Origin of the sequence: Actinomycetospora lutea (genome assembly GCF_028737205.1) — a bacterium.
Classification (GTDB): Bacteria; Actinomycetota; Actinomycetes; order Mycobacteriales; family Pseudonocardiaceae; genus Actinomycetospora; species Actinomycetospora lutea.
Genome location: NZ_JAQZAL010000017.1, coordinates 113,548 through 157,306 on the forward strand (window position 1 = coordinate 113,548; position 43,759 = coordinate 157,306).

The 43,759-nt window shown below is 75.0% G+C and carries 45 protein-coding genes and 1 pseudogene (1 of these 46 cut by a window edge); 38 read left to right on the plus strand and 8 right to left on the minus strand.

Annotated elements, in window-relative coordinates; translation table 11 throughout:
* From bioD to PHK61_RS19335, 5 genes are all read left to right on the plus strand, one after another.
* Nucleotides 1–75 carry the 3' portion of a dethiobiotin synthase gene (gene bioD / locus PHK61_RS19315; protein WP_274282635.1) on the plus strand. The gene continues 621 nt to the left of window position 1, outside the view, so only the last 75 of its 696 coding nucleotides appear in the window; its start codon lies off the left edge, out of view; its stop codon occupies nucleotides 73–75.
* 66 nt (nucleotides 76–141) lie between these two features.
* Nucleotides 142–1,188 (plus strand): biotin synthase BioB, encoded by a 1,047-nt coding sequence (gene bioB, locus PHK61_RS19320; protein WP_274282636.1) that lies wholly within the window; start codon nucleotides 142–144, stop codon nucleotides 1,186–1,188.
* Nucleotides 1,185–1,427, plus strand: coding sequence for a biotin synthase auxiliary protein BsaP (bsaP, locus tag PHK61_RS19325; protein WP_274282637.1), 243 nt, complete (start codon nucleotides 1,185–1,187; stop codon nucleotides 1,425–1,427). Before bioB ends, bsaP begins: the two co-directional genes overlap by 4 nt.
* 49 nt (nucleotides 1,428–1,476) lie before the next feature.
* Nucleotides 1,477–2,082 carry a DUF2567 domain-containing protein gene (locus PHK61_RS19330; protein WP_274282638.1) on the plus strand — a complete coding sequence of 202 codons (606 nt, stop codon included), beginning with the start codon at nucleotides 1,477–1,479 and terminating at the stop codon, nucleotides 2,080–2,082.
* The gene (locus PHK61_RS19335; protein ID WP_274282639.1) at nucleotides 2,079–3,152 is read left to right on the plus strand and encodes a M20 family metallopeptidase; all 1,074 of its coding nucleotides are present in this window, start codon (nucleotides 2,079–2,081) and stop codon (nucleotides 3,150–3,152) included. Before PHK61_RS19330 ends, PHK61_RS19335 begins: the two co-directional genes overlap by 4 nt.
* Here the strand turns inward: PHK61_RS19335 and PHK61_RS19340 are convergent.
* Both PHK61_RS19340 and PHK61_RS19345 read right to left on the minus strand, forming a co-directional pair.
* The gene (locus tag PHK61_RS19340; protein ID WP_274282640.1) at nucleotides 3,149–3,850 is read right to left on the minus strand and encodes an LON peptidase substrate-binding domain-containing protein; all 702 of its coding nucleotides are present in this window, start codon (nucleotides 3,848–3,850) and stop codon (nucleotides 3,149–3,151) included. The two genes, PHK61_RS19335 and PHK61_RS19340, sit on opposite strands and share 4 nt — an antisense overlap.
* Nucleotides 3,851–3,860: 10 nt before the next feature.
* A complete protein-coding gene (locus tag PHK61_RS19345; RefSeq protein WP_274282641.1) occupies nucleotides 3,861–4,604 on the minus strand; it encodes an NUDIX hydrolase in 744 nt (247 codons plus the stop codon).
* Between the two features lie 224 nt (nucleotides 4,605–4,828).
* Between PHK61_RS19345 and nadA the strand changes: the two genes are divergently transcribed.
* The 6 genes from nadA to PHK61_RS19375 all read left to right on the plus strand — a co-directional run bounded on the left by nadA (nucleotide 4,829) and on the right by PHK61_RS19375 (nucleotide 11,304).
* Nucleotides 4,829–5,848, plus strand: coding sequence for a quinolinate synthase NadA (gene nadA, locus PHK61_RS19350; RefSeq protein ID WP_274282642.1), 1,020 nt, complete (start codon nucleotides 4,829–4,831; stop codon nucleotides 5,846–5,848).
* A complete protein-coding gene (locus PHK61_RS19355; RefSeq protein ID WP_274282643.1) occupies nucleotides 5,845–7,497 on the plus strand; it encodes an L-aspartate oxidase in 1,653 nt (550 codons plus the stop codon). Before nadA ends, PHK61_RS19355 begins: the two co-directional genes overlap by 4 nt.
* The gene (gene nadC / locus PHK61_RS19360) at nucleotides 7,494–8,369 is read left to right on the plus strand and encodes a carboxylating nicotinate-nucleotide diphosphorylase (RefSeq protein WP_274282644.1); all 876 of its coding nucleotides are present in this window, start codon (nucleotides 7,494–7,496) and stop codon (nucleotides 8,367–8,369) included. The genes PHK61_RS19355 and nadC overlap by 4 nt, the downstream gene beginning before the upstream one ends.
* Nucleotides 8,366–9,541 carry an NAD(P)/FAD-dependent oxidoreductase gene (locus PHK61_RS19365; protein WP_274282645.1) on the plus strand — a complete coding sequence of 392 codons (1,176 nt, stop codon included), beginning with the start codon at nucleotides 8,366–8,368 and terminating at the stop codon, nucleotides 9,539–9,541. Before nadC ends, PHK61_RS19365 begins: the two co-directional genes overlap by 4 nt.
* 10 nt (nucleotides 9,542–9,551) lie before the next feature.
* The gene (locus PHK61_RS19370; protein ID WP_274282646.1) at nucleotides 9,552–10,406 is read left to right on the plus strand and encodes a GH12 family glycosyl hydrolase domain-containing protein; all 855 of its coding nucleotides are present in this window, start codon (nucleotides 9,552–9,554) and stop codon (nucleotides 10,404–10,406) included.
* A 91-nt stretch (nucleotides 10,407–10,497) separates the two neighbouring features.
* Complete coding sequence (locus PHK61_RS19375; RefSeq protein ID WP_274282647.1) at nucleotides 10,498–11,304, plus strand: GH12 family glycosyl hydrolase domain-containing protein; 807 nt, start codon at nucleotides 10,498–10,500, stop codon at nucleotides 11,302–11,304.
* On the opposite strand, the gene PHK61_RS19380 is transcribed toward PHK61_RS19375, so the two are convergent.
* On the minus strand, nucleotides 11,305–11,682 hold the full coding sequence (locus PHK61_RS19380) for an RNA-binding S4 domain-containing protein (RefSeq protein WP_274282648.1): 378 nt from the start codon (nucleotides 11,680–11,682) through the stop codon (nucleotides 11,305–11,307). It lies immediately after the preceding gene.
* Between the two features lie 44 nt (nucleotides 11,683–11,726).
* Here PHK61_RS19380 and PHK61_RS19385 point away from each other — a divergent pair, with 44 nt between their 5' ends.
* The 4 genes from PHK61_RS19385 (at nucleotide 11,727) to PHK61_RS19400 (ending at nucleotide 14,670) form a co-directional block, all read left to right on the plus strand.
* Complete coding sequence (locus PHK61_RS19385; protein WP_420791410.1) at nucleotides 11,727–12,566, plus strand: LLM class F420-dependent oxidoreductase; 840 nt, start codon at nucleotides 11,727–11,729, stop codon at nucleotides 12,564–12,566.
* A 2-nt stretch (nucleotides 12,567–12,568) separates the two neighbouring features.
* Nucleotides 12,569–12,988 (plus strand): TIGR03668 family PPOX class F420-dependent oxidoreductase, encoded by a 420-nt coding sequence (locus PHK61_RS19390; protein WP_274282650.1) that lies wholly within the window; start codon nucleotides 12,569–12,571, stop codon nucleotides 12,986–12,988.
* 108 nt (nucleotides 12,989–13,096) lie between these two features.
* Complete coding sequence (locus PHK61_RS19395; RefSeq protein WP_274282651.1) at nucleotides 13,097–14,143, plus strand: magnesium transporter; 1,047 nt, start codon at nucleotides 13,097–13,099, stop codon at nucleotides 14,141–14,143.
* Between the two features lie 77 nt (nucleotides 14,144–14,220).
* Nucleotides 14,221–14,670 (plus strand): pyridoxamine 5'-phosphate oxidase family protein, encoded by a 450-nt coding sequence (locus PHK61_RS19400; RefSeq protein WP_274282652.1) that lies wholly within the window; start codon nucleotides 14,221–14,223, stop codon nucleotides 14,668–14,670.
* 9 nt (nucleotides 14,671–14,679) lie between these two features.
* On the opposite strand, the gene PHK61_RS19405 is transcribed toward PHK61_RS19400, so the two are convergent.
* From PHK61_RS19405 to PHK61_RS19420, 4 genes are read right to left on the minus strand one after another with little or no spacing between them, the layout of a single operon-like run.
* On the minus strand, nucleotides 14,680–14,808 hold the full coding sequence (locus PHK61_RS19405) for a hypothetical protein (RefSeq protein WP_274282653.1): 129 nt from the start codon (nucleotides 14,806–14,808) through the stop codon (nucleotides 14,680–14,682).
* A 55-nt stretch (nucleotides 14,809–14,863) separates the two neighbouring features.
* Nucleotides 14,864–15,541: an MBL fold metallo-hydrolase gene (locus tag PHK61_RS19410; RefSeq protein WP_274282654.1), complete on the minus strand. Its 678-nt coding sequence runs from the start codon at nucleotides 15,539–15,541 to the stop codon at nucleotides 14,864–14,866.
* A gap of 9 nt (nucleotides 15,542–15,550) precedes the next feature.
* A complete protein-coding gene (locus PHK61_RS19415) occupies nucleotides 15,551–15,739 on the minus strand; it encodes a hypothetical protein (RefSeq protein WP_274282655.1) in 189 nt (62 codons plus the stop codon).
* Between the two features lie 14 nt (nucleotides 15,740–15,753).
* Nucleotides 15,754–16,323, minus strand: a complete 570-nt coding sequence (locus PHK61_RS19420) for a TIGR03086 family metal-binding protein (protein WP_274282656.1) — start codon at nucleotides 16,321–16,323, stop codon at nucleotides 15,754–15,756.
* 50 nt (nucleotides 16,324–16,373) lie between these two features.
* On the opposite strand from PHK61_RS19420, the gene PHK61_RS19425 reads away from it, so the two are divergent.
* From PHK61_RS19425 to pheT, 8 genes and pseudogenes are all read left to right on the plus strand, one after another.
* Nucleotides 16,374–17,138 (plus strand): helix-turn-helix domain-containing protein, encoded by a 765-nt coding sequence (locus tag PHK61_RS19425; protein ID WP_274282657.1) that lies wholly within the window; start codon nucleotides 16,374–16,376, stop codon nucleotides 17,136–17,138.
* A 191-nt stretch (nucleotides 17,139–17,329) separates the two neighbouring features.
* Entirely contained in the window at nucleotides 17,330–20,230 is a 2,901-nt protein-coding gene (uvrA, locus tag PHK61_RS19430) for an excinuclease ABC subunit UvrA (protein WP_274282658.1), read from the plus strand.
* Between the two features lie 261 nt (nucleotides 20,231–20,491).
* Complete coding sequence (gene infC / locus PHK61_RS19435; RefSeq protein WP_274282688.1) at nucleotides 20,492–21,121, plus strand: translation initiation factor IF-3; 630 nt, start codon at nucleotides 20,492–20,494, stop codon at nucleotides 21,119–21,121.
* A 181-nt stretch (nucleotides 21,122–21,302) separates the two neighbouring features.
* A complete protein-coding gene (rpmI, locus tag PHK61_RS19440) occupies nucleotides 21,303–21,500 on the plus strand; it encodes a 50S ribosomal protein L35 (protein ID WP_274282659.1) in 198 nt (65 codons plus the stop codon).
* A gap of 73 nt (nucleotides 21,501–21,573) precedes the next feature.
* Nucleotides 21,574–21,933: pseudogene (rplT, locus tag PHK61_RS19445) on the plus strand (50S ribosomal protein L20); the annotation flags it as partial.
* 92 nt (nucleotides 21,934–22,025) lie between these two features.
* The gene (locus PHK61_RS19450) at nucleotides 22,026–22,865 is read left to right on the plus strand and encodes a TrmH family RNA methyltransferase (protein WP_274282689.1); all 840 of its coding nucleotides are present in this window, start codon (nucleotides 22,026–22,028) and stop codon (nucleotides 22,863–22,865) included.
* Between the two features lie 68 nt (nucleotides 22,866–22,933).
* Nucleotides 22,934–24,001 carry a phenylalanine--tRNA ligase subunit alpha gene (gene pheS, locus PHK61_RS19455; RefSeq protein ID WP_274282660.1) on the plus strand — a complete coding sequence of 356 codons (1,068 nt, stop codon included), beginning with the start codon at nucleotides 22,934–22,936 and terminating at the stop codon, nucleotides 23,999–24,001.
* 44 nt (nucleotides 24,002–24,045) lie between these two features.
* Complete coding sequence (pheT, locus tag PHK61_RS19460) at nucleotides 24,046–26,580, plus strand: phenylalanine--tRNA ligase subunit beta (protein ID WP_274282661.1); 2,535 nt, start codon at nucleotides 24,046–24,048, stop codon at nucleotides 26,578–26,580.
* Here the strand turns inward: pheT and PHK61_RS19465 are convergent.
* Nucleotides 26,577–27,122, minus strand: coding sequence for a TetR/AcrR family transcriptional regulator (locus tag PHK61_RS19465; protein ID WP_274282662.1), 546 nt, complete (start codon nucleotides 27,120–27,122; stop codon nucleotides 26,577–26,579). The two genes, pheT and PHK61_RS19465, sit on opposite strands and share 4 nt — an antisense overlap.
* A gap of 59 nt (nucleotides 27,123–27,181) precedes the next feature.
* Between PHK61_RS19465 and PHK61_RS19470 the strand changes: the two genes are divergently transcribed.
* From PHK61_RS19470 to tyrS, 15 genes are all read left to right on the plus strand, one after another.
* Entirely contained in the window at nucleotides 27,182–27,979 is a 798-nt protein-coding gene (locus PHK61_RS19470; RefSeq protein ID WP_274282663.1) for an alpha/beta hydrolase family protein, read from the plus strand.
* Nucleotides 27,976–29,055 (plus strand): winged helix DNA-binding domain-containing protein, encoded by a 1,080-nt coding sequence (locus PHK61_RS19475; protein WP_274282664.1) that lies wholly within the window; start codon nucleotides 27,976–27,978, stop codon nucleotides 29,053–29,055. Before PHK61_RS19470 ends, PHK61_RS19475 begins: the two co-directional genes overlap by 4 nt.
* A 229-nt stretch (nucleotides 29,056–29,284) precedes the next feature.
* Nucleotides 29,285–31,387, plus strand: a complete 2,103-nt coding sequence (locus PHK61_RS19480) for an FAD-dependent oxidoreductase (protein ID WP_274282665.1) — start codon at nucleotides 29,285–29,287, stop codon at nucleotides 31,385–31,387.
* A 29-nt stretch (nucleotides 31,388–31,416) separates the two neighbouring features.
* Complete coding sequence (locus PHK61_RS19485) at nucleotides 31,417–31,941, plus strand: hypothetical protein (RefSeq protein ID WP_274282666.1); 525 nt, start codon at nucleotides 31,417–31,419, stop codon at nucleotides 31,939–31,941.
* Between the two features lie 39 nt (nucleotides 31,942–31,980).
* Entirely contained in the window at nucleotides 31,981–33,027 is a 1,047-nt protein-coding gene (argC, locus tag PHK61_RS19490; RefSeq protein WP_274282690.1) for an N-acetyl-gamma-glutamyl-phosphate reductase, read from the plus strand.
* On the plus strand, nucleotides 33,024–34,184 hold the full coding sequence (argJ, locus tag PHK61_RS19495; RefSeq protein WP_274282667.1) for a bifunctional glutamate N-acetyltransferase/amino-acid acetyltransferase ArgJ: 1,161 nt from the start codon (nucleotides 33,024–33,026) through the stop codon (nucleotides 34,182–34,184). Before argC ends, argJ begins: the two co-directional genes overlap by 4 nt.
* Nucleotides 34,181–35,107: an acetylglutamate kinase gene (gene argB / locus PHK61_RS19500; RefSeq protein ID WP_274282668.1), complete on the plus strand. Its 927-nt coding sequence runs from the start codon at nucleotides 34,181–34,183 to the stop codon at nucleotides 35,105–35,107. The genes argJ and argB overlap by 4 nt, the downstream gene beginning before the upstream one ends.
* Before the next feature lie 2 nt (nucleotides 35,108–35,109).
* Complete coding sequence (locus PHK61_RS19505; protein WP_274282669.1) at nucleotides 35,110–36,327, plus strand: acetylornithine transaminase; 1,218 nt, start codon at nucleotides 35,110–35,112, stop codon at nucleotides 36,325–36,327.
* On the plus strand, nucleotides 36,324–37,265 hold the full coding sequence (gene argF / locus PHK61_RS19510) for an ornithine carbamoyltransferase (RefSeq protein ID WP_274282670.1): 942 nt from the start codon (nucleotides 36,324–36,326) through the stop codon (nucleotides 37,263–37,265). The genes PHK61_RS19505 and argF overlap by 4 nt, the downstream gene beginning before the upstream one ends.
* Nucleotides 37,262–37,816: an arginine repressor gene (locus PHK61_RS19515; RefSeq protein ID WP_274282671.1), complete on the plus strand. Its 555-nt coding sequence runs from the start codon at nucleotides 37,262–37,264 to the stop codon at nucleotides 37,814–37,816. The genes argF and PHK61_RS19515 overlap by 4 nt, the downstream gene beginning before the upstream one ends.
* Entirely contained in the window at nucleotides 37,813–39,021 is a 1,209-nt protein-coding gene (locus PHK61_RS19520; RefSeq protein WP_274282672.1) for an argininosuccinate synthase, read from the plus strand. Before PHK61_RS19515 ends, PHK61_RS19520 begins: the two co-directional genes overlap by 4 nt.
* Complete coding sequence (gene argH / locus PHK61_RS19525; protein ID WP_274282673.1) at nucleotides 39,018–40,448, plus strand: argininosuccinate lyase; 1,431 nt, start codon at nucleotides 39,018–39,020, stop codon at nucleotides 40,446–40,448. The genes PHK61_RS19520 and argH overlap by 4 nt, the downstream gene beginning before the upstream one ends.
* Nucleotides 40,449–40,487: 39 nt before the next feature.
* A complete protein-coding gene (locus tag PHK61_RS19530; protein WP_274282674.1) occupies nucleotides 40,488–41,441 on the plus strand; it encodes a lytic transglycosylase domain-containing protein in 954 nt (317 codons plus the stop codon).
* A gap of 32 nt (nucleotides 41,442–41,473) precedes the next feature.
* Nucleotides 41,474–42,097 carry a DNA-3-methyladenine glycosylase gene (locus PHK61_RS19535; protein WP_274282675.1) on the plus strand — a complete coding sequence of 208 codons (624 nt, stop codon included), beginning with the start codon at nucleotides 41,474–41,476 and terminating at the stop codon, nucleotides 42,095–42,097.
* 37 nt (nucleotides 42,098–42,134) lie between these two features.
* On the plus strand, nucleotides 42,135–43,418 hold the full coding sequence (gene tyrS / locus PHK61_RS19540) for a tyrosine--tRNA ligase (RefSeq protein WP_274282676.1): 1,284 nt from the start codon (nucleotides 42,135–42,137) through the stop codon (nucleotides 43,416–43,418).
* The last annotated feature ends 341 nt before the right edge of the window (nucleotides 43,419–43,759 follow it).

Consider the following 43,759-nt stretch of genomic DNA (forward strand, 5'->3'; position numbering starts at 1 on the left):
CGGGTCCTCGAGGCCGCGCGGTGTGGCCTGGGTCCCCTCCTCGGCGGTGGGTGGTCCCCGGATCGCACACCGTGAGGCACACTGCGGCGAGCCCGACAGTGCACGACCGAGTCCGACGAACCCCGACGAAGGGAGCCGTGCGTGACGGCCGTCGATCCCAGCAGCACCGCCGAGGACACGGCGCAGGCCGCGGGCGGCGACATCCTCGCCGTGGCCCGCGAGCAGGTGCTCGAGCGCGGGGAGGGCCTGTCGCAGGAGCAGGTCCTGGCCGTCCTGCAGCTGCCCACCGACCGCCTGCACGAGGCGCTCGCGCTGGCCCACGAGGTGCGGATGCGCCACTGCGGCCCCGAGGTCGAGGTGGAGGGCATCGTCTCGCTCAAGACCGGCGGCTGCCCGGAGGACTGCCACTTCTGCTCGCAGTCGGGGCTCTTCGAGTCGCCGGTGCGCGCGGCGTGGCTCGACGTCGACCGGCTGGTCGAGGCGGCGAAGCAGACCGCGAAGACCGGCGCGACGGAGTTCTGCATCGTCGCCGCGGTGCGCGGGCCGGACGCGAAGCTCATGGAGCAGGTGCGCGCCGGCATCGCCGCGATCCGCGCCGAGGTCGACATCAACGTCGCCTGCTCGCTGGGGATGCTGACCCAGGAGCAGGTCGACGAGCTCGCCGCGATGGGCGTGCACCGCTACAACCACAACCTCGAGACCGCCCGGTCGCACTTCCCCGAGGTCGTCACCACGCACTCCTGGGAGGAGCGCTGGGAGACCCTGCAGATGGTGCGCGCGGCCGGCATGGAGGTGTGCTGCGGCGGCATCGTCGGCATGGGGGAGACCCTCGACCAGCGCGCGGAGTTCGCGGTGCAGCTCGCCGAGCTCGAGCCCGACGAGGTCCCGCTCAACTTCCTGATCCCGAACCCGGGCACCCCGTTCGCGCACCTCGAGGTGCCCCAGGGCGCCGACGCGCTGAGGACGGTGGCCGCGTTCCGGCTCGCGCTGCCGCGCACCGTGCTGCGCTTCGCCGGCGGGCGTGAGCTGACGCTCGGCGACCTCGGCGCGGAGCAGGGGATGCTCGGCGGGGTCAACGCGATCATCGTCGGCAACTACCTGACCAACCTCGGGCGCCCGGCCGAGCAGGACCTCGACATGCTCGAGTCCCTCAAGATGCCGATCAAGGCCCTGAACGACACGTTGTGAGCGCCGTCGTGGAGCCGCCCGCCGGCACCGCCGGTGTCGACCGGCCGTACTGCGCCTGGTGCGGCGCCGCCCGCGCGCAGGGCGACCACGCCGCCTGCGACCGCCGGCTCGCCACCGTCGACCCGCCGCGGCACTGCCCGCTCTGCGCGCGGCGGATGGTCGTGCAGGTCGACCCGATGGGCTGGACGGCGCGGTGCAGCCGGCACGGCGAGTCGGCCGGGACGAACGGGTTCGCATGACCGGGAGACGGAGCGTCCGGGGGAGCACGCCGACAGGGGAGCTCGACCGATGAGTACCGCGCTCGACGAGGACTTCCTGCCCACCGAGCCGGAGGGCCGGCTGACGCGCGACGAGCTGCGCGGCGACGTCCCCGCAGCGCTGCGCCTCGCGGCGATCCTGACCGTCGTCGGGCTCCCGCTCGGGGCGCTGTGGGGGTTGCTCGCGCCCGACGTGCACGTCGTCGCCCTGCCCGGGGCGGGCACCGGCTCCCCGGCGGGCGAGGCGGACCACGCGTTCGACGCGGTGGCGATCTTCGCGCTGATGGTCGCCGCGTACGGCGTGATCGCCGGCGCCGTCGCGTGGCGGCGCCGGCACCGTCGCGGGCCGGTGGTGCTCGTCGCGCTCGTGCTCGGGTCGGTGGTCGGCGCGTTCCTCGCGGGACGGGTCGGGGCGCTGTTCGCGTGGTCGGCGTCGCCGGTGCCGGTCCTCGTCGACCCGGCCGCGATCGGCACCAGCGGGGCGCCGGGCGCGCCGGTGCCCGCGGTGCTGACGAGCGTGCCGGCGTCGCCCGGACCATGGTGGGTGGTGCTCGTCGCCGGGCTCGGGGCGGCGCTGACGTACGTGCTCGCCGCGATCGTCGACGGGCACGAGGACATGGGGAGGGACCCCGCATGACCACCTCGGTGAACGCTCTCGACCTGGCGGGCGAGCTGGTCCGCCTCGACACCCGCGGCGGCGGGGAACGGGTCGCGGCGGACCTGCTCGCGGACCGCCTCGAGGACGCGGGCCTGGTCGTGGCCGTCCACGAGACGCGGCCCGGCCGCGCGAACCTCGTGGCGCACCACGGCGACGCCACGCCGGTGACGTTGACCGGCCACCTCGACACCGTGCCCGCCGACGAGACGGTGTGGTCGTTCGACCCGCTCGCGGGCGACGTCGTCGACGGTCGGCTGCGCGGGCGGGGCGCGAGCGACATGAAGGCCGGCGTCGCCGCCGCGGTCGTCGCGGCCGCCGAGCACGTGCGCGGCGGCGGGACCGGCGTGCAGGTGGTGCTGACGTTCGGCGAGGAGACCGGCTGCGAGGGCGCCCGCGAGATCCCGGCCGACGCGCTGCGCCCGTCCGGCACGCTGCTCGTCGCCGAGCCCACCAACAACCGCGTCGTGCTGGGCCACAAGGGCGTGCTGTGGCTCGTGCTGCACGCGACGGGGATCCCGGCGCACGGGTCGCGCCCCGACCTCGGGCACAACGCGCTCGTCGACCTGGCCCGCGCCGCGGTGCGCATCCACGAGCACGACGCCTGGCCGACCAGCCCGACCCACGGCGCGACCACCGCCAACGTCGGGATGATGCGCGCGGGTGTCCAGCCCAACGTCGTCCCCGACCGCGCGGCGCTGACCGTCGACCTGCGCCTGGTGCCCGGTGACACCGCCGACGCCGCCGAGGCCACGGTCGTCGACCTGGCCGGGGTGGACGTGGAGACCGAGCGCCTCGTCGAGCTCCCGCTGATCGACACCGACCCGGGCCGGGTGGCCCGCGCGGTCGAGCTGCTCGGCGGGGGCGAGCCCCGCTACGCGACCTACTTCACCGACGCGAGCGTGCTCGCCGGGGCCCTCGGCGGCGCGGACACCATCGTCTGCGGACCCGGCGAGCCCGACCAGTGCCACGTCACCGACGAGTGGGCGCCGGCCGACCTGGTCGACCCCGCCGCCGAGGCCTATCGCCGGGTGCTGGCCGAGTACACCTAGTTCAGGCTGTGCTCGACCGCGAACTTCGCGGCGGGCGCCCACACCGCGCGCAGCTCGTCGAGCAGCACGGCCTCGCGGGTCATCGACTGGCGCACGAGCTGCAGGCGCTTGATCGGGCAGGTCTGCTCGAGCAGCTCCTGGCGGTCGGCGAGGGGCAGCAGGCAGTCGCCCGCGAGGATGTGGGCGAGCTCGGGGTCGGCGACGTCGGGTGCCGGCTCCTCCGCGAGCTCCGCGGGCAGCTCCCCGTCGCCGCCGCCCTGCTGGCGCCAGGCCGTGGTGCAGTAGCGGCGGTGGGCGGCGCGGGCGGCCATCGCGAGCGGGGCGAGGTCGTGGCCCTCGCCGTCCTCGTCGTCGGGCACCCACTCGACGTTGGCCACGAGGTAGGGCGCGGCGGAGTCGTCGACCTCGAGGAGGCGGAAGCGCCGGTCGCCGGTGGTCTGGATGTCGAAGCGGCCGTCGGGCAGCCGGCGGACCTCGCGCAGCGTCGCCGTGCAGCCCACGTCGTGCAGGCCGTCGCGCCCGTCGTCGGGGCTCCAGCCCTCGCGCACCGCGACCACCCCGAACTGCTTGCCGGGCAGCGTGCCGGTGACCAGGTCGATCGTCAGCTGGCGGTAGCGCGGCTCGAAGATGTGCAGTGGTAGCGACGCACCCGGGAGCAGGACGGTCCCCAACGGGAACAGGGGCAGCGTCTCGACCACGACGCCCACGCTACGACCCCGGGCGCGTCGCCGCCGGGTGGGTCTCGCCGGCGGGCTCACCGGGTGGTCGCAGCGCGGCGAACGGATCGGTCACGCGCAGTCCGTGTTCCGAGAACCGGAAGACCGCGGCCGGGCGACCCCCGGCGGGTCCCGGGGCGGCGGTCTCGCCGGTGGGGACCAGGACGCCGCGCCGGGTCAGGACGCGCTGCAGGTTGGTCGCCGACACCCGGTGCCCGAGCGCGGCGGCGTAGAGATCGCGCAGCTCGGAGACGGTGAACGCGGTCGGCGCGAGCGCGAAGCCGATGTTGGTGTACGAGAGCTTCGCGCGCAGCCGGTCGAGGCCGGCGCGGGTGATGGCGCCGTGGTCGAAGGCGGTCTCGGGGAGGCGGTCGACCCGGTGCCAGGCGGTGTCGTCGGGGACCGCGGGGTCGGCGTCGGTGGGGACGAGCCCGAGGAACGCGGTGGCGATCCGGCGCGGGGGCGGCCCGCGATGGGGGTCGGAGAACACACCGAGCTGCTCGACGTGCGCGACCTCGCCCAGGTCGACCTTCTCGGCGAGGTGCCGGCGCACCGAGCCCTCGACGTCCTCGTCCGGCCCGAGGCGCCCGCCCGGGAGGGCCCAACGCCCGGCGTGCGGCTCCCGGGCGCGCTGCCAGAGCAGCACGCTGGGCACGGCCTCGGTGATCCGCAGGACGACGGCGAGCACGTCGTGCGCGTACGTCCCCGCCGCCTCACCGACGTCCCCGCCCTCCACGGAGCGTGATCGTAGACCGGTCAGCCTGCCGACCACGCCGGTGTCCGTCGTCGGGGAAGGCCCCCGCTCGCCGCGCCGAGGGTGGCGCGCACCACGCCGCGTGATCGGTGCTGGCGTGGCCGCGGGCGAGCGGGGTACGGTCGACCATGTTTTCGACCACCAGGCGAAAACCACCGAGACCGGCCGCCCTCGACGCCGAGGGGCCGCCGGGGGAGGAGACGGCGATGACCGTCACCGCAGCCACGGCTCTCGTCGAGCCGGTGGTCGCCGGCCCGGACTGGGCGGACGAGGTGCGCCGGCTGGCGCGCGAGCGCAATGCCGTGGTCCTCGCGCACAACTACCAGCGCCCGGAGATCCAGGACGTCGCCGACCACACCGGCGACTCGCTCGCGCTCTCCCGCATCGCCGCGGCCAGCGACGCGAGCACCATCGTCTTCTGCGGCGTGCACTTCATGGCCGAGACCGCGAAGATCCTCGCGCCGGAGAAGACCGTCCTCATCCCGGACGCGCGGGCCGGCTGCAGCCTCGCCGACTCGATCACCGCCGACGAGCTGCGCGCCTGGAAGAGCGAGCACCTTCGCCCTGGTCAGCCCGAGCCGGTGGTCGTCAGCTACGTCAACACGACCGCCGCGGTGAAGGCCGAGACCGACGTCTGCTGCACGTCGTCGAACGCCGTCGAGGTCGTCGAGAGCATCCCGCCCGACCGCGAGGTCCTGTTCCTGCCCGACCAGTTCCTCGGCGCGCACGTCCAGCGCGTGACGGGGCGGGGCAACCTGCACATCTGGGCCGGCGAGTGCCACGTCCACGCCGGCATCAACGGCGCCGAGCTCGCCGCGCAGGCGCAGGCCGACCCCGAGGCCGACCTGTTCGTCCACCCCGAGTGCGGCTGCGCGACCAGCGCGCTCTACCTCGCCGGCGCGGGCGCGGTGCCCGCCGAGCAGGTCCACATCCTCTCCACCGGCGGGATGCTCGACGCCGCCAAGAACACGACGAAGCGCAGCGTGCTGGTGGCCACGGAGGTCGGGATGCTCCACCAGCTGCGCCGCGCCAACCCCGACGTCGACTTCCGCGCGGTCAACGACCGGGCCGCCTGCTCGTACATGAAGATGATCACGGCCGGCGCGCTGACCCGGGCGCTGCGCGAGGGTCGCGACGAGGTGCACGTCGATCCCGAGACGGCGACCCGCGCCCGCGGCGCCGTCCAGCGGATGATCGAGATCGGACAGCCCGGGGGTGGGGAGTGAGCCGCCCCGACTGGGAGGGCGCCGCCGACCTGGTCGTCGTCGGCTCGGGCGTCGCCGGTCTCACCGCGGCCCTGACCGCCCAGCGCGCCGGGCTGCGCGTCGTCGTCGTCACCAAGGACGCCCCCGACGCCGGGAGCACGCGCTGGGCCCAGGGCGGGATCGCGGTGGTGCTCGGCGACGTGCCCGGCGACTCCGTCACGACCCACCTCGCCGACACCGTGGCCGCCGGCGGCGGGCTCGTGGACCCGATCGCGGCCCGCACGATCCTCGCCGCCGGGCCCGCGGCGGTGGCCGCCCTGCGCGGCGAGGGCGCGGTGTTCGACGGGCACCCCGACCGCCTGGCCCGCACCCGCGAGGGCGGGCACACGGCGCTGCGCGTCGTCCACGCCGGCGGCGACGCCACCGGCTCCGAGGTCGAGCGCGCCCTGCTCGCCGCCTCGCGGCGCGAGGAGCTGACGGTGCTCGCCGGCCACGCCGCCGCGTCGGTGGTCACCGGGCCCGACGGCGCCGTCGGGGGTTTGGAGGTCCGCGACGACGAGGGTCGCGCCGGGCTCCTCGCCGCGCCCGCGGTCCTGCTCGCGACCGGTGGCGTCGGCGGGCTCTACGAGACGACGACCAACCCGACCGTCGCGACCGCCGACGGCTGGGCGCTCGCCCTGCGCGCCGGCGCCGCGCTCGCCGACGTCGAGTTCGTGCAGTTCCACCCCACCGCTCTGTACACCGGGGCCGGGAGACGAAGCAGTCAGGGGAGCACGCCGATAGGGGAGCTCCACCCGACGTGGCGGCCGCGGGGACGCGCGCCGCTGGTCACCGAGGCCCTGCGCGGCGAGGGCGCGGTGCTGCGCGACACGAGCGGCGCGTCGGTGACCGCGGGCGTGCACCCGCTGGGCGACCTCGCGCCCCGCGACGTCGTCGCCGCGGCGATCACGCGGCGGATCGGGGACCTCGGCGCCGAGCACGTCTGGCTCGACGCCACCGGCATCCCGGACGTCGCCGCGCGCTTCCCGACCGTCGCCGCCTCCTGCGCGGCGATCGGCGTCGACCTCGCGCGCGACCCCGTCCCGGTGCGCCCCGCCGCGCACTACTCCTGCGGCGGCGTGATCACCGACGACCGCGGGCGCACCGGCGTCCCCGGGCTCTGGGCCGCCGGCGAGGTCGCCCGCACCGGACTGCACGGCGCCAACCGGCTCGCGTCGAACAGCCTGCTCGAGGGCCTGGTGATGGGCCGGCGCGCCGCCGAGGACGTGGCCGCGACCCTGGCCGGACCGCGGCGCCTGGCGGAGCCGGGCGAATCCGAAGCCGTGTCGGTCCCGATCGCCGACCGCGCCGTCCTGCAGGCCGCGATGACCTGCGGCGCGGCGATCGGGCGCGACGCCGCCGGGCTCGCCGCCGCCTCGGACGCCGTCGAGGCCGCGAGCACCGAGCGGGTCCCGGCGACCCGCGCCGACGTCGAGGACGCCGCCCTGACCCTCGCGGCGCACGCCCTGCTCGCGGCCGCCGGCTCGCGCACCGAGAGCCGCGGCTGCCACGTGCGCACCGACCACCCCGCCGTCGACGACCACTGGCAGCGCGCCTCGTCCACCGTCGTCCTGTCCGGGGACCGCCTGCACGTCGGCACCACCGACGCCCGTCACGGAGGTGTCGCGTGACCGCCTCGCTCGCCCTGCCCGCGGACCTCGACCCAGCCGAGGTCGACGCCGTCGTCACCCGCGCCCTCGACGAGGACCTGCGCGACGGCCCCGACGCCACCACGATCGCGTGCGTTCCCGAGGGCGCGGTCGCGGTCGGCGAGTTCCGCACCCGCCCCGCCGGCACGCTCGCCGGGCTCGGCGTCGCGGTCCGCGTGCTCGAGCGGGTGTGCGGGCCGGACCTCGAGGTCCTGGCGACGCGCGCCGACGGCGACCGCCTGGCCCCCGGCGACGTCGCCCTCGCCGTCCGGGCGCCGCTGCACACCCTGCTGACCGCCGAGCGGACCGCGCTCAACCTGCTCGGCCAGCTCTCCGGGGTCGCGACCGCCACGTCGGCGTGGGTCGACGCGGTCGCCGGCACCCGGGCCCGCATCCGCGACACCCGCAAGACCGTGCCGGGGCTGCGCGCGCTGCAGAAGTACGCGGTGCGCTGCGGGGGCGGGGTGAACCACCGGATGTCCCTCGGCGACGCGATCCTGATCAAGGACAACCACGTCGCGGCGGCCGGCTCGGTCACCGCGGCCCTCGCCGCCGCCCGCGCCCACGCCCCGGACCTGCCCTGCGAGCTCGAGGTCGACTCGCTGGCCCAGCTCGACGAGGTGCTCGAGCTGGGCGTCGAGCTGGTGCTGCTCGACAACTTCACGCCCGACCACGCGGCCGAGGCCGTGGTGCGCCGCGACGCCCGCGCGCCCGGCACGGGCCTCGAGGTCTCCGGCGGCCTGACCATCGACCTCGCCGCCGCCCACGCCGCGGCCGGCGTCGACTTCCTCGCCGTCGGCGCCCTCACCCACTCCGCCCCGGTCCTCGACCTGGGTCTGGACCTCGCCACGTGAGCGAAGTTCGGGGCTATAGCACCAAAGTTCGCTCACATGGGGTCGTCGTCGTCGGCGGCGGCATCGCCGGGGTGTCGGTGGCCGCGGAGCTCGCGCGCGACGGTCCGGTGGTGCTCGTCGAGGGCGAGGACGAGCTCGCGAAGCACACCACCGGGCGCTCGGCGGCCAGCTACATCCCGGGCCACGGCGCCCCGCCCGCCCGCGCGCTCGTCGCCGCGTCGCGCGCGCGGTTCGACGCGCTCGCCGACGAGGCCGGGCACCCGTTCCTGCGCCCGCGCCCCGTCCTGCACGTCGCCCACGACGAGGACGAGGAGCGGACGCTGCGCGAGGAGATGCTGCCCCTCGCCGCGGTCACCGAGCTCACCCCGGACGGGGCCGTCGCCCGCTGGCCGGCCCTGCGCCGTGACCTCCTGCGCGCCGCCGCCGTCGTCGAGGACGCCCAGGACGCCGATCCGCTCGGCCTGCACCAGCACTACCGCCGCGCCCTGCGCGCCCGCGGCGGGGAGATCCGGACGGGCGCGCCGGTCACGGTCATCGCACGCCACGGCGAGTCCTGGCGGGTGGGCCTGGGGGACGACCACCTCGACACCGACACGCTCGTCCTCGCCGCCGGCGCCTGGACCGACCGCCTGCTCGCGCTCGCCGGCGCCGCCCCGGTCGGCCTGCGCCCGCTGCGCCGGACGATCGCGATCGTGCGCGTCCCCGAGGGCGCGCCGGTCCGCCGCGACGACCCGTTCGTCGTCTCCGCCGGCGAGCGCTGGTACGCCAAGCCCGAGGGCGAGCACCTGCTCGTCTCCCCGTCCGAGGAGACCCCCGCCGAGCCCGGCGACCCGCGTCCCGACGAGCTGGACGTCGCCCGCGCCCTCGAGCACGTCAACGCCGTCACCACCCTGGGGCTGCGCTCGGTCGCGACGAGCTGGACCGGGCTGCGCACCTTCGCGCCGGACCGCTCCCTGGTGATCGGCGACCGCCCCGAGCACCGCGGCCTGCACCTGTTCGCCGGCCAGGGCGGGTCGGGCATCGAGACCGCCCCGGCGGCCGCCGCCCTCGCCGCCGCCGTGATCCGCGGCGCCGCGCCCCCAACCGACGTCCTCGCCGCCCTCGCCGACCAGGGCACGACGCTCGACGCCCTGCTCGCCACCCGCCTCGGGGCCGCCACGGGCCCCCGCTAGCCTCGCCCGTATGGGGGACATGCGACGCGTGATCGCCGTGCTGCTGACCGGTCTCGCGCTCGTCGTCGCCGGGTGCTCCACGGGTGACGGCGCCGCGCCGCCGGTGACGACCACCGCCCCGGGCCCGCCCGCGGGCACCGGCGACCCCGCCCTCGGCGTGCTCGCGCCCCTGCCGCCGCAGGGCTCGCGCGAGGGGCCCCGCATCTGCGGGAAGACGGAATCGGTGCCGGTCGCGGGCGGGCGCTACGAGGTCCAGAACAACGCCTGGGGCGCGGACACCCCGCAGTGCACCACCGCGTTCGACACCGGCTTCAGCGTCGAGGCGACCCACGACAAGGACTCCGGGCCCGCCGCCTACCCCTCGATCGTCGTCGGCTGCAACTACGGCACCTGCACCCGCGACTCGCCCTACCCGCTGCCCCTTGCCGAGATGGGCGACGTGCGCTCGAGCTGGGCGGTGACCGTGCCCCGCCGCGGCGACTTCAACGTCGCCTACGACGTCTGGCTCGACCCGACCCCGCGCCGCGCCGGCGCCAACACCGGCGCCGAGCTGATGATCTGGCTCGACCGCACCGACCGCGTTCAGCCCATCGGCTCCGAGCGCGCGACCGTCGAGATCGCCGGCGCCCGCTGGGCGGTGTGGACCGGCGAGAACCACGGCACCCCGGTCATCTCCTACGTGCGCGAGGAGCCGACCGACACCGTCATCGACCTGCCGATCAGCGAGTTCGTCACCGAGGCCACCCGCCGCGGGGTGGTGCAGCCGGACTGGTTCCTCACCAACATCCAGGCCGGCTTCGAGCCCTGGATCGGCGGCGCGGGCCTGTCCACCGACGCCTTCTCCCTCACCCGGAACGGGGTCTGATCGTCCCGATCGAGGGAGACGGCCTCCCGTCACCCACACGCTCACCGTACGTTTCACCGCGACGAACGGTCGAGCGACGGGGTGGCGGCAGATGAACGGTCACAGGCGGGCGACGAGCGGACTGGTCGTGGCGATCGTCGCCGTGCTCGCGATGCTGGTGGGGGTGAGCCCGGCGCTGGCCACCGCGCTGCCCGGGACGCCGCACTCGCCACGGGTCGAGGGCACGCGGGTGTGCGGCAAGACCGAGTCCACCCCGGTGGAGGGCGGGCGCTACGAGGCCCAGAACAACGTCTGGGGCGCCGACACGCCCCAGTGCATCACGGCCTTCGACACCGGCTTCGTCGTCGACCCCGCCGACCACCACAAGGAGAACGAGCCGGCCTCGTACCCGTCGATGGTCTGGGGCTGCAACTACGGCAACTGCACCAAGGACAGCCCGTTCCCCAAGAAGGTCTCCGAGCTCGCCGGACTCCGCTCGTCGTGGGCGGTCGAGGTGCCGCCGACCGGTGACTACAACGTCTCCTACGACCTCTGGATGGACCCGACGCCGCGGCGCACCGGCCGCCCCACCGGCCTCGAGCTCATGATCTGGCTGAAGAACACCCCGCGCGTGCAGCCGATCGGCGAGAAGAAGGCCGAGGTCTCCCTCGGCGGCACCACGTGGGACGTGTGGCTCGGCGCCATCGACCTGCCGACCATCAGCTACGTGCGCCAGGAGCCGACGCTGCAGGTCACCGACCTGCCGCTCGACCAGTTCGTCGCCGACGCGCAGCGCCGGGGGGTCGCGAGGCCCGAGTGGTACATGACGAGCGTCCAGGCCGGCTTCGAGCCCTGGATCGGCGGCCGGGGCCTCACGACGCGGTCGTTCTCGGCGACGCTTCCCGGTTCACAGCCCTGATCACTCCTCGCCGGCGTGCTCCCGGAGCGCGTCGATCATCCGCCGGTCCCGCTTGGTCGGACGTCCCGTGCCCCGGTCGCGCACCGCGACCGGGGCCGGGCGCTCCTCCGGGGGCGGGGGCGGCGGCGTGTGGTCGACGTAGCAGGTGACGGCCACCGGCGCGCCGACCCGCTTCTCGATCACCTTCGTGACCTCGACGATCCGCGCGATCTCGTAGACCCGCGTGCGCACCGTGTCGCCCGGCTTCACCGGCGTCGCCGGCTTGGCCGGGGTGTCGTTGACGCGCACGTGGCCGCCGCGGCAGGCGTCGGCGGCGTCGGCGCGGGTCCTGGTCAGCCGCACCGCCCACAGCCAGCGGTCGACGCGCGTGGACTCCATCGCGGCCTAGTGTGCCGCCTCCGGCCACGGGATATCTGGAGAGCGTGGACCACGGCATCATGATGTTCCCGACGGACTACGCCATCGACCCGGCCGAGCTGGCCAAGGAGACCGAGGACCGGGGCTTCGACTCGCTCTGGTTCCCCGAGCACAGCCACATCCCCACCAAGCGCGAGTCGCCCTACCCCGGCGGCGGCGACCTGCCGCGGATGTACATCCACACCTACGACCCGTTCGTCGCCCTGACGGCCGCCGCGGCCGCGACGACGACGCTCAAGGTCGCCACCGGCATCTGCCTGGTCATCCAGCGCGACCCGATCCACACCGCCAAGCAGGTCGCCAGCCTCGACCGCCTCTCCGGCGGGCGGTTCCTGTTCGGCATCGGCGCCGGCTGGAACCGCGAGGAGATGGCCCACCACGGGGCGAACCCGAAGACGCGCATGCGCCTGATGGGCGAGCAGGTCAAGGCCATGAAGGAGCTGTGGACGCAGGAGGAGGCGGAGTTCCACGGCGAGTTCGTCGACTTCGCGCCGAGCTGGGCCTGGCCGAAGCCGACCCAGCAGCCGCACCCGCCGGTCTACGTCGGCGGCATGGGCCCGGGCGTCGAGGACCGCATCCTCGACTACGGCGACGCCTGGCTGCCGCAGCGCGTGGGTCCGGACAACATCGACGAGTTCGAGCAGCGCGCGAACGCGCTGCAGCAGCGCGCCGCCGACGCCGGCCGCGGCCCGATCCCGATGTCGCTCTTCGGCGCCGAGAGCACGCCCGAGGCGCTCGACGGCTACCGCCGCATCGGCCTCGAGCGCGCGATCCACGGCGTGAGCTCCGCCGACCGTGACACCGTGCTCAAGGAGCTGGACGAGCTGGCGAAGGTCACCGGCTGACCATGCCGGGGCTCGACGAGGACGACGCGCGCCGCCGGTTCGCCGCGGCGCGCGTCGCGCGGCTCGCGACGGTCTCGGCGGACGGGCAGCCGCACCTCGTGCCCGTGGTGTTCGCGGTCGCGGGGGACACCCTGCTCATGGCCGTCGACCAGAAGCCCAAGCGCCACCGCGACCTCAAGCGCCTGCGCAACATCGACGACAACCCCGCCGTCTCGCTGCTCGTCGACCGCTACGACGACGACTGGAGCGCGCTGTGGTGGGTGCGCGCCGACGGCACCGCGACCGTCACCGAGGACGAGGACGTGCTCGCCCGGGCGCGCGCGGCGCTGGGGGAGCGCTACCCCCAGCACCGCGCGGACCCGCCGGAGGGCCCGGCGTTCACCGTCGGGGTGACCAGGTGGACGGGCTGGTCGGCGATCTGAGCGTGCTCGGGACGGGACCGGCGGCCCTGAACCGCGGCCGCTCGGCCCTGGGACGTCGCCCGGCGGGTCACGAGGATGGGCGCGATCCGTGCGAGAGGAGCCGCCGCCATGTCCGAGCACGCCGCCCCGCGCCCCGCCGGGGCTGTGCCGACGCGGGGGGCCGACGTGGCCACGACGACGTCGGCCCCGGTCGGAGGGACCGGGACGAGGACGGCGGAGGACCACGTCTCGGTGGCCGTCCCGGTCACCACCCCGGACGAGCGATGCGGGCAGGTCCTCGACGGGATGCGGGGGCGTCGGTTCGAGTCCGCGGCGGCGGTGGCGGTCTGCGCCGCGGACGGGACGCTGGTCGGGATGGTCACCGTGGAGCGGCTGCTGGCGTCCGCCGGCGAGACACCGATCCGCGACGTCATGGACCCCGAGCCGCCGACCGTCACCCCCGCGACGGACCAGGAACAGGCCGCCTGGCGGGCGGTGCACCGGGGGGAGTCGGTGCTCCCCGTGGTGGACCCGGGAGGCCGGTTCCGCGGGTTCATCCCCCCGGACCGGCTGCTGGCGGTGCTCCTGACCGAGCACGACGAGGACGTCGCCCGCCTCGGCGGGTTCCTCGGTTCGTCGTCCGAGGCGCGGTCCGCGGCGCTGGAGAGCGTGGGGCGGCGGATGTGGCACCGCCTGCCCTGGCTGCTCGTCGGCCTCGTCGGCGCGTTCGTGGCCGCAGGCATCGTCGGGGCCTTCGAGCACCAGCTCGAGGAGCAGGTCCTCATCGCCTTCTTCCTGCCCGGCGTGGTCTACCTCGCCGACGCGGTGGGCACGCAGACCGAGGCGCTCGTGATCCGGGGCCTCGCCGCGGGGGTGCCCACCGGGCGGATCGCGTTCCGCGAGGCGGTGACCGGGCCGCTGCTCGGAGTCCTGTTCGCCGCGGTCACCTTCCCCGTCGTCCTGCTGCTCTGGGGGGACCCGCGGGTGGCCGCGGCGGTGGCGGTGGCCCTGTTCGCGGCCTCGTCGATCGCGACCGTCGTGGCGCTGGCCCTGCCCTCGCTGCTGCACCGCCTCGGTCGCGACCCCGCCTTCGGGTCCGGACCCCTCGCCACCGTCGTCCAGGACCTGCTCTCGATCGTCATCTACTTCCTCGCCGCGACCGCCATCGTGACCTGACGCGCGGGCCCACCGGCCCTGGCGGCGACGCCCCGGCCACGGTGTCCTCGCTCCGGGTCCCGACGGAGGAGCGGCACATGGACACGGGCGACGACGGGCTGGAGGTCCTCGACGCGACGGCGTGTCGGGAGCTGTTGCGCACGGTCCCGGTGGGGCGGCTCGCCTGGGCCGGGTCGGACGGGTACGTCGAGATCCGGCTGGTCAACGTGGGGCTCGACGGGGACGACCTCGTGTTCCGCGTGGCCGACGGGCCCCTGCTCGACGCGGTGCGCGCCGGGTGCCCGCTCACCGTCGAGGCGGACCGGATCGAGCCGGCGCTGCGCACGGGGTGGAGCGTCCAGGCCGTCGGGTACGGCGCCGAGGACGCCACCGGCCCCGCGGAGGGACCGGTGACGCCGTGGGCCCGCGGCCCGCACCCCTGGACCATCCGCCTGCGACCCCGGCAGATCACCGGCCGGCGCGTGCGCCTGGCTCCCGGGGAGGTCGTCGTCGTGCACCTGCCCCGGGAGGAGGACGCGGAGCCGTGACGGCGCGGATCAGCCCTTGCCCACCTGCAGGTGCTCGACGAACCAGTCGCGGGCGGCGGCCGACGTGACCTCGAACCCGGGGCCCTGGTAGGCGTCGAAGTGTCCGCCCGGAGCGATGACGATCCTCTTCGGGTGCATCGCGGTCTCGAGGCGGCGGCCGCGAGCTCGCCGGCGATGAGGCGGTCGTTCGGGCTCACCAGCCCCGCTCGCGCCATTCCCCGATCTTCGGGCGCTCGGCGCCGAGGGTCGTGTCGTCGCCGTGGCCGGGGTAGACGTGCGTGTCGTCGTCGAGCTGCCCGAAGACCTTGGCCTCGAGGTCGTCCATCAGCGAGGTGAACTCCGCCGGGCCGGCCGTCTTGCCCGGGCCGCCGGGGAAGAGCGAGTCGCCGGTGAAGAGGTGGCCGTGGCCGGCGGGGTCGCGGTAGAGCAGGGCGATCGAGCCGGGGGTGTGGCCCTCGAGGTGGATGATCTCCACCCGCGAGCCGCCGAACTCGACCGCGTCGCCGTCGCCGACGGTGTGGTCGGGCGCCACGGGCAGCTCGGGGGCGTCCTGCTCGCCCGCGTAGGTGGTGGGGGAGAGCGCCTGCACGGCGTCCTCGAGGGACTGCACGTGGTCCCAGTGCTTGTGCGTGGTCGCCAGGCGCTTCACCTTGCCGCGGTCGGCGACGGTGTCGACGGTGTCGAGCAGGCGGTCGATCTCGTTGGCGGCGTCGATGAGCAGCGCCTCGCCGGACGCGTGGTCCACGAGCAGGTAGGCGTTGTTGTCCATCGGCCCGACCGACACCTTGGTGATCGAGACGTCCTGCAGGTCGCGCCGGGCGGCCGGGCCGCCGGGCTCGACGTGGCCGGTGTACTGGTCGAGGAGGTCCACGCCGGGAGCCTAGCGCCGGACGGGCTTGTGGCCTGCCCTCCGCAGCGCATCGGGGCTCAGCGTCGCCCCGCAGTCCTCGCAGCGGGGCACCTCGTCCTCGCTCATCACCACGGCGCGGTGGCGGCACGCGCCCGCGTCGGCGCTCCAGCCCCTCCGCGCGCGCAGCCGCGCGAGGTCCGCGGGGTCGATCTCGCTCATGGATCCATGCTGCCTCAGGGACGCCAGGACGGGTCGCGACCGGCGACGGCGACGATGCGGTCGAGCAGCTCGGCGTCGTCGGGCACGGGGACCTCGTCACCGAAGGCCGACCCGCGCCCCTGCGGCGCCATCTGCTGCATCGCCTCGAGCACCTCACCCAGCACGGCGTCGTCCCACCCCACCGGCTCCCCGAGGCCCTTCGCCAGGTCCCAGGCGTGCAGCACGAGCTCGCAGAGCACCATCGTGCCGACCATGGACGCGGGCAGCTCGGACGCGGTCATCGTCGTCGTCCCGGTCCACGCGGACGGCTCGCTCCAGACGGCGACCAGGTCCTCGCGCCCGGCGTCGAGGGTGGCGACCCAGTTGCCCTCCGCACGGGGCGTGCGGGCCGCCGGCGGCGCCCCGCGGCCGGAGCCGGCGAGGACGGGGGTCCAGGTCATCATGTGCTCGACGAGGTGGCGGACCGTCCAGTCCTCGCAGGGCACGGGTGCGTCCAGGCGTTCGGCGGCAGCGGCGACGAGCTTCTCGTGCGGGGCCGCGGCGGCGACCACGAGGTGCGGCCGGGGCGTGAAGTCGGGGAACACGAGCAGGACGCTAGCCACACCGGCGGCCCGGGTCATGGAGGAACGCGACAGTGCCGGAGCGGGATCCGCGCGAGCTGGGCGGGCACTGGCGCACCGCCCAGCGGATCGCCGTGCACGAGCCGGACGCCGACCTCGCGCCGTGGGTCGAGCGGCTCTGGACCGCGTCCTGGGACTACGCCGAGCCCTACCGCCAGAAGATCGTGCCGTTGCCGCAGGTGCACGTGTCGGTGATCGGCGAGGGCGCGCCCCGCGTCGTCGGGCCCCGGAGCCGGCACATGGTCCGCGAGCTGGTCGGGCGCAGCTCGGTGGTCGGGGCCGCGTTCCGGCCCGGGGTGTTCCGGGCGCTGGCCGGGGCGCCGGTCAGCGGCCTGGTCGACCGGGAGCTCGACGCCGCGGACGTCCCGGGCCTCGCGGGCGGGCCGCCCCACGACGGCGACCTCGCCGCCTGGCTGCGGGCGCGCCTGCCGTCCGGCGGCCCGTCCCGCGCCGCGCGGCAGGCCGGCGAGCTCGTCGCGGCGATCGCCGCCGACCCGACGATCGCCCGGGTCGACCGGCTCGCCGCGTCCGCGGGGCTGGGCATGCGCACCGTCCAGCGCCTCTTCCACGAGCACGTCGGCCTCGGCCCGAAGTGGGTCATCCGGCGCCACCGGTTGCAGGAGGTGGTCGTGCGGCTCGAGGCCGGCGGGCGGGTCGACTGGGCGGACCTGGCGGCGACGCTGGGCTACGCCGACCAGGGGCACCTCTCGCGCGACTTCGCGGACCTGTTCGGCGAGCCGCCCACCTGGTACGCCCGGCGCTACCCGGCGGACGGCTGACACGCACGGCGCAACCGGTCGTCGCCCCGCAGGCCCGATCTGTCGCGCGGGACCGAGGCCGGACGGCCGTTGTCGAGGGTCGCTCCTAGCATGGAGGGACCGGGGGAAGAGACATCCAGCCCGAAATATCTCCGTGGGGCGGGCGTGTTGACACCCCGGCAGGTCCTGCCCCGAGCCTGGAGGCCCCGCACGTGGTCGATCGTCTCGTCGTCCAGGGCGCCCGTGAGCACAACCTCACCGGCGTCGACCTCGACCTGCCCCGCAACAGCCTGGTCGTGTTCACCGGCCTGTCGGGTTCGGGCAAGTCGAGCCTGGCGTTCGACACGATCTTCGCCGAGGGCCAGCGCCGGTACGTCGAGTCGCTGTCGGCCTACGCGCGCCAGTTCCTCGGGCAGATGGACAAGCCCGACGTCGACTTCATCGAGGGCCTCTCGCCCGCGGTGTCGATCGACCAGAAGTCGACCAGCCGCAACCCGCGCTCGACGGTCGGCACCATCACCGAGGTCTACGACTACCTGCGCCTGCTCTACGCGCGGGCCGGCACGCCCCACTGCCCGACCTGCGGCGAGATCATCTCGAAGCAGACGCCGCAGCAGATCGTCGACCAGGTGCTCGAGATGGAGCCGGGCCGCCGGTTCCAGGTCCTCGCGCCGGTCATCCGCGGGCGCAAGGGCGAGTACGTCGACCTGTTCAGCCAGCTCCAGGGCCAGGGCTACTCCCGCGTGCTGGTCGACGGCACGGTGTATCCGCTCGCCGAGCCGCCGACGCTGAAGAAGCAGGAGAAGCACGACATCGCGGTGGTGGTCGACCGCCTGTCGGTGAAGTCGAGCGCCAAGCAGCGGCTCACCGACTCGGTCGAGACCGCGCTGCGGCTGGCCGAGGGCATCCTCGTGCTCGACTTCGTCGACCTCCCCGACGACGACCCGGACCGCGAGCGCCGCTTCTCCGAGCGCATGGCCTGCCCCAACGGCCACCAGCTCCAGGTCGACGACCTCGAGCCGCGCGCCTTCTCCTTCAACTCGCCCTACGGCGCCTGCCCCACGTGCCACGGCCTGGGCATCAAGAAGGAGGTCGACCCCGAGCTCCTGGTGCCCGACGACGAGCTCTCGCTCGCCGACGGCGCCATCGCGCCCTGGGCGATCGGCCAGTCCGCCGAGTACTTCACCCGGCTGCTCACCGCGCTGTCCGAGCAGATCGGCTTCCGCATGGACGCGCCGTGGCGCAAGCTGCCGGCGCGGGTGCAGAAGGCGGTGCTGCACGGCTCGGACGACCAGGTGCACGTCCGCTACCGCAACCGCTACGGCCGCGAGCGCTCGTACTACGCGTCCTTCGAGGGTGTCGTGCCCTTCCTCGAGCGCCGGCTCGACCAGGCCGAGTCCGACAGCGCCCGCGAGCGCTACGAGGGCTACATGCGCGACGTGCCCTGCCCGGCCTGCGGCGGGACCCGGCTCAAGCCCGAGATCCTCGCGGTCACCCTGCGGCACGAGTCGCTGGGCGACCGCTCGATCGCCGACCTCACGGCCCTGTCGGTGGCCGACTGCGCCGAGTTCATGAAGGGCCTGGTCCTCGGCCACCGCGAGCAGGTCATCGCCGGCGCGGTGCTCAAGGAGATCGACGCCCGGCTCGGCTTCCTGCTCGACGTCGGGCTCGACTACCTGTCGCTGGCCCGGGCGGCGGCGACGCTGTCGGGCGGCGAGGCCCAGCGGATCCGGCTCGCGACCCAGATCGGGTCCGGGCTGGTCGGCGTGCTCTACGTGCTCGACGAGCCCTCGATCGGGCTGCACCAGCGCGACAACCGCCGGCTGATCGACACGCTGTCCCGGCTGCGCGACCTCGGCAACACGCTGATCGTCGTCGAGCACGACGAGGACACCGTCCGCGCGTCCGACTGGGTGGTCGACATCGGCCCGGGGGCGGGCGAGCACGGCGGGCGCGTCGTCTACTCGGGGCCGGTCGCCGGCCTCGAGCAGAGCGCGGAGTCGCTCACCGGGGCCTACCTGTCGGGCCGCGAGCAGATCCCCGTCCCGCAGATCCGCCGGCCGATCGACAAGAAGCGCCAGGTCGGCGTCGTGGGCGCCCGCGAGCACAACCTGCACGACGTCGACGTCGCGTTCCCGCTGGGCTGCCTCGTGTCGATCACCGGGGTGTCCGGGTCGGGCAAGTCGACGCTGGTCAACGACATCCTCGCGACCGTGCTGGCCAACAAGCTGAACAAGGCCCGCCAGGTCCCGGGCCGGCACACCCGGGTCACCGGCATCGAGCACCTCGACAAGCTCGTGCGCGTCGACCAGTCGCCGATCGGGCGCACGCCGCGCTCCAACCCGGCGACCTACACCGGCGTGTGGGACCACATGCGCAAGCTCTTCGCCGCCACGAACGAGGCGAAGGTGCGCGGGTACGGGCCCGGCCGCTTCTCGTTCAACGTCAAGGGCGGGCGCTGCGAGGCGTGCGCAGGCGACGGCACCATCAAGATCGAGATGAACTTCCTGCCCGACGTGTACGTGCCGTGCGAGGTCTGCAAGGGCGCGCGGTACAACCGCGAGACCCTCGAGGTGCACTACAAGGGCAAGAACGTGGCCGAGGTCCTCGACATGCCGATCGAGGAGGCCGCCGAGTTCTTCAAGCCGATCGGCGCGATCCACCGCCACCTGCAGACGCTCACCGAGGTGGGCCTGGGCTACGTGCGCCTGGGCCAGCCCGCGCCGACGCTGTCGGGTGGCGAGGCGCAGCGCGTCAAGCTCGCCGCCGAGCTGCAGAAGCGCTCGATGGGCCGGACGATCTACATCCTCGACGAGCCCACGACGGGCCTGCACTTCGAGGACATCCGCAAGCTGCTCGGCGTCATCAACGGGCTGGTCGACAAGGGCAACACCGTCCTCGTCATCGAGCACAACCTCGACGTCATCAAGGTGTCCGACTGGGTCGTCGACATGGGCCCCGAGGGCGGCAACAACGGCGGCACGGTGGTGGCGCAGGGCACGCCCGAGCAGGTCGCGGCGGTGCCCGAGAGCTACACCGGGCAGTTCCTCAGCTCGCTCGTCGAGCCGGACGCCGGGCCCGTCCGCAAGAGCCGCGCCAGGAAGGCGGGCTGACCCCGGCGGGTGCCCGCCGTCCGGGAACACCGCAGCGCAGTGGTACGTTGTGCCGTGAGCGACCAGCTCGGTGGGTGCTCCGCGTCCACCGAGCGGCAAGTGGAGCCCCGGCTCCCACCCGTCCACCGCACAGGTGAGCGGGTCCCGGTCCGGTAGCCGCGGCACGCGAGTGCGGTGGCTACGGCGTCTCCCCGCCGGGTGACGTGGATCGGTCGACCGTGGGCCCTGCCGCCACCTCGCGTGGCGCGGGGCCCGACGTTCATCGGGGCTCCTCGAACCGGGTCGCACGGACTGTCACGGACCCGAGGAGAGCTCATCAGCACAGAGACCCGCATCAACGAGCGCATCCGCGTTCCCGAGGTGCGACTGGTCGGCCCCAACGGGGAGCAGGTGGGGATCGTCCGCATCGAGGACGCCCTGCGCCTGGCCCGCGAGGCCGACCTCGACCTGGTCGAGGTGGCCGCCCAGGCCCGCCCGCCGGTCTGCAAGCTCATGGACTACGGCAAGTTCAAGTACGAGAGCGCGCAGAAGGCCCGCGAGTCGCGGCGCAACCAGCAGCAGACGGTGATCAAGGAGCAGAAGCTCCGGCCGAAGATCGACCCGCACGACTACGAGACGAAGAAGGGTCACGTGACCCGCTTCCTTGGGCAGGGTCACAAGGTCAAGGTCACCATCATGTTCCGCGGTCGCGAGCAGTCGCGCCCGGAGCTGGGCTTCCGCCTCCTGCAGCGCCTCGCCGAGGACGTCGGTGAGCTCGGCTACGTCGAGGCGACGCCGAAGCAGGACGGCCGGAACATGACCATGGTCCTGGCGCCGAACAAGAAGCCGCAGAAGGCCCCGCGCTCCCAGCAGGAAGCGCAGCAGGAGCCGGCCCCCGAGCCGGCGGGCTGACACCCGCACGACCGGCCGCACCCACCCCCCGGGGTGGGCGCGGCCGGGTTCCCGGGCGCCCGTACCGTCCTTCGTCAGAGGGGCGGGGCGGACGTCGACCACCCCGGCAGGAGACGGAGCGCAGCGGAGCTCGGCCACCGACTCCGGAGCACCCGATCCGCACGAGGAGCAAGGACAGGACATGCCGAAGAACAAGACGCACAGCGGCGCCAAGAAGCGCATCAAGGTGACCGGCACCGGCAAGCTGCTGCGCGAGAAGGCGGGCAAGCGCCACCTGCTGGAGAAGAAGTCCAGCCACAAGACCCGCGCGCTCTCCGGCAACGACGAGGTCGCGCCGCAGGACGCGAACCGCATGCGCCGCCTGCTCGGCGGGCGCTGAGCACCCTCACGCCCGCCCGACCCACCCCGGACGGATCACCTCCGCTCCCTGATCAGATCGAAGGCAGGACCACGTGGCACGCGTGAAGCGCGCGGTCAACGCGCAGAAGAAGCGTCGCACCACCCTGGAGATGGCCAGCGGCTACCGCGGTCAGCGCTCCCGGCTCTACCGCAAGGCCAAGGAGCAGACGCTCCACTCGCTGACCTACGCCTACCGCGACCGCAAGCAGCGCAAGGGCGACTTCCGGCAGCTCTGGATCACCCGCATCAACGCCGCGGCGCGCTCCAACGACATGACCTACAACCGGTTCATGCAGGGCCTCAAGCTCGCGGGCGTCGAGGTCGACCGCAAGAACCTCGCGGAGATCGCCGTGTCCGACCCGGCGGCGTTCACCGCGCTCGTCGAGGTCGCCCGTGCGGCGGTCCCCGCCGACAAGAACGGCTCGGACAAGAACGGCTCGGACAAGAGCGGCTCGGACAAGAACGGCTCGGGCAAGAACGCCTCGGGCAAGAACGAGGACGCCGCCTGAGCGAGCTCCTCACCGAACGCACGCCGCGCGTCGCAGCAGCCCGCAAGCTGCTGCGGCGCGCGTCGCGTTCCGGGGCCGGGCGGTTCCTCGTCGAGGGCGTCCGGCCGGTGCACGAAGCGCTCACGTGGGCCGGCGAGGCCGATGGATCCCGCGCACCCCGGGTGCACGACCTCTTCCTCACCGACGCCGTCGCCGACCGGGACCCGACGCTGGAGGACCGGGCGCGGGCGCTCGGGGTCCGCGTCGCCCGCGTCACCGAGAAGGCGGCCGCCGGGCTCTCGGACACCGTCACCCCGCAGCACGTGGTCGCGGTCTGCTCCACGGTCACCGTCGGGCTCGACGCGGCCCTCGGCGCCGCGCCCCGCCTGGTCACCGCGCTCGTCGGCGTCGCCGACCCGGGCAACGCCGGGACCGTCATCCGCACCAGCGACGCGGCCGGCGCCGACGCCGTCGTCCTGGCCGGTGACGGCAGGAACCAGCCTGTCGACCCGCACAACGGCAAGTGCGTGCGCTCGACGATGGGCAGCCTGTTCCACCTCCCGCTCGCGGTCTCGCGCGACGTCGACGCGGTCGTCGCCGCCCTGCGGGAGCGGGGGCTGACCCTGCTCGCGGCGGCCGGGGACGGCGAGACGGTCCTCGACGCGTCCGCCGACCCGCTGCTCGCCGCCCCCACGGCCTGGCTGTTCGGCAGCGAGGCCCACGGGCTCGACGACCGCACCGCCGCGCTCGCCGACCACCGGGTCCGCGTCCCGATCCACGGCCGCGCCGAGAGCCTCAACCTGGCGACGGCCGCCGCGGTCTGCCTGTACGCCTCGGCGCGGGCGCAGCACGCCTGACCGAACGCGTTCGACCTGCTCCGATACCATCGTCGGGCACCCGAGAGCCCCCAGGAGCGACGACCTCGATGTCCGGCACCAACGACCTCTACGACCCCAAGCAGGTCGCGGCGCTCGACCCCGAGACGCTCGACGCCGCCCGGGCGGACGCGTCCGCCGCGTTCGCCGGGGCCAGCACGCTCGAGGCGCTCACGGCGCTCAAGCCCGCGCACCTGGGCGACCGGTCGCCGGTGCTCACCGCGCGCCGGGAGATCGGGGCGCTGCCGCCGCAGGCGCGCTCGGAGTCCGGCAAGCGGGTCAACGAGGTCCGCGTGGCCATCCAGACCGCGTACGACGAGCGCCACGAGGTTCTCTCCGCCGAGCGCGACGAGCGGATGCTGGCCGAGGAGGCCGTCGACGTCACGCTGCCCGGCGACCGGCACCCGCGCGGCAGCCGCCACCCGCTGACCCAGCTCTCCGAGCGGATCGCCGACATCTTCGTCGCCATGGGCTACGAGGTCGCCGAGGGCCCCGAGGTCGAGTCGGAGTGGTTCAACTTCGACGCCCTGAACTTCCTGCCCGACCACCCGGCGCGCACGATGCAGGACACGTTCCACGTCGAGCCCGCGCCGGCCCGCCAGGTGCTGCGCACCCACACCTCGCCGGTGCAGATCCGCGCGCTGCTGGAGCGCGACCTGCCCGTCTACGTCGTGTGCCCGGGGCGCACGTTCCGCACCGACGAGCTCGACGCGACCCACACCCCGGTCTTCCACCAGATCGAGGGCCTGGCCATCGACAAGGGCCTGACCATGGCCCACCTCAAGGGCACCCTCGACGCGTTCGCGCGGGCGATGTTCGGCGAGGAGTCGACGATCCGCCTGCGGCCGTCGTACTTCCCGTTCACCGAGCCCTCGGCCGAGCCCGACGTCTGGTTCCCGCAGAAGAAGGGCGGCGCCGGCTGGGTCGAGTGGGGCGGCTGCGGGATGGTCGACCCGAACGTGCTGCGCGCCTGCGGCGTCGACCCCGACGTCTACTCCGGCTTCGCCTTCGGGATGGGCCTCGAGCGCACGCTGATGTTCCGCAACGGCCTGCCCGACATGCGCGACATGGTCGAGGGCGACGTGCGGTTCACCTCGGCCTTCGCCGTCGAGCCCTAGCCGACGCCCGTCCCGTATCCCGCTCCAGAAAGGCCCGGTCAGCCGTGCGCGTCCCCGTCTCGTGGCTCCTCGAGCACGTCGACCTGCCCTCCGAGGAGCCGTCCGCCGACGCCGTCGGTGAGGCGCTCATCCGGGTGGGTCTCGAGGTCGAGGACGTCGTCGCCGTCCCGACCACCACCGGCCCGCTCGTCGTCGGCCGCGTCGCGAGCGTCGAGGAGCTCACCGAGTTCAAGAAGCCGATCCGGTACTGCCGGGTCGACGTGGGCGCGGAGCACAACGACGCCGAGGGCGAGGGCGCGGGCACCCGGGGCATCGTCTGCGGCGCCACCAACTTCGCCGAGGGTGACCTCGTCGTCGTGGCCCTGCCCGGCGTGGTGCTGCCCGGCGACTTCGCGATCGCCGCGCGCACGACCTACGGCCACGTCTCCGACGGCATGATCTGCGCCCTCGACGAGCTCGGCCTCGGCGACGACCACAGCGGCATCCTCGTGCTGCCGCCCGGCACGGCCGACCCCGGCGACGACGCCGCGGAGCTGCTCGGGCTGGGCGACGCGGTGCTCGACATCGCCGTCACACCCGACCGCGGCTACTGCCTCTCCGTGCGCGGCCTGGCCCGCGAGCTCGCCGGCGCCCTCGACGCGCCGTACGGCGACCCGGCGCTCCTGGGCCACGACCTGCCCGCCGCGGACGGGGACGCCTGGCCGGTCCGGCTCGACCCGTCGTCGCAGTGCCGGCGCTTCGTCGCCCGGCGCGTCACCGGCCTCGACCCGACCGCGCCCTCGCCGTGGTGGCTGCGCCGCCGGCTGCTGCTCTGCGGGGTCCGCCCGATCTCCCTGGCCGTCGACGTCACGAACTACGTGATGCTCGAGCTGGGCCAGCCGATGCACGCCTACGACGCCGCCACGGTGACCGGCGACGTCGTCGTCCGGCGCGCCGCCGCCGACGAGAAGATCACGACGCTGGACGACGCCCAGCGCGCCCTCGACGTCGACGACGTCGTCGTCACCGACGACTCCGGGCCGATCGGGCTCGCGGGCGTGATGGGCGGCGCGAGCACGGAGGTCGGCGCCGGGACCTCGGACGTCCTGCTCGAGGCCGCCACGTGGGACGCGCCGTCGGTGGCCCGCGCGGCGCGCCGCCACCGCCTGCCCAGCGAGGCCGCCCGCCGCTTCGAGCGCGAGGTCGACCCCGCGGTCGCGCGCGCCGCCACCGACCGCGCCGCCTGGCTGCTCGCCAACTACGGCGGGGCGACGGTGGCGCCGGGCGTCACCGACGAGGGCCCCTTCTCCGATCCGGTGCCCGCTCCCGAGCCCGTCGTCATGGCGCTCGACCTGCCCGACCGCGTGGCCGGCACGCGCTACGAGCGCGGGGCCGTGGTGCGCCGGCTCTCGCAGATCGGGTGCGCGGTCGAGGTCGCCGGCGCCGACCCGGGCGACGGCGGCGGCGCCGGCCTGCGGGCCGTGCCCCCGACCTGGCGCCCCGACCTCACGCGCCCGGCCGACCTCGTCGAGGAGGTCCTGCGGCTCGAGGGCTACGCCGGCATCCCGTCGGAGCTGCCCGCCGCACATCCGGGCACCGGCCTCACGCTGGCCCAGCGCCGGCGCCGTCAGGTGTCGCGGGCCCTCGCCGACGCCGGCTACGACGAGGTGCTCCCCTCGCCGTTCGTCGCGCCCGCGGTGTTCGACGCGTTCGGCCTCGACGCCGACGACGACCGCCGCCACGCCCTGCGCCTGGCGAACCCGCTCGACGCCGACCGGTCGCTGATGGCCACCACGCTGCTGCCGGGCCTGCTCGACGCGGTGGTCCGCAACGTCTCGCGCGGGCTGCGCGACCTCGCGCTCTACCAGGTCGGGCAGGTGGTGCGCCCCGGTGCGGGCGACCCGCCCGCGGCGCCCGTGCTGCCCGTGGACGCCCGCCCCGACGACGCCGCGATCGCCTCGGTGCTCGCGGGCCTGCCCGCCCAGCCGCTGCGGGTCGGTGCGGTGCTCGCCGGCGCGTGGGAGCGCGCGGGCTGGTGGGGACCCGGGCGGCCTGCCGACTGGGCCGACGCGATCGAGGCCGCCCGCGTGGTGGGCCGCGTGTACGGCGCGGAGCTCACGGTGTCCGCCGACGTGCACGCGCCCTGGCACCCGGGGCGCTGCGCGGCGCTGCGGTACGGCGACACGCTGGTCGGCCACGCGGGCGAGCTGCACCCGAAGGTCCTCGAGGCCCTCGGCCTGCCCGCGCGGACCTGCGCCATGGAGGTCGAGCTCGACCGGCTCCCGCTCGCCGAGGACCGCCCGGTGCCCGCCGTGTCGTCGTTCCCGCCGGTGCTGCTCGACGTGGCCCTGGTGCTCGACGAGACCGTGCCCGCCGCCTCGGTGGTCTCCGCGCTGCGCGACGGCGGCGGCGACCTCGTCGAGGACGTGCGCCTGTTCGACGTCTACGCCGGCCCGCAGGTGGGCGAGGGCAAGCGCTCGCTCGCCTTCGCCCTGCGCCTGCGCGCCCCCGACCGCACGCTCACCCTCGAGGAGGCGTCCGCCCGGCGGGACGCGGCCGTCGAGACGGCCTCCGAGCGGGTCGGCGCGCGGCTGCGCTAACCCACCGCGCCGCGGAGCAGCCAGTCCAGGGTGACCTCCAGGTCGGCGCGCAGCTCGGCCGTGCCCAGCGGCGCGTCGGCCGTCGCGAGCGCGGCGTAGCCCAGCGTGCTGACGATGAGGGCGCGGACCACCCGGCCCGCCGCCTCGTCGACGCCCAGACGGGCGAGCAGGACGACCATCGCCTCGCCCAGCGCGCGGGCGTGCGGCCCGCGCGCACCCTGGCGCGCGAGGTAGAGCGGCACGAGGTCGGCGTGCCGCCCGAGCAGGTCGAACGTCGCCAGCATGGTCCCGCGCAGCCCGGCGACCGGGTCGGCGTCCGGCGCCGGGGGAGCGAGCGCGCCGAGCAGGTCGTCGAGCAGCGCGTCGACCAGGGCGTCCTTGTCCGTGACGTGGCTGTAGAGGGCGTTCGGGGCGACGCCGAGCTCGCCCGCGACCGAGCGCATCGAGAGCCCGGGCAGTCCGCGCTCGGCGAACACCGTCCTCGCCGCGGCGAGGACCGCGTCGTGGGTCAGTCCGGCACGCTGACCGGGGGTCCGGGACATGGACGAACTGTACACCGTCCAGTATGCTGGACACCGTACAGTTGGTGAGAGGAGCTCCCATGGCCGAGACCGGGACCGCAGCCGGTGTGCCCTTCCTCGTCGTGCCGCCGGAGGGCGGGCCGCGGGCCGACGCGCCGGTCGTCGTCGGCTGGCACCTCATGGACGCGCCGCGCAGCGAGGCGGCCTTCGCGGCGGCGCTGCCGCTGGCGGGCCTCGACGCCTGGCGCGTCTATCTCTGCCTGCCGAAGATGGGCGCGCGCCTGCCCGCGGGCGGCATGGACGAGCTCATGGCGCTCGGCTACGAGGACGCGGTCGTGCTCATGCACGGGCCGGTCAACGCCGAGGCCGCCGACGAGTTCGACGGCGCGCTGACCGCCCTGCGCGAGCGGTTCGGGATCGAGGGTCCGCTCGGCCTGTTCGGGGGCTCGGCGGGGGCCGGGGTCGCGCTCGAGGTCACCACGCGCCGCGACGACGTCACGGCGCTCGTCGCCGTCAGCCCGCTCGTGCAGCTGCGGCCGGTGGTCGCGACGCTCGGCAAGCTCTTCGGGGTCGACTACCGGTGGGGCCCGGAGTCCGACGCGGTCGCCGACCGCATGGACTACGTCGCGCGGGTCGCCGAGCTCGGCACCACGCCGGTGCGCTTCGTCGTGGGTTCCGAGGACGAGCCCACCGCCTTCCTCGAGCCCACCCGGGAACTCGTGGCGGGCGCGCGCGGGCCGGCGGACCTCGTCGTGATCCAGGGGATGGGGCACGCGCTGGCCGAGGAGCCGGGCCTCGAGCCGGCGCCGCAGACGCCGCACGCCGCCGAGGTCGACGCCCACGCCGTCGCGTGGTTCCGGCAGCATCTGGGCGCATGAGCGGGCGACGGGTCTCCGAGGTCGGCCTGCTGCGGTTGGTATCGCTCGGGCTCGTCAGCCCGGACAGCGACGACGTCGCCGGGGTGGTCCGCCACCTCGGCGCCGTCCAGGCCCAGGACCTCCCCGGCGCGCTCACGTCGCTGGCCCTGCGGACGCGGAGCCGCTCGCGCGCGGCCGTGGTGGCGGCGTGCGACGCCGGCACGGTCGTGCGCAGCTGGCCGATGCGCGGGACGCTGCACTGCGTGCCGGCCGAGGACCTCGGCTGGATGCTCCCGCTCGGCACGGTGCGTCCACGGGTCCAGGCGGCGCGCCGCCGCGGCGAGCTGGGGCTCACCGACGCGGACGTCGAGCGGGCCGGCGAGCTGGCCCTCGGCGCCGTGCCGGCCACCCGCGAGGCGCTGTTCGCGGTCTGGGAGCGGGCGGGCCTCGATCCGGTGAAGGGTCGCGGCTACCACCTGCTCGGCGCGCTCGCGGCCGACGGGGTGCTGTGCTTCGGGCCCTTCGACCACGGAGACGACGCGGAGCGGGGCGCGACCACGGAGAAGCTCGAGCCCGTCATCGTCGACGTCGCGCGGTGGATCCCCGCGCCCCGGCGGCTGGAGCGCGACGAGGCGCTGGGGGAGTGGGCGCGGCGGTACTTCCGCTCGCACGGCCCCGCGACGCGCGCCGACTTCGCGCGCTGGACGAACATCCCCGCCGCCGACGTCGACGTCGGCCTCGCGCTGGTCCGCCCCGAACTCGCGAGCCTGGACGTCGACGGCACCGACTACCTCATGGACCCGGCGGTGCCCGACCTCCTCGCGGCGCGCCGCCGGCAGGCCCTGGGCGTGCACCTGCTGCCCGGCTTCGACGAGTTCGTGCTCGGCTACGGCCGCCGCGACGACGTCCTCGAGCCCGAGCACCTCGACCGGATCGTCCCCGGGGGCAACGGGGTGTTCCGGGCGACCGTCGTCCACCGCGGCCGGATCGTGGGGACGTGGGCGGCGCCCCGGGGTCGCCTGGAGGTCGCGCCGTTCGGCACCCTCGACGAGCGCACCGAGGCCGCGGTCGGGCGGGCGCACGCCCGGCTCCCCTGAGGACCGTTCGTCGCCGTTCCTGAGAGCCCGGCGGTCCGTTCGTCGTCCGTTCGGGCGATCCCCCGACCGGTGACCGCGCCGCGGGGCGCCGTGACCGGCCGGCGGCGCGTCGCGCTCTCAGGTGCGCCCCTCGCCATGATCCGTCTCCGTAGCGTGACCTGGTCGTGACCCGGAGGCTCCCCTCCGTCCGGGCCGGCCGCCTCGACCCCGATCAGCGAGGAGCTCCTGCATGTCCAGCGCGCCCGACGAGCCGCCCCTTCCCGAGGGCGCGGCAGGCTCCGACAGCTCCGGGAGCGCCTGGGCGACCACGGACTTCGTGGTCGGGCGCGGCGTGCTGCTGGTCATCGGCCCGATCATCGTCGCGCTGTTCTGGGTGTTCGGGGCGCTGCCCGCCTGGGGCGCCGCGGCGCTCGGCGGCTTCCTGTGCGTCGTCGCGGTGGTCTTCCTCGCCCGGCTCCGGTCGCGCGAGACCGGCGAGGCTGCCGAAGGCGCGCGCGTGCTCGTCGTCGGCGGCGGCTACGCGGGGCTCGTCGCCGCGCGGGCCCTGCAGGCCCGCCTGCCCGGCGGCACCCGGGGTGGCCGCCACCTCGGCCCCGGCGCCGCCACGTCCGGCATCGCCGGCATCACGGTGGTCGACCCCCAGGCGCACATGACCTACCAGCCGTTCCTCCCCGAGGCCTCGGCCGGCGCGATCGAGCCGCGTCACCTCACCGTCCCGCTGCGCAAGGCCCTGCGCCGCTGCGACGTGATCACCGGCTCGGTCGCCGCGGTGGACGACGCCCAGCGCCGCGCGGTGGTCAGCCTGCCCGACGGCGGCACCCGCGAGATCGGCTACGACGTCCTCGTGGTGGCCCCCGGCACGTCGCCCCGGCGCCTGCCGATCCCCGGCCTCGCGGACCGGGCGCTGCCGTTCCGCTCGGTCACCGACGCCCTGGCCCTGCGCGAGCACGTCCTGTCCCGGCTGGACGCGGCGGCGTCGACCACCGACCCGGGCGAGCGCCGCCGCCTGCTGACCTTCACCGTGATCGGCGGCGGGTTCGCGGGGCTCGAGGTGCTCGGCGAGCTCGAGGACATGACGCGCCGGGCCGCGAAGCACCAGCCCGGCTACGTCGCCGAGGAGATCCAGTGGGTGCTCCTCGAGGCGGCCGGGCGGATCATGCCCGAGGTCAGCCCGGCGCTCGCCGCCCGCGTGCACGCCCAGCTGCTGCGCCGCGGGATCGAGGTCCGGGTCGGCGCGAAGATCACCTCGGCGCACGGCGGGACCGTCGTGCTCGCCGGCGGCCCCACCTTCCGCACCGACACGATCGTCGTCGCCGCGGGCTCCGTGCCGAACCCGCTGCTCGAGCGCACCGACCTGCCCCTGGACCCGCGCGGGCGCGTGCGCTGCGCGACGACCCTGCAGGTCCGGGACCGGGCGCACGTGTTCACCGCCGGCGACTGCGCCGCGGTCCCCGACGTGACCGTGCCGGTCCCGCGCGAGGGCGAGCCGATCACCACGGCGCCGACGGCCCAGCACGCGGTGCGCCAGGCGCGCCTGCTCGCCCGCAACATCGACGCGTTCCTCGCCGGCCGGCTGCTCCGCGGCTACCGGCACAAGAACTCCGGGGCCGTGGCCGGTCTGGGCCGCCGGCGCGGTGCGGCCCAGATCGGCCCGCTGCGCCTGACGGGCTGGCCGGCGTTCGTGCTGCACCGCGCCTACCACCTGTGGGCCATGCCGACCGCGGACCGCACCGTGCGGATCGCCCTCGACTGGCTGGTCTCCGGGCTCCTCGGCCGCGACCTCGTCGCCGTCGGGCGCCGTGACGCCGCCCCGCTGCCCGACACCGACGCCCCGCCGACGGTCGTGCCGCCCGCCGAGGTCGAGGAGCAGGTCGCCGGCCCCCAGACGCCCCTCGACCCCCCGACCGGGGCCACGCCGGTGCCGACCTCGGGCCCGATCCCGACCCCGACCTGGGGCGCCGACCCGTCCGTCACGGGGCCCCGGCGCGCCACCCCGACCCCGGAGCCGACGCCGTCGAGCGCGACCGACTCGCAGGGCATCCCGGCCCTGCAGATCGCGGCGGCCCAGTCCGGCGGCATCCCGGCGGTGCGCGACCCGCACCCGTCGTACCCCTTCGCCGAGCCGTTCCCCGCGGGCTCGTTCTCCGCGGAGTTCGCGTCGGACTTCTCGTCGTTCGGCGGGCCGAGCGACACCGGGTCCTTCCGCGAGCCGCACCCGTCGTTCCCGTCCACCCCGCGGGAGAGCGAGCGCGCGGCCGACGGCCCCCGCGCGCCGTACCCGTCCACGAGCCGCCCGCGCCACTCCCGGGGCGAGGACCGCTCCCGCCAGTAATCGCTGGACCGGCGTGGTCGCATGGCCCCGTGCACGTCGCGTTCTCGAAGCGTCCCGACGGCGGGTCGCTCGCGCTGATCGACCGGGACGACGGTGTGCGGCTGCGTCTGCGCTCCTACGAGCGGACCGGCGACGTCCCGCACGACGCCGTCCACCTCGTCGGCGAGCGCGCGCTGGGCATCACCGAGGGGCTCTGGGGCTCGATCGCGGCCGGCGCGCTGTTCGAGAGCATCGAGGTCGTCGCCGGCAAGCAGCGCCACGACCGCCGGCAGCGCTCCGACGCCGTGCGCCGGGCCAACGCCGACGGGTTGCGGCTCGCCGAGACCGTGGTCGGCGTGCTGCAGCAGAGCGTCGACCGCGACGGCCCGGCGACGACGGCGGCCCTGGACGCGGCGTGGGGCATCACGGCCACCGGGTCCAGCCCGTTCACGACCGCCCGGGTGGCGATCGCGGTGCAGGAGCTCCGCGCGCTGCGGGACCGCTGGCGACTCCTCGGCCCGGAGGAGACGATCCCGTACACCTGGCCGCGCCCGCGCCGGGAGAGGCGCCGTTGATCACCTCGGTTGCATGGATTTTCGAAGGGGCGCATACTCATACGTATGCGCGTCGCGGTCGCCGGAGCCAGCGGGTACGTCGGGGGTGAGGTCCTGCGCCTCGCCCTCGGCCATCCCGAGGTCGAGATCGGGGCGGTGACGGCGGGCGAGTCCGCGGGCACCACCCTCGGGGCCCACCAGCCCCACCTGCCCACGCTCGCCGACCGGACGATCGCCGAGACGACACCCGAGCAGCTCGCGGGGCACGACGTGGTGTTCCTCGCGCTGCCCCACGGGCGCTCGGCGGAGCTGGCCGCGCAGCTCGGGAGGGCGGACGGCACCACCGACACCCTCGTCGTCGACTGCGGCGCCGACCACCGGCTCACCGACCCCGCCGCCTGGCAGCGCTGGTACGGCGGCGAGCACGCCGGCGCCTGGCCCTACGGCCTGCCCGAGCTGCCGGGCGCCCGCGAACGGCTGCGGAACAGCAGGCGCATCGCCGTCCCCGGCTGCTACCCGACCGCGAGCACCCTCGCGGCGTTCCCCGCGGTCGCCGCCGGGCTCGTGGAGCCCGACGTCGGCATCGTCGCGTTCTCCGGCACGTCCGGCGCCGGCAAGGCCGCCAAGGCGCACCTGCTCGGCTCCGAGGTGATGGGCTCGGCCACCGCGTACGGCGTCGGCGGCGGGCACCGGCACACCCCCGAGATCGTCCAGAACCTCGCCACCGTCAGCCCCGAGCCGGTGCGGGTCTCCTTCACCCCGGTGCTCGCCCCCATGCCGCGCGGCATCCTCGCGGTCGCCAGCGCCCCGCTGGCCGACGACGGTGTCACCGAGGAGCAGGCCCGCGAGGTCTACGCCAAGGCCTACGACGCCGAGCCGTTCGTGCACCTGCTGCCCGCCGGCGTCCAGCCGCAGACCAAGTCGGTCGTGGGCTCGAACAGCGTGCAGATCCAGGTCGTCGTCGACCCCGACGCCGGCCGCCTCGTCGTCACCGCCGTCATCGACAACCTCACCAAGGGCACGGCCGGCGGCGCGTTCCAGTCGGTCAACCTGGCCCTCGGCCTCGACGAGACCCTCGGTCTCCCGACCACCGGGGTCAGCCCGTGAGCGTCACCGCCCCGCAGGGCTTCCGGGCCGCCGGCGTCCGGGCGGGCATCCGCTCGCATGGCGAGCGCCCCGACGTCGCCCTCGTCGTCAACGACGGCCCCCAGCAGGTCGCGGCCGGCGTGTTCACCCGCAACCAGGTCAAGGCCGCGCCGGTGCTGTGGTCGCAGCAGGTGCTCGTGGAGCAGCACCTGCGCGCCGTCGTGCTCAACGCCGGCGGCGCCAACGCCTGCACCGGGCCCGACGGCTTCGGCGACACCCACCGGACCGCCGAGAAGGTCGCCGACGTCCTGGGCTGCGGCGCCATCGAGGTCGGCGTCTGCTCCACGGGCCTCATCGGCGAGCGCCTGCCGATCGAGAAGCTGCTCGCCGGGGTCGAGGACGCCGCCGGGCAGCTCGCCGACGGCGAGGACGCGGGCACCCGCGCCGCCACCGCCGTGCTGACCACCGACACCGTCGACAAGCAGTCCGCGGTCGGCCGCCACGGGTGGACGGTCGGCGGATTCGCCAAGGGCGCCGGGATGATGGCGCCGAGCCTCGCGACGATGCTGGTCGTGATCACCACGGACGCCCTCGTCGGCGCCGACCAGGCGGACGCCGCCCTGCGGGCGGCCACGGCGCGGACCTTCGACCGCCTCGACATCGACGGCTCCATGAGCACCAACGACACCGTGCTGCTGCTCGCGTCCGGCGCCTCCGGGGTCGAGGCCGACGCCGACGCGTTCACCGAGGTCCTCACCGAGGTGTGCGCCGACCTCGCGCGGGGCCTGCAGGCCGACGCCGAGGGCGTCACCAAGCGGATCGCGGTCACCGTCAGCGGGGCCCGCGACGACCGCGACGCCCTCGTCGCCGCCCGCACCGTCGCTCGCGACAGCCTGGTCAAGACCGCGCTCTTCGGCTCCGACCCGAACTGGGGCCGGATCGCCGCGGCGGTCGGGGCGAGCGAGGCGGCGGTCGAGCCCGGGACGCTGAGCGTGACCGTCAACGGCGTCCTGCTCTGCGCGGCCGCGGCCGCGGTCGGCGACCGCCACGATGCCGACCTCTCGGGCCCGGAGGTCACCGTCGAGGTCGACCTCGGCCTCGGGGACGGGACCGCCACCGTCCTCACGACCGACCTCTCGCACGCCTACGTCGAAGAGAACAGCGCCTACTCCTCGTGACGACCTCCATCCCGGTTCCCCCCGACGTCCCGGACCGCTACCAGGACGCCGCCGCCAAGGCGGGCGTCCTCGCCGAGGCGCTGCCCTGGCTGCAGCGCTTCCAGGACGCGGTCGTCGTCGTGAAGTACGGCGGCAACGCCATGACCGACGACGCCCTGCGCCGCGCCTTCGCCGAGGACATGGTCTTCCTGCGCCTCGCCGGCATCCGGCCGGTCGTCGTGCACGGCGGCGGCCCGCAGATCACCAGCATGCTCACCCGCCTCGGGATGGAGGGCGAGTTCCGCGGCGGTCTGCGCGTCACCACCCCCGAGACGATGGACGTCGTGCGGATGGTCCTCGTCGGCCAGGTCGGCCGCGAGCTGGTCGGGCTGATCAACGCCCACGGCCCCTACGCCGTCGGCCTCTCGGGCGAGGACGCGCGCCTGTTCACCGCGGCCCGGCGCACCGCGACCGTCGACGGCGAGCAGGTCGACGTCGGCCTGGTCGGCGACGTCGTCGAGGTCGACCCGGCCGCCGTGCTCGACCTCGTCGCCGGCGGGCGCATCCCGGTCGTGTCGACCGTCGCGCCCGACGTCGACGGCGTCGTGCACAACGTCAACGCCGACACCGCCGCGGCGGCGCTCGCCGAGGCGCTGGGCGCGCGCAAGCTCGTCGTGCTCACCGACGTCGAGGGGCTCTACACCGCCTGGCCGGACCGCTCGAGCCTGCGCTCGCAGATCGACGACGCCGAGCTGGCGGCGCTCCTGCCGTCCCTGTCCAGCGGGATGATCCCGAAGATGGAGGCCTGCCTGCGGGCGGTGCAGGGCGGCGTGCCCCGGGCGCACGTCATCGACGGACGGGTGGCGCACTCGGTGCTGCTCGAGGTGTTCACCAGCGCGGGGGTCGGGACGATGGTCGTCCCGGCCGACGGGAAGGAGGCCTAGACATGACCGTCACGAGCGAGGACCTCCGGACCCGATGGGTCTCGACGTTCATGGACAACTACGGCACCCCGCCGATCAGCATCGTGCGTGGCGAGGGCGCGCGGGTGTGGGACGCCGACGGCCGCGAGTACCTCGACCTGCTCGGCGGCATCGCCGTGAACTTCCTCGGCCACGCCCACCCGGCGATCGTCGAGGCCGTGTCCACGCAGGTCGCGACCCTCGGGCACACGTCGAACCTCGTCATCAACCCGGTCGCGGTCGATCTCGCCGAGCGCCTGCTGGGTCTGCTCGGTGCCGAGTCGATCTCCGGTGGGGGCCGGGTGCTGCTGTGCAACTCGGGCGCCGAGGCCAACGAGGCCGCCCTGAAGATCACCCGCCGCACCGGACGCACGAAGGTGATCGCCACCGAGGGCGGCTTCCACGGCCGCACGATGGGCGCGCTCGCGCTCACCGGGCAGCCGGCCAAGCGCGAGCCGTTCGAGCCGCTGGTGCCGGGCGTCGAGTTCGTGCCCTACGGCGACACCGAGGCCCTGCGCGCCGCGGTCGACGGCGAGACCGCCGCGGTGTTCCTCGAGCCGATCCAGGGCGAGGCCGGCGTCGTGGTCCCGCCCGAGGGCTACCTGCAGGCGGCCCGCGAGATCACCCTCGAGCACGGCGCGCTGCTCGTGCTCGACGAGGTGCAGACCGGCACCGGGCGCACCGGCGTCTGGTTCGCCCACCAGCGTTCGGGGATCACCCCGGACGTCGTCACCCTGGCCAAGGGCCTCGGCGGCGGCCTGCCGATCGGCGCCTGCATCGGGCTCGGCGCGGCGGGCGACCTGCTCGGGCCCGGCCAGCACGGCACGACGTTCGGCGGCAACCCGATCGCCTGCGCGGCCGCGCTCGCCGTCCTCGACACGATCACCGCCGACGGTCTGCTCGACCGCGCCGAGGAGATCGGCAAGGACCTCGGCCGCCGCATCGGCGAGCTCGACCACCCGCTGGTCGCGGGCGTCGACGCCGCCGGCCTGCTCATCGGCGTGGCGCTGCGCGAGCCGGTGTCCACCCAGGTCACCGCCGCCGCGCGCGACGCCGGCTACCTCATCAACAATGCGGTGCCGGGCCGGCTGCGGCTCGCCCCGCCCGCGGTCGTCTCCGACGCCCAGCTCGACGGTTTCGTCGCTGCGCTGCCCGAGGTGCTCGACCAGGGTGCCGCGGCGGCCGAGGCGGCAGGGTCGTGACGACCTCGGTGAACACGCGGGTCCGGCACCTGCTGCGCGACGACGACCTCACCCCGGCCGAGCAGTCCGAGGTGCTCGAGCTCGCCGCGACGATGAAGGCCGACCCGTTCGGGCAGCGCCCGCTCGCGGGCCCGCGCGCCGTCGCGGTGGTCTTCGACAAGAGCTCCACCCGCACGCGGGTCTCGTTCGAGGTCGGCATCGCCGCGCTCGGCGGCACCCCGGTGATGATCGACGGCCGGGACGCCCAGCTCGGGCGCGGCGAGACGATCGCCGACACGGCCCGGGTGCTCTCGCGCTACGTCGAGGCGATCGTCTGGCGCACGAGCAGCGATGACCGCATCCAGGAGATGGCCCACCACGCGACCGTCCCCGTGATCAACGCGCTGACCGACGGCTTCCACCCCTGCCAGGTCCTCGCCGACCTGCAGACCATCGGCGAGCGCCAGGGCGGCACCGCGGGCCGGACGCTGACCTACCTCGGCGACGGGGCCAACAACATGGCGCAGTCGCTGCTGCTCGGCGGGGCCACCGCCGGCATGCACGTGCGGGTCGCGGCGCCGACGGGGTTCACGCCGAGCGACGCGGTGGTCGACGCGGCCCGGGCGCGGGCCACGGACACGGGCGGGTCGGTCACGGTCACCGACGACCCGGGCGCCGCCGAGGGCGCCGACGTGCTCGTCACCGACACCTGGACCTCCATGGGCCAGGAGTCCGACGGGCGCGACCGCGCGGTGCTCGCCCCGTACCGGCTGGACGCGGCGGCGGTCGTCCGGGCGCGCCCGGACGTCACCGTCCTGCACTGCCTGCCCGCGCACCGCGGGGAGGAGATCACCGCCGAGGTCATCGACGGGCCCGCCTCGGCGGTCTGGGACGAGGCCGAGAACCGCCTGCACGCGCAGAAGGCCGTGCTGACGTGGCTGGTGGAGCGGTCGCGGTGACCGAGACCAGGGGAGTGACGTCGCGGGCGGCGCGCCAGGCGCGCATCGTCGCCCTGCTCACCGACCGCGACGTGCACAGCCAGGCCGAGCTGGCGGCCCTGCTGGCGTCCGAGGGCGTCGAGGTCACCCAGGCGACGCTCTCGCGCGACCTCGACGAGCTCGGCGCGGTGAAGCTGCGCGGCGTCGACGGCGGCGTCGGGCGCTACGTGGTGCCCGACGACGGGAGCCCCGTGCGCGGGGTCGTGGGGGGCACCGACAGACTGACCAGGCTGCTCGGCGAGCTGCTGGTCTCCACCGACCACTCCGGCAACCTCGCGGTGCTGCGCACCCCGCCCGGAGCCGCGCACTACCTGGCCAGCGCGCTGGACCGTGCGGCGCTGGCCGAGGTGGTCGGATGCATCGCCGGCGACGACACGGTGTTCGTCGTCGCCCGCGAGCCCCTCGACGGGGCGGACCTCGCAGCCCGGCTGCGGACCCTGAGCACCAGGACGACGGCGCGGTCGTCCACCGCACACCAGAACGTGGACGAGCAGGAAGAGGGAGAGCAGTGAGCGAGCGGATCGTGCTGGCGTACTCCGGGGGTCTCGACACCTCGGTCGCCATCGGCTGGATCGCCGAGGAGACCGGGCGCGAGGTCGTCGCGGTGGCCGTCGACGTGGGGCAGGGCGGGGAGGACCTCGAGGTCATCCGCAAGCGGGCCCTGGACTGCGGCGCGGTCGAGGCCGCCGTCGCCGACGCGCGCGACGAGTTCGCCGAGGGCTTCTGCCTGCCGGCGCTGCGTGCCAACGCGCTCTACATGGAGCGCTACCCGCTGGTCTCGGCCCTGTCGCGGCCGCTGATCGTCAAGCACCTCGCCGAGGCCGCCCGCGCCCACGGCGCCTCGACGGTCGCGCACGGCTGCACCGGCAAGGGCAACGACCAGGTCCGCTTCGAGGTCGGCGTGGGAGCGCTCGCCCCGGACCTCGACGTCATCGCGCCGGTCCGCGACTTCGCCTGGACCCGCGAGAAGGCGATCGCCTGGGCCGAGGAGCGCTCGCTGCCGATCGACGTCAACAAGCGCTCGCCCTATTCGATCGACCAGAACGTCTGGGGCCGCGCGGTCGAGACCGGCTTCCTCGAGGACATCTGGAACGGGCCGATCGAGGACGTCTACGCCTACACCGCGAACCCCGCGGAGCCCCGCGAGGCCGACGAGGTGGTCGTCGGCTTCGAGGCCGGCGTCCCGGTGACGATCGACGGCCAGAAGGTCTCGGTGCTGCAGGCGATCGAGCAGCTCAACCAGCGCGCCGGCGCCCAGGGCATCGGGCGGCTCGACATGGTCGAGGACCGCCTGGTCGGCATCAAGAGCCGCGAGGTCTACGAGGCCCCCGGCGCGATCGCGCTGATCACCGCGCACCAGGAGCTGGAGAACGTCACCGTCGAGCGCGAGCAGGCGCGGTTCAAGCGCCAGGTCGAGCAGCGCTGGGGCGAGCTGGTCTACGACGGCCTGTGGTTCTCGCCGCTGCGCCGCAGCCTCGACGCCTTCGTCGACTCCACCCAGGAGCACGTGACCGGCGAGATCCGCATGACCCTGCACGGCGGCCGCGCGGTCCCGACGGGCCGGCGCAGCGCCCAGTCGCTCTACGACTTCAACCTCGCCACCTACGACGAGGGCGACCTGTTCGACCAGTCGCTGGCCAAGGGCTTCGTGCAGCTCTGGGGCCTGCCGTCGAAGATCGCCGCACGTCGGGATCTGGCAAAGCGCGACCAGCAGTGACGTCCTCGGAGGGGTCCGCCCTCTGGGGCGGACGGTTCGCGTCCGGCCCGGACGCCGTGATGGCGGCGCTGTCCAAGTCGACGCAGTTCGACTGGGTGCTCGCGCCCTACGACATCGCCGGCTCCCGCGCCCACGCGCGGGTGCTGCACGGCGCCGGGCTGCTCACCGACTCCCAGCTCGACGCGATGCTCGACGCCCTGCGCCGGCTCGCCGACGACGTCGCGTCCGGGGCGTTCCAGCCCGCCCCGGACGACGAGGACGTGCACACCGCCCTCGAGCGCGGGCTGATCGAGCGGGCGGGGGAGGACGTCGGCGGCCGGCTGCGCGCCGGGCGCTCCCGCAACGACCAGATCGCCACCCAGCTGCGGATGTGGCTGCGCGACGAGCTGCGCTCGGTCGTGCGCGGCCTGGCGGGCGTGGTCGACGCGCTGCTCATCCAGACGCGGGCGCACCCCGAGGCCGTGATGCCGGGGCGCACGCACCTGCAGCACGCCCAGCCGGTGCTGCTCGCCCACCACCTCGGCGCGCACGCCCAGGCCCTGCTGCGCGACGTCGGCCGGTGCCGTGACCTCGACCGGCGGCTCGCGTACTCGCCGTACGGGTCGGGCGCGCTGGCCGGGACGTCGCTGGGCCTCGACCCGGCCGCGGTGGCCCACGACCTCGGGTTCGTCGACGCCGTCGACAACTCGATCGACGGCACGGCGTCGCGCGACCTGGCCGCCGAGGGCGCGTACGTGCTGGCCCAGATCGCGGTGGACCTCTCGCGGATCGCCGAGGAGGTCATCCTCTGGGCCACCGCCGAGTTCGGGTACGTGACGCTCGCGGACGCCTGGTCGACCGGGTCGTCGATCATGCCGCAGAAGAAGAACCCGGACGTCGCCGAGCTCGCGCGCGGCAAGGCGGGGCGGCTCGTCGGCAACCTCGCGGGGCTCATGACCACGCTCAAGGCGCTTCCGCTGGCCTACAACCGGGACCTCCAGGAGGACAAGGAGCCCCTGTTCGACTCGGCGGCCCAGCTCGCGATGGTGCTCCCGGCGATGGCCGGGATGATCAGGACGCTGACGTTCCACACCGACCGCCTCGCCGCGCTCGCCCCGGCCGGCTTCACCCTGGCCACCGACCTCGCCGAGTGGCTGGTACGCCAGGGCGTCCCGTTCCGGCGGGCGCACGCGGCGGCGGGCGCCTGCGTGCGGGCCGCCGAGGAACGCGGGGTCGGGCTCGACGAGCTCACCGACGACGAGCTCGCCGGGTGCGACCCGGCGCTGACCCCCGACGTGCGCGCGGTCCTCACCGTCGCCGGGTCGATCGCCTCGCGCGACGCCCACGGCGGCACCGCCCCGAAGCGGGTGGCCGAGCAGCTCGACCGCGTGTTCGGTGCCGCCATCGAGGCGCACGCCTGGGCCGGTCGGCCGGTGGAGCGGCGCTGACCTCGTCCGTGTCGCGGCCCGGGTACTAGCGTGGATCTCGTGCGCGCAGTGCCGGGCCGCCGGGTGGTCGTCGCCCTGGTCGTGCTGGCGATCGGGGCCGGCTGTGCCGACGCGCCGTCGCCGGCGGCCGTCCCGGCGCCCGCCCCCGTCCCGGCCCCCGTCCCGGCCCCCGCCACGGCGGACGCCGGCGCCGCGATCGGCCCGCACGGACCGTCGGTCCCGGAGGAACCGGGGGCGCTGGCCCGCGTGCTCGAGGACACGCAGGCCACGATCGCCGACCCCGCCCGCACGCCCGGGGACGTCGCGGCCGCGGCGCGCACCGCCCAGGTCGCGCACGAGGAGCTCGCCTTCCGTCCGGAACGCCTGCCGCCCGTCCTCGCCGCCCTGTCGCCGCGGGTCCGGGAGAGCACCGAGCGCATCGTCGGGGCCGGCCGCGAGCTCCTGTCCATGGCGAAGCGCGGGCCCGGCGACATGCTCCCGGCCTGGCGGATCGCCGCCCCGCTCCCGCCGGGCGAGCTGCGCGCGGTGTACGCCGAGGCGCAGGACCGCTTCGGGGTGCCGTGGACGGTGCTCGCCGCGGTGAACCTCGTCGAGAGCCGGATGGGCCGGATCGCGTCGCACTCGGAGGCCGGGGCGCGGGGGCCGATGCAGTTCATGCCGAGCACGTGGGCGAGCTACGGGCTCGGCGGGGACGTCACCGACCCGCACGACGCGGTCCTCGGCGCCGCGAACTACCTGCGGGCCAACGGCGGCGACACCGAGGCCGGCCTCGACCGGGCGCTTCAGCGCTACAACGACGACGACCGCTACGTCCGCGCCGTGCGCGCCTACGCGGCGGTGATGCAGGCCGACGAGCGCGCCTACCTTGGCTTCCACGCCTGGGAGGTCTACTTCCGCACCACGGCCGGCCGCGTGCACCTGCCCGTCGGGTACGACGAGGCGGAACCGGTCCCCGCGGTCGCCTACCTGGCCCGAACGGGGGCGCCGCGCTGAGCGCCGGTCCCGGCGGGGCAGGATCACCGCCGATGCTGCTCGACCGCGCGGCGCTCGCCGACGACGTGCTCCCGGCCGCCCGCCGCCTGCTCGGGTGCGAGCTGGCGGCCGACACCCCGCAGGGCGAGGTGCGGGTCCGTCTCGTGGAGGTCGAGGCCTACCGGGGTGACGACGACCCCGGGTCCCACTGCTACCGCGGCAAGACGCCCCGCAACGAGGTCATGTGGGGCCCGGCGGGGCACCTGTACGTCTACTTCGTCTACGGCATGCACTTCTGCGCGAACATCGTCTGCCGGCAGGACGGGGTCGCCGGCGCGGTCCTCGTGCGGGCGGGGGAGGTGCTCTCCGACGTCGGTGCTGCCCACGCCCGCCGCCCCACCGCCCGGGGCCGCGACGCCGAGCTGGCGAAGGGGCCGGCCCGGCTGTGCGCCCTGCTCGGGCTCGAGCGCGAGCACAACGGCGTCGACGTGCTCGCCCCGTCCTCGCCGGTGCGCCTGTACGCCGGGACCCCGGTCCAGGACGCCGACATCCGCACCGGCCCCCGCGTCGGCGTGGCCGCGGGCCAGGAACGACCGTGGCGGTTCTGGGCCGCCGGGTCGCGGGCCGTGACCCCGTACAAGGCCGGGCGCGCCCGGCTCGAGGGTCCGGACTGGTGATCGCGGCCACACGGATCCCGGCTGCCAGACTGGACGCGTGACCGAGCTGCACATCCTCGACGACCTCGCCTGGCGGGGCCTCATCGCCCAGAGCACCGATCTCGACGCGCTGCGCCGCGACCTCGACGCGGGGATGGTCACCCTCTATTCCGGCATCGACCCGACCGCGCCGAGCGCGCACATCGGGCACCTGCTGCAGTGGCTCACGCTCGCCCGCTTCCAGCAGGCCGGCCATCGGCCGATCGCCCTGGTCGGCGGTGCCACCGGCCTGATCGGCGACCCGAAGCCCACCTCGGAGCGCAGCCTCAACGACCGCGACGTCGTCGCCGGGTGGGTCGACAAGCTCGGGGCGCAGCTGCGGCCGTTCCTCGACTTCTCGTCCCGTGCCCCCAACGCGGCGCTGCTCGTCAACAACCTCGACTGGACCGAGGGCCTGTCGGCGCTGGACTTCCTGCGCGACGTCGGCAAGCACTTCCGCGTGGGCCGGATGCTGGCCAAGGAGGCCGTGAGCCGGCGGATGGAGTCCGACGAGGGCATCAGCTATGCCGAGTTCTCCTACCAGCTGCTGCAGTCCTACGACTTCCTCGAGCTCTTCCGCCGCTACGGATGCACGATGCAGACCGGCGGCAGCGACCAGTGGGGCAACCTCACGGCGGGCACCGACCTCGTCCACCGCGTCGAGGGGCGGTCGCTGCACGCCCTCGGCACCCCGCTGATCACGAAGGCCGACGGCACGAAGTTCGGCAAGACCGAGAGCGGCACGGTGTGGCTCGACCGCGAGCTGACGAGCCCGTACGCCTTCTACCAGTTCTGGATCCAGGCCGAGGACGCGATGGTCGGCACGTACCTGCGCGCCTTCACCTGGCTCTCGCACGAGGAGATCGCCGAGCTGGAGCGGCTGACCGAGGAGAAGCCGCAGGCGCGGGAGGCCCAGCGCGCGCTCGCCCGGGCGGTGACCGCGCTGGTGCACGGCGAGGAGGAGGTGGCCCGCGCGGAGGCCGCGAGCCGCGCGCTGTTCGGGCGCGGGGAGCTCGCGGAGCTCGACGCCGACACGCTGGCGGCCGCGATGGCGGAGATCCCGTCGTACACCGCGACGCGCTCCGAGCGCCCGACGATCGTCGACCTCCTCGTGGGCAGCGGCCTGTCCACGGGCCGGGGTGCCGCGCGCCGGACGATCGCCGAGGGCGGGGCGTACGTGAACAACGCCAAGGTCGAGTCGGAGGAGTGGGAGCCGGCCGACGCCGACCTCCTGCACGGGCGCTGGCTCGTCCTGCGACGGGGCAAGCGCAACGCCGCGGGCGTCGAGCTCGCGGCCACCTGACCGGGGCGCCGGGCGTTTCGGCTGGCCATCGGTCGGGCACCTTGCTTGACCAGCGCCGACGCGCTGATCGACCCCCCCCGGTGCAGGGCAGGTTTCCGGCGTGTGTAGAGTTCACGCCATCGCAAGGAACGGGGTTGCCTCCGGGCCCTGCGAACAACTAAGTTAGGAGCTTCGCCCTCCGGAAGGCCTCACTCGGTGAGTGGGTGGTACGGTGGTGTGGTTGTCCTTTGAGAACTCAACAGTGTGCTGATTGTTTGGTGTGTTTGTCCTCGTCGGCATGGCGCCTTTTGTGGGTGTGGTGTCGTTGGGGTTTCTTTGGGTGGCCTGGTCCTTGTTTGCCA

Excerpts from the sequence above, each read along its gene's own strand:
- PHK61_RS19390 (WP_274282650.1), top strand. The coding sequence starts at position 12,569 with ATGCCGGGGCTCGACGAGGACGACGCGCGCCGCCGGTTCGCCGCGGCG.
- rpmI (WP_274282659.1), top strand. The coding sequence starts at position 21,303 with ATGCCGAAGAACAAGACGCACAGCGGCGCCAAGAAGCGCATCAAGGTG.
- PHK61_RS19465 (WP_274282662.1), bottom strand. The coding sequence starts at position 27,122 with ATGTCCCGGACCCCCGGTCAGCGTGCCGGACTGACCCACGACGCGGTC.
- PHK61_RS19400 (WP_274282652.1), top strand. The coding sequence starts at position 14,221 with ATGGACACGGGCGACGACGGGCTGGAGGTCCTCGACGCGACGGCGTGT.
- PHK61_RS19415 (WP_274282655.1), bottom strand. The coding sequence starts at position 15,739 with ATGAGCGAGATCGACCCCGCGGACCTCGCGCGGCTGCGCGCGCGGAGG.
- PHK61_RS19375 (WP_274282647.1), top strand. The coding sequence starts at position 10,498 with ATGAACGGTCACAGGCGGGCGACGAGCGGACTGGTCGTGGCGATCGTC.
- PHK61_RS19380 (WP_274282648.1), bottom strand. The coding sequence starts at position 11,682 with ATGGAGTCCACGCGCGTCGACCGCTGGCTGTGGGCGGTGCGGCTGACC.
- nadA (WP_274282642.1), top strand. The coding sequence starts at position 4,829 with ATGACCGTCACCGCAGCCACGGCTCTCGTCGAGCCGGTGGTCGCCGGC.
- PHK61_RS19535 (WP_274282675.1), top strand. The coding sequence starts at position 41,474 with ATGCTGCTCGACCGCGCGGCGCTCGCCGACGACGTGCTCCCGGCCGCC.
- PHK61_RS19335 (WP_274282639.1), top strand. The coding sequence starts at position 2,079 with ATGACCACCTCGGTGAACGCTCTCGACCTGGCGGGCGAGCTGGTCCGC.
- PHK61_RS19505 (WP_274282669.1), top strand. The coding sequence starts at position 35,110 with ATGACCGTCACGAGCGAGGACCTCCGGACCCGATGGGTCTCGACGTTC.
- PHK61_RS19370 (WP_274282646.1), top strand. The coding sequence starts at position 9,552 with ATGGGGGACATGCGACGCGTGATCGCCGTGCTGCTGACCGGTCTCGCG.
- pheS (WP_274282660.1), top strand. The coding sequence starts at position 22,934 with ATGTCCGGCACCAACGACCTCTACGACCCCAAGCAGGTCGCGGCGCTC.
- PHK61_RS19395 (WP_274282651.1), top strand. The coding sequence starts at position 13,097 with ATGTCCGAGCACGCCGCCCCGCGCCCCGCCGGGGCTGTGCCGACGCGG.
- PHK61_RS19480 (WP_274282665.1), top strand. The coding sequence starts at position 29,285 with ATGTCCAGCGCGCCCGACGAGCCGCCCCTTCCCGAGGGCGCGGCAGGC.
- PHK61_RS19470 (WP_274282663.1), top strand. The coding sequence starts at position 27,182 with ATGGCCGAGACCGGGACCGCAGCCGGTGTGCCCTTCCTCGTCGTGCCG.
- PHK61_RS19475 (WP_274282664.1), top strand. The coding sequence starts at position 27,976 with ATGAGCGGGCGACGGGTCTCCGAGGTCGGCCTGCTGCGGTTGGTATCG.
- PHK61_RS19405 (WP_274282653.1), bottom strand. The coding sequence starts at position 14,808 with ATGCACCCGAAGAGGATCGTCATCGCTCCGGGCGGACACTTCGACGCC.
- PHK61_RS19330 (WP_274282638.1), top strand. The coding sequence starts at position 1,477 with ATGAGTACCGCGCTCGACGAGGACTTCCTGCCCACCGAGCCGGAGGGC.